This is a genomic window from Chitinophaga sp. 10T418 (genome assembly GCF_056394125.1).
Map to the genome: position 1 here is coordinate 1 of NZ_JBFTHG010000005.1, position 57,671 is coordinate 57,671.

42 protein-coding genes are annotated in these 57,671 nt (G+C 44.8%); 13 read left to right on the forward strand and 29 right to left on the reverse strand.

Translation table 11 applies throughout. From position 1 onward, the window contains the following. Positions 1–209: 209 nt before the first annotated feature. Positions 210–575, forward strand: coding sequence for a helix-turn-helix domain-containing protein (locus tag AC1DCV_RS15325; protein WP_477023946.1), 366 nt, complete (start codon positions 210–212; stop codon positions 573–575). Positions 576–595: 20 nt separating this feature from the next. On the opposite strand, the gene AC1DCV_RS15330 is transcribed toward AC1DCV_RS15325, so the two are convergent. The 10 genes from AC1DCV_RS15330 to AC1DCV_RS15375 form a co-directional block, all read right to left on the reverse strand. Beyond that, positions 596–1,045 carry a DUF6843 domain-containing protein gene (locus tag AC1DCV_RS15330; protein ID WP_477023947.1) on the reverse strand — a complete coding sequence of 150 codons (450 nt, stop codon included), beginning with the start codon at positions 1,043–1,045 and terminating at the stop codon, positions 596–598. Position 1,046: 1 nt separating this feature from the next. Continuing rightward, positions 1,047–9,221 carry an RHS repeat-associated core domain-containing protein gene (locus AC1DCV_RS15335; protein ID WP_477023948.1) on the reverse strand — a complete coding sequence of 2,725 codons (8,175 nt, stop codon included), beginning with the start codon at positions 9,219–9,221 and terminating at the stop codon, positions 1,047–1,049. 28 nt (positions 9,222–9,249) lie between these two features. Then, complete coding sequence (locus tag AC1DCV_RS15340; RefSeq protein WP_477023949.1) at positions 9,250–10,041, reverse strand: hypothetical protein; 792 nt, start codon at positions 10,039–10,041, stop codon at positions 9,250–9,252. Between the two features lie 27 nt (positions 10,042–10,068). Continuing rightward, a complete protein-coding gene (locus tag AC1DCV_RS15345; protein WP_477023950.1) occupies positions 10,069–16,692 on the reverse strand; it encodes a hypothetical protein in 6,624 nt (2,207 codons plus the stop codon). Next, positions 16,689–17,207, reverse strand: a complete 519-nt coding sequence (locus AC1DCV_RS15350) for a hypothetical protein (RefSeq protein ID WP_477023951.1) — start codon at positions 17,205–17,207, stop codon at positions 16,689–16,691. The genes AC1DCV_RS15345 and AC1DCV_RS15350 overlap by 4 nt, the downstream gene beginning before the upstream one ends. A gap of 4 nt (positions 17,208–17,211) precedes the next feature. Then, on the reverse strand, positions 17,212–18,312 hold the full coding sequence (locus tag AC1DCV_RS15355) for a hypothetical protein (protein WP_477023952.1): 1,101 nt from the start codon (positions 18,310–18,312) through the stop codon (positions 17,212–17,214). Between the two features lie 3 nt (positions 18,313–18,315). After that, positions 18,316–20,775 carry a hypothetical protein gene (locus AC1DCV_RS15360; protein ID WP_477023953.1) on the reverse strand — a complete coding sequence of 820 codons (2,460 nt, stop codon included), beginning with the start codon at positions 20,773–20,775 and terminating at the stop codon, positions 18,316–18,318. A 1,156-nt stretch (positions 20,776–21,931) separates the two neighbouring features. Further along, positions 21,932–22,300 carry a hypothetical protein gene (locus AC1DCV_RS15365; protein WP_477023954.1) on the reverse strand — a complete coding sequence of 123 codons (369 nt, stop codon included), beginning with the start codon at positions 22,298–22,300 and terminating at the stop codon, positions 21,932–21,934. Positions 22,301–22,405: 105 nt separating this feature from the next. Next, positions 22,406–22,699, reverse strand: a complete 294-nt coding sequence (locus tag AC1DCV_RS15370) for a YciI family protein (protein ID WP_477023955.1) — start codon at positions 22,697–22,699, stop codon at positions 22,406–22,408. Between the two features lies 1 nt (position 22,700). After that, positions 22,701–23,069, reverse strand: coding sequence for a VOC family protein (locus tag AC1DCV_RS15375; RefSeq protein WP_477023956.1), 369 nt, complete (start codon positions 23,067–23,069; stop codon positions 22,701–22,703). A gap of 92 nt (positions 23,070–23,161) precedes the next feature. Here AC1DCV_RS15375 and AC1DCV_RS15380 point away from each other — a divergent pair, with 92 nt between their 5' ends. Further along, a complete protein-coding gene (locus tag AC1DCV_RS15380; RefSeq protein ID WP_477023957.1) occupies positions 23,162–23,992 on the forward strand; it encodes a helix-turn-helix domain-containing protein in 831 nt (276 codons plus the stop codon). Between the two features lie 18 nt (positions 23,993–24,010). On the opposite strand, the gene AC1DCV_RS15385 is transcribed toward AC1DCV_RS15380, so the two are convergent. Further along, positions 24,011–26,425 carry an ABC transporter permease gene (locus tag AC1DCV_RS15385; protein ID WP_477023958.1) on the reverse strand — a complete coding sequence of 805 codons (2,415 nt, stop codon included), beginning with the start codon at positions 26,423–26,425 and terminating at the stop codon, positions 24,011–24,013. A gap of 276 nt (positions 26,426–26,701) precedes the next feature. Between AC1DCV_RS15385 and AC1DCV_RS15390 the strand changes: the two genes are divergently transcribed. Further along, a complete protein-coding gene (locus AC1DCV_RS15390) occupies positions 26,702–27,544 on the forward strand; it encodes a universal stress protein (RefSeq protein WP_477023959.1) in 843 nt (280 codons plus the stop codon). Between the two features lie 40 nt (positions 27,545–27,584). Here AC1DCV_RS15390 and AC1DCV_RS15395 read toward each other — a convergent pair whose 3' ends face one another. From AC1DCV_RS15395 to AC1DCV_RS15415, 5 genes are all read right to left on the reverse strand, one after another. Continuing rightward, positions 27,585–28,199, reverse strand: a complete 615-nt coding sequence (locus tag AC1DCV_RS15395; protein ID WP_477023960.1) for a response regulator — start codon at positions 28,197–28,199, stop codon at positions 27,585–27,587. A 125-nt stretch (positions 28,200–28,324) separates the two neighbouring features. After that, positions 28,325–29,539, reverse strand: coding sequence for a lanthionine synthetase C family protein (locus AC1DCV_RS15400; protein ID WP_477023961.1), 1,215 nt, complete (start codon positions 29,537–29,539; stop codon positions 28,325–28,327). A 97-nt stretch (positions 29,540–29,636) separates the two neighbouring features. Next, positions 29,637–29,825, reverse strand: a complete 189-nt coding sequence (locus AC1DCV_RS15405; protein ID WP_477023962.1) for a hypothetical protein — start codon at positions 29,823–29,825, stop codon at positions 29,637–29,639. A 32-nt stretch (positions 29,826–29,857) separates the two neighbouring features. After that, positions 29,858–30,037 carry a hypothetical protein gene (locus AC1DCV_RS15410; RefSeq protein WP_477023963.1) on the reverse strand — a complete coding sequence of 60 codons (180 nt, stop codon included), beginning with the start codon at positions 30,035–30,037 and terminating at the stop codon, positions 29,858–29,860. A gap of 8 nt (positions 30,038–30,045) precedes the next feature. Then, complete coding sequence (locus tag AC1DCV_RS15415; protein WP_441576669.1) at positions 30,046–30,207, reverse strand: hypothetical protein; 162 nt, start codon at positions 30,205–30,207, stop codon at positions 30,046–30,048. Positions 30,208–30,463: 256 nt separating this feature from the next. On the opposite strand from AC1DCV_RS15415, the gene AC1DCV_RS15420 reads away from it, so the two are divergent. Further along, the gene (locus tag AC1DCV_RS15420; RefSeq protein ID WP_477023964.1) at positions 30,464–33,592 is read left to right on the forward strand and encodes a lantibiotic dehydratase; all 3,129 of its coding nucleotides are present in this window, start codon (positions 30,464–30,466) and stop codon (positions 33,590–33,592) included. Positions 33,593–33,607: 15 nt separating this feature from the next. Here AC1DCV_RS15420 and AC1DCV_RS15425 read toward each other — a convergent pair whose 3' ends face one another. From AC1DCV_RS15425 to AC1DCV_RS15440, 4 genes are all read right to left on the reverse strand, one after another. Next, positions 33,608–34,798 (reverse strand): cytochrome-c peroxidase, encoded by a 1,191-nt coding sequence (locus AC1DCV_RS15425; RefSeq protein ID WP_477023965.1) that lies wholly within the window; start codon positions 34,796–34,798, stop codon positions 33,608–33,610. Between the two features lie 644 nt (positions 34,799–35,442). Further along, entirely contained in the window at positions 35,443–36,000 is a 558-nt protein-coding gene (locus AC1DCV_RS15430; RefSeq protein WP_477023966.1) for a lipocalin family protein, read from the reverse strand. A gap of 86 nt (positions 36,001–36,086) precedes the next feature. Beyond that, positions 36,087–36,344 carry a hypothetical protein gene (locus tag AC1DCV_RS15435; protein WP_477023967.1) on the reverse strand — a complete coding sequence of 86 codons (258 nt, stop codon included), beginning with the start codon at positions 36,342–36,344 and terminating at the stop codon, positions 36,087–36,089. A gap of 60 nt (positions 36,345–36,404) precedes the next feature. Beyond that, positions 36,405–36,659: a hypothetical protein gene (locus AC1DCV_RS15440; RefSeq protein WP_477023968.1), complete on the reverse strand. Its 255-nt coding sequence runs from the start codon at positions 36,657–36,659 to the stop codon at positions 36,405–36,407. A 232-nt stretch (positions 36,660–36,891) separates the two neighbouring features. Here AC1DCV_RS15440 and AC1DCV_RS15445 point away from each other — a divergent pair, with 232 nt between their 5' ends. After that, positions 36,892–37,119, forward strand: a complete 228-nt coding sequence (locus AC1DCV_RS15445) for a helix-turn-helix domain-containing protein (RefSeq protein ID WP_477023969.1) — start codon at positions 36,892–36,894, stop codon at positions 37,117–37,119. Between the two features lie 31 nt (positions 37,120–37,150). Continuing rightward, positions 37,151–37,534: a VanZ family protein gene (locus AC1DCV_RS15450; protein WP_477023970.1), complete on the forward strand. Its 384-nt coding sequence runs from the start codon at positions 37,151–37,153 to the stop codon at positions 37,532–37,534. Here AC1DCV_RS15450 and AC1DCV_RS15455 read toward each other — a convergent pair. Further along, positions 37,515–37,925 carry a VOC family protein gene (locus tag AC1DCV_RS15455; protein ID WP_477023971.1) on the reverse strand — a complete coding sequence of 137 codons (411 nt, stop codon included), beginning with the start codon at positions 37,923–37,925 and terminating at the stop codon, positions 37,515–37,517. The two genes, AC1DCV_RS15450 and AC1DCV_RS15455, sit on opposite strands and share 20 nt — an antisense overlap. 182 nt (positions 37,926–38,107) lie before the next feature. On the opposite strand from AC1DCV_RS15455, the gene AC1DCV_RS15460 reads away from it, so the two are divergent. Continuing rightward, the gene (locus AC1DCV_RS15460; RefSeq protein WP_477023972.1) at positions 38,108–38,737 is read left to right on the forward strand and encodes a VOC family protein; all 630 of its coding nucleotides are present in this window, start codon (positions 38,108–38,110) and stop codon (positions 38,735–38,737) included. Positions 38,738–38,742: 5 nt separating this feature from the next. On the opposite strand, the gene AC1DCV_RS15465 is transcribed toward AC1DCV_RS15460, so the two are convergent. The 6 genes from AC1DCV_RS15465 to AC1DCV_RS15490 all read right to left on the reverse strand — a co-directional run bounded on the left by AC1DCV_RS15465 (position 38,743) and on the right by AC1DCV_RS15490 (position 44,257). Continuing rightward, on the reverse strand, positions 38,743–39,192 hold the full coding sequence (locus AC1DCV_RS15465) for a DinB family protein (RefSeq protein WP_477023973.1): 450 nt from the start codon (positions 39,190–39,192) through the stop codon (positions 38,743–38,745). A gap of 120 nt (positions 39,193–39,312) precedes the next feature. Then, entirely contained in the window at positions 39,313–40,131 is an 819-nt protein-coding gene (locus tag AC1DCV_RS15470) for an RNA polymerase sigma factor (RefSeq protein ID WP_477023974.1), read from the reverse strand. Between the two features lie 139 nt (positions 40,132–40,270). Beyond that, the gene (locus tag AC1DCV_RS15475) at positions 40,271–41,140 is read right to left on the reverse strand and encodes a polysaccharide lyase (RefSeq protein WP_477023975.1); all 870 of its coding nucleotides are present in this window, start codon (positions 41,138–41,140) and stop codon (positions 40,271–40,273) included. A gap of 44 nt (positions 41,141–41,184) precedes the next feature. Then, positions 41,185–42,813: a glycosyl hydrolase family 18 protein gene (locus AC1DCV_RS15480; protein WP_477023976.1), complete on the reverse strand. Its 1,629-nt coding sequence runs from the start codon at positions 42,811–42,813 to the stop codon at positions 41,185–41,187. Between the two features lie 125 nt (positions 42,814–42,938). Next, positions 42,939–43,565 (reverse strand): CatA-like O-acetyltransferase, encoded by a 627-nt coding sequence (locus tag AC1DCV_RS15485; RefSeq protein WP_477023977.1) that lies wholly within the window; start codon positions 43,563–43,565, stop codon positions 42,939–42,941. Beyond that, positions 43,562–44,257 (reverse strand): HAD family hydrolase, encoded by a 696-nt coding sequence (locus AC1DCV_RS15490; protein WP_477023978.1) that lies wholly within the window; start codon positions 44,255–44,257, stop codon positions 43,562–43,564. Before AC1DCV_RS15490 ends, AC1DCV_RS15485 begins: the two co-directional genes overlap by 4 nt. Positions 44,258–44,336: 79 nt before the next feature. Here AC1DCV_RS15490 and AC1DCV_RS15495 point away from each other — a divergent pair, with 79 nt between their 5' ends. Beyond that, the gene (locus AC1DCV_RS15495; protein ID WP_477023979.1) at positions 44,337–44,975 is read left to right on the forward strand and encodes a Crp/Fnr family transcriptional regulator; all 639 of its coding nucleotides are present in this window, start codon (positions 44,337–44,339) and stop codon (positions 44,973–44,975) included. Between the two features lie 100 nt (positions 44,976–45,075). Here the strand turns inward: AC1DCV_RS15495 and AC1DCV_RS15500 are convergent, their stop codons facing one another. Further along, positions 45,076–46,479 carry a hypothetical protein gene (locus AC1DCV_RS15500; protein WP_477023980.1) on the reverse strand — a complete coding sequence of 468 codons (1,404 nt, stop codon included), beginning with the start codon at positions 46,477–46,479 and terminating at the stop codon, positions 45,076–45,078. A gap of 453 nt (positions 46,480–46,932) precedes the next feature. Between AC1DCV_RS15500 and AC1DCV_RS15505 the strand changes: the two genes are divergently transcribed. From AC1DCV_RS15505 to qhpG, 4 genes are all read left to right on the forward strand, one after another. Next, positions 46,933–48,432 carry a ferritin-like domain-containing protein gene (locus tag AC1DCV_RS15505; RefSeq protein ID WP_477023981.1) on the forward strand — a complete coding sequence of 500 codons (1,500 nt, stop codon included), beginning with the start codon at positions 46,933–46,935 and terminating at the stop codon, positions 48,430–48,432. A gap of 23 nt (positions 48,433–48,455) precedes the next feature. Then, positions 48,456–50,834, forward strand: coding sequence for a hypothetical protein (locus tag AC1DCV_RS15510; RefSeq protein ID WP_477023982.1), 2,379 nt, complete (start codon positions 48,456–48,458; stop codon positions 50,832–50,834). Continuing rightward, the gene (locus tag AC1DCV_RS15515; RefSeq protein WP_477023983.1) at positions 50,834–52,219 is read left to right on the forward strand and encodes a radical SAM protein; all 1,386 of its coding nucleotides are present in this window, start codon (positions 50,834–50,836) and stop codon (positions 52,217–52,219) included. Before AC1DCV_RS15510 ends, AC1DCV_RS15515 begins: the two co-directional genes overlap by 1 nt. Before the next feature lie 86 nt (positions 52,220–52,305). Next, entirely contained in the window at positions 52,306–53,769 is a 1,464-nt protein-coding gene (gene qhpG / locus AC1DCV_RS15520; RefSeq protein WP_477023984.1) for a flavin-dependent monooxygenase QhpG, read from the forward strand. A gap of 58 nt (positions 53,770–53,827) precedes the next feature. Here the strand turns inward: qhpG and AC1DCV_RS15525 are convergent, their stop codons facing one another. Then, positions 53,828–54,157: a response regulator gene (locus AC1DCV_RS15525; RefSeq protein WP_477023985.1), complete on the reverse strand. Its 330-nt coding sequence runs from the start codon at positions 54,155–54,157 to the stop codon at positions 53,828–53,830. 128 nt (positions 54,158–54,285) lie between these two features. Here AC1DCV_RS15525 and AC1DCV_RS15530 point away from each other — a divergent pair, with 128 nt between their 5' ends. Then, entirely contained in the window at positions 54,286–57,642 is a 3,357-nt protein-coding gene (locus AC1DCV_RS15530) for a chemotaxis protein CheB (protein WP_477023986.1), read from the forward strand. Positions 57,643–57,671: the final 29 nt, after the last annotated feature.

Below are 57,671 nucleotides of genomic sequence, written 5' to 3' on the forward strand. Positions count from 1 at the left end.
GCGGCCATGTAGCTTGCAGTATCTGATGCGGCCATGTAGCTTGCAGTATCTGATTGACTTTGTACCCATAAAAATATTTTTTGACGTTTTGACAAGTACAAAATAAAGTATTAGTTTCCATATTGACAAGTGTAAATTGTCAAAAAGTACAAATAGTTCATCAAAATGGCCGTTTTGACTACCTTTAAGACTAGCAACACTGCGCCATTATGGATATCGGCAAAAACATCAAAAAAATAAGAGAACAAAAAAGCCTCATGCAAAAGGAAGTCGCCGCTGCTGCGGGCGTTCACACTTCCAACTATAGCAAGATTGAAAAAGGAGAACGGGAACCTTCCATTGAAGCCCTGGATAAAATTGCACGCCTGTTCGGTATGACCATCGATGAACTAATCCATTTTGAAGGCAGGATACCCAAAGAAGTGAAGATCGAAGACAAAACGATTTCGGAGAAGCTACGTCTGATTGAACAACTCGAAGACGAAGACAGGCAAGCATTATACCGGGTTATTGATACAATGCTCACCAAGTCTAAGTTTAAAGATTTCTTTCAAAAAAATATTGCCGACATGTAAAATGGTCACTAACACAATATCTAATAATGCAAATGGCTTTTATAAGCCTTGCCATAATCTACATAATATTCAAAATTATAATTGCCTTCTGAGTATCCACTACTTAATAAAAAAATATATTTTTTCTCTCTATTATGGATAGTATCTTTCAAATATTCATTTTCATAAAACTCAAAAATTTGATTTGCGCTATCCTTACTTACGAGCTCAAAAAAAGTAAATGTTTGATTAGGATATGCCGTTCCTTGCCTAATAGGTAAAGCGCTAAAACATTTTCCATCTTTCGGAATAGAATAAATAATACACCCATCTTTACCATACTGTTTTTGACCGTTCTTCTGATTAAAATAAACAGTAACCTTTCCAACATACCCACTTGGAATAAAATGTTTCTCGCAATGTAATGCGTTATCGCATGACACCAACATAATACTTAAACCAACAACAATAAACCATAAACTTATTCTCATACTAAGGAATTTTCTTTCCAGGTAAATCTCTCGCTGCAGAGGCATTGGATGTTTGTGCATTATAAGTCGCAGGACTCACTACAACGTCATTCCCATTTCTATCCTTGGTATAAACACCATTAAAATTCCCATCTTGATCTGTAGAAATCTTGGTATTAAATGTTCTTGAAAGAGATAGCTCTGAACCCGATAGTGCTTGAAGTATATTACTTTTTGCAGGCGAAGTATAGGCACCTATAAATAATTTTGTACCGTTCGCATCTTCAATAAATGATTCAAATGCAGGAAAACCTTTCCCTATCAAGCTATAAGAAACATTTATATATCCATCTGATATATGATTATCTATAGATGTTTTTCCCGTCCAAACTATCGGCTGATCAATCAATGAACTAATCGGGTCAAGTATAGGAAATGGCGCAAGTGGAGCCTGCCCTTCAATTCTCGCCTTTACTGAAACTTCACTTCCATTACGTTGTGCATCCCACATGTTAATTTCTGGATTTACTATTGGTGCAGTCTTCAATGCCTCTCCTGTTTTTCCATCATACCTTATTGTATTGCCAAATTGTTTAGCAGCTGTCAAGGTAGCTTTTGCAGTAGATATATCTACAGTTATTGCAGTGGACACTTTAGTCTTGATCATATCATCTGACAAAATCGAAAATCCGCGGTGATCTCCAGAATATTTATACAGCCCTCCAGTGGCGATCTCTCCAAAAAACTCCCAAGGAGCAAAACTTCTTTGATGTATAATATATTTTTCTAGCCCATCTAAATCTATGCTTCTAATTACATCCCCCTCAGCGTACGAATATGGACTATTCCATGGGTAAGATTTCGCCAACGGATCTACTGATAAGAACTTCCCGATACGTGGATCGTAGATTCGCATCCCATAATCCTGCTGATTMCCTTCCCCCTTCACTTCATTATCATTCTCCTTCCCGTTAAACCCATACCTATAACCTCCTGGATTCAAACTCCACTTCCTCCCCACCATCTGCATCCCAAACGGCGCATAATCAGACATACTATACACAGTAGCATTCTGCCCTGCCTGCTGATTTGAAATACTCGCCAGCACATTCCCAAGATGGTTTGACAGCTCGTAACGTGTGAGATTCGCCTGATTCCACAAAGTAGTTGGGTTACCGGCGGTGCCAGTTACCTGCATATCCGGCAGCCACATACCTACGCGGGAACTTCCATACAGGTGCTGCTCTTTCCAGTACGTTTGAGCATCACCGTTACGGTTCCCGTACACAGCCAGCGTATTTCCCTGTGCATCACGGAGATACCATGTTTTGGAGCTGACGCCTGACTTCAGATATTCCTTGTAAATACGGTTACCCGCAACATCGTACTTATATGACAAAGAACTTCCGTCACTGAAAGTAATACTTTTTATTTTACCATAAACAGACCAATTTATATTCCCGATTCCGGCAGCCTGGTCTTTCACCAGGTTACCGATTTTATCATAGGTATAGTTATCGACCGCCATATTGTCCAGGTCGGACTGATATGCCGCATTTCTCACTGTATCGCGAATGTGGCGAAGGGTATTTGCGATAAGATTACCTTCAGTATCGCGTGGATAGAAATAGCTCATAGAATCCATCGCGAGGCTGCTATCACGTGTTCCGTTTCTCAGGTAACCCAAGATGTTGCCGTTTCCATCATAGCTGATATCTTCTTTATAATCTTCTACCCGTTGCGTTGTTCCCCAGGTGGTGGCGCCCGCAGTTGGCTGGTGTTGACGCATACGCACTAAACGATTCAACTGATCGTAACGGTAACTATAACCTATGGGGTTGCCAGCGTTAAATTTCGATAGTGCGACTGTCGTCCTGCTGATATTTCCATTAAACAAATCCTGACCGGTAATATCGGTGGTACCAGCCACATACTTCGTACCTAATGCTGTTGCGCCGACTCCTCCAATAGGTTTGTAATCCCCTGTGAAATAATCGAGCGTATAGGCCATTACGTCTTTGGCAACCGTAGCGGTGGGCGCAGCAGGCAAAGCATCCTGGCCAATATCATTAGCCGGGGTAAGACCGGTTCCATTGATGGCTTTGAGCCAGCCCTGCAGCGTATAGGCATAATCGATGCCCTGCACACTGTTTTCTCCTATTACCGTACGCGCTAACGGACCATGTTTATAATAACGATAATAAGCATCTGTAACAGGGGTGGTGATGTCCCAGTTATTTCCAACGTAGGCAATACCGCTTTTAGCTTTTACAATCCTGTTTTCTGCATCATATTTATAGTTATAGATAAACTGATCCGGCTTGGATTGTTGATAACGAACCGCATTGACTTTACCACTCACCAGGTCGTAGCCGTAATCGATCTTTTTCATTTCATACAAACCGTATAGCTTCTGCCACATCGTGTTCACATTACCCAGGGCATCATAACTATAATAGCTACCTTGTTCCACGGTTCCTTCTGTCTCCAGGTAAACGCTGGCAGCTACCCTGCTACGGAGGTTCTGCTGCGGGTACAACGCGCCATCCAATATGGCTACATCATAGAAAGTCCGCGTGATCTGAGAATTAGTGCCCGACACATAGAATAGGTTCAAATCAGCATCCGTCACAAATCCAGACATCCCGGTATTCCGGGCATTTGCTTTCTCCCCTACTTCTATAATGCGATTTAAACCATCATATTTTGTATAACTAAACTTATTTGTCACCAGGGCCTGATTGGCATTACGGGAAGCCACTAAACGCCCTTTTGCATCATAACTGAAGTAACTGTTATTGGCATCAGGTGAATATTGTTGTACTACCTTGCCCAACGAATTATAAGCATAATCCGTAGTTAAGCGATGCCGGGGATAAATGCTGCTCATCACTCCTTCTGTTGTTCCTGCGCCAGGAACAGTCGTAGGTGATCCGGCGTCCGGCGTATTGAACCGCCCCCAGGAGATTGTGTCTCTTAATAGTCCCGTTGCATAAGCTGCCGCCAATCCCAGACAAACTTCTTTAGCATTGGCCGCAATTTCAGCGGTTGTAAGCAAACGCTTATACATTCTTAATTGCCGCAAATAAGAAAGGTTCTGCGCAAATATGGCGCTACCACTACTTGCTGATGTAATATCCCAGTCGCAGCCACTCATAGGAACATTGGAAACGGCAGGACAACTTACGCCATTTACAAATACACTGATAGCCCCACTGCTATCAAGATCAGGCCCCTGTAAAACCAGATGTGTCCATTGCTTAAGTGGTGTTAACGCACTAATGTTTACATCTATCGCATTAGAAACTACCATTAATGCAGCACCCGGGTCTGTAGCACTTAACTTATACACCTCTACACGCAGATAATCCCCATCTATACAAACATTTAAATATGCCTTTCCTCCCGCGGGAGTAAGCACCTGAGTGCCATCTCCATCAGGATTATACAACCACATTTCTATAGACTGGTTAGCGCCTGTAAGCGCTGTACCCAGCCGGCTAAGTGTAGTATCAACATTCGTATTATTCTGGGGACCGCCATAGTTGCACTGACTATAGTCGCCACGACGAGCATCGTCAATCTGAGAGAGCAACGAGGTATCCTCAATCAGATCCACTCCTTCGGGAGGAACTGTACGCAACAGGCTACCTGCCTGATCATAGTAGTAAAGGGTATAATGATAAATTTGCTGAGAAGTGCTCAGGTTTACTTTCGAACGAACAGCGCTGCAAACATTTACATACTGCTTACGGAAATCCAGTTTTACCGAATCTATGTAAATAGTATATGCCCTGTTGGCGCCTGCAATAGCGCCATCTATGAGCGTATACATGCAGTTATAGGGATCACTTTTCACGGTGCTATAAACAGGGCTGTTACACAGGGTTTCAGCAGCGCTGGTTTGCAAAAGCTTTCTATAATTATCATAGTCAGAAAAGCTCAGTGTAAAACCCCACTTTTGATTGAGATAATTACGATAAACATTTTTATAGTTACTGTGTAGAGAATCTACCGTATTACCCATCGCTACCTTAAAATCATTCCTGGCAGTCCAGAACTCTGCGGCAGTAATACATCCTTTCGCCGTACCATCCAGGAACACAGGCAATTTAATATCGCGGTCAATCAGGTAACGACAGTTATTACATCCTTTAAGAAGTGCATCCAATTCAGCCGAGATAATGGTCATCCCCTTACCATACTTCGATAGCAGGAAATTGTAGAAGGTGGCACCTGGCTGTGTTGATTGTTGCTCCTGTTTTAAAGCATTCAATTTGGTGCAGATAGCAGCATCTGTTGCACTGATGGTTCTGGTAACTGTTTGCGCCTTTACATTTGCTGGATAAGGTACATCCATCAGCCATGGACTACATAGCATGTCAAATGAAGTTAGCGAGAGATAACGTTTCAATACCTGTTCAAAAGATGAATCCCCGTCAGTATTTGTTTTTCCGCCCAGTGTTGTACTTGATCCATATATATGATCCATATCTCCTCCCAGAGAACATATTTCAGTGAGACGGGTACGGAAAGTTTGTTTAATAGCTGGACTGAGCGCATTGTATTTGGTATATCCGGACAACTTATTCAGTAAATTATCAACGGCAACATCACAGGCTACCTTAATTTGTGAACTTACTGCATACCTTGCATCTTCCAATAGGCTAGCTGTATCTACTGTTTCCGGAACTTTGTAGTCGATAGTGAGTATACGACTTTTCTTATTCGCATATTCGGCCGGGCATGCAGGAGGAAAGTTAGGGGTGCCCGTGCAGCTGATATATGGGCCATCTACAATCTGATCGTTTACCGGTACCAAAAATGATTTCATTCCGGGATTATCTGAAGTGAAATAAACAGATGGCGCTGTGGTCCTTGTCCGGAAAGAAACGGTAATGAGAATACCCGGAACAATCAACTTATTAGCGGGTGGATAGACATATACGATTCCCGTATTTCCGGAGCGGGTAAACATGCTGGCCGTAAAGTCATTGCAATCGTAATAATGTACAGGCGACTGTCCTATTTTACAACTGCCCTGACAGTAAAATGAATCCCTCAGTTGCTGATAATATTTTGCCTTCAGCTCCAGATACATATTCATGTATAACAGCCACTCCCTGTCCGGAACACGGCAACTGGCATTGGGTGCACACTGATTCCACCTGGTGAGGTCACTTATCTTACTGCCACTGTTGGTAGTACTGGTAGAATCAGAACAATACAGCAGATAATCTACATACTTCGACAGATTCTTCGTATTGACACTTCCGCCAGGAACATTTAAAACCCTATAACTATAATTATCCAGATCAGCTTTAAATGAGTCATAATAACTCTCTCCCTTTCCTCCTACTGCAAAAAATGGATCAGCAGCCAGCAGCCAGGAGCCATCAGTAGTACTATATGACATTCCTGCCTTAATCAGCGGGATATCTGCTGTAGTCGTATAGATCTGCTCTAACCGCTGATCCCATGATTTATAGTTGGCATGATCATTACAAAACTTCAGGGCACAATATTCCGGGTGAAATGGTACAAACTTGTCGCCCCAGTCCGGCTGCCAGTATTTCACCAACATCTGTAAAGTGAAAGACTGATCGTATGGAGACATATAGCTACCATCATCCAGCTGAAATTTGCTGGCTTCATACATCGCATCTCCCGGCAGTTTTACCGGAAATGAATCACGCCAATGTTGATTGAGGACATTGATGCCGGCCTCCAGCGGGTAACCTGCACTATCAAATAAAGCATACTGTCCACCGGGGCTAACATCCTGCGCCATCATCCTTCTCAACTGATCACAGGGCGACGATAAACAGGTAGTGCGCAATGACTGGCAATTACTGTACAAAGCATCGTACAATCCTCCTGCCCATGTATTAATAGCAGCCAGGTTAACAACTGTATCCACTCCATTCTGGAACATCCGCTTTTTCAGCCCAAGCATAAAATCAGGCTTCGCACCCAACGCATCTTTACAGGTAGTACACTCTGAAAAACATCCTGAAAAGTCTTCTTTCTTCACCTGTTCCATTACAAACTGGAACTGCGTTTTCAGGTTGGTATTCCGGGTAATGAAATCATTGGTATATGCTTCTATCACACGCGGATTAAGCGCCAATTCAAACGTAATATAGTATTCTCCTATCCTGCTGAATGATGCGGTAAATGAGGTATCGTAAGTTCCCGTTTTATTGCAATCGGATAAATCACTGCCCGTTTTTACATTATTGAGCGTCAGTATCTTATTATTACAATCATCACTCACACTGATCTTCATCTCGTAATAACAATTACTGCAAATAGTAACTCCATTCTGCACATACTTTTTAATCAGCTTCTCCATACTAAAACTAAAAGAAGCCGCAGGATCCGGGGCAGATGCGAGGTAAGTGGTAGTAGCAGTTAATTTCAGCGTAGAAGGATCAAATACAAATCTTTCCGGTTGTAATAAAACGATACTCTTCCTTACTGCAGCCGGCTTAGAAGATAAGGCCAGCAGCGATGTATCAGGAGGATTACCGGAAAGGGCCGTTGCCACTGTTTTACCGGCGGAATTCTGATAGGAAATACTGATCTGTCCATTGGGATCTATCACCATATTCTTCAGATAGTGATCTGCAAATCCTGCATCATTTCCAAACAAGCGGTCCAGTTCCCATTGCTCCGGTTTTCCATAGTAATACCTGGATGTATGATTAAGCGAGGTAGACGCATTAGGCTGAAAAGCAGCTCCTACGCCCCCTTTTACTGCTACCCTGCCTGTATTATCCGGGGTATAGGAAGTGACAGCGAATGGAAAACCTTCCGCATCCGGAATGTATTTATTATAAGGATCACTGCTTAGAAAACGGTTTTGGGCAGAATAATATTTAGCCGCCCCGGTATCTGTTTTTAAGGGGTCAGGTACTCCAATACAGGCACCTGTTAGTCCTTTAAATATATTGTTATAGGTATAAGCATTTCCTGCGGCATTTCTGCTAAAAGCAGGGTAATAAGTTAATACTCCCGAACCAGCAGGAGCAGGTAATATATTGGCGACTGGCCGTCCAAACTGGTCATACACATTTTCCTGTACTACAGATACCATATCACTGTTATTAACAGTAACCGTTTGCCTGTTACGCAGGGTACCATCAAAGTAGCTCACCACTTCTTTTTTCTTTCCCTCTTCCGCATAACTGGCATCGTATTGCCAGTTAAGTCCTGGCTGATGCCAGCCATTACTAAGCACTACCACTGCCGGCACGGTAACACCATCCGATTTAATCTGGTAACTCCAGCTGCCTTCGTTGCGGTAGCCATTACTTTCATCTACTGTACGCATACGTATCAGTAAATATTTGGTGTTATGTACCAACGAAATAACATAACTGTTTGTTTCTACCGTAACGCGGGTGGCATTATTACGAAACATCGGCGCCAATACAGTGGCAGAAGCACCTGTTCCTGCCTGCGCCAGTATATCTCCATTGGCTGATTCATCATCTATAAATGTCCACTCCAGGTCATACTTTTGTGCGCCGGGTATAACATCCCAATTAACTGATACCGCATTAGGCGTTGCAATGATAGCTGCCCTCGCTGATATACCACCACCCCCATTTGCTTCCTCTGTATTTATGTTTACAGACGGTATCAGGGTTTGATCTCCATGCGGGAGATAATCCCGATCGACAATCACCTTTGCCTCCAGCGTGAATGCTGCCGGCAGGTCCGGTAATTCGCTGCTGCTGATATCATTTACAGAGATCTTTATTCTGTAGGCATCCTTGAACTCATACTGTGCCGCCAGCTGATACACGGCACCCGCCGTGGTATCATAGTTAATATCCAGCTTTACATGTTCTATCGTGATCGGAAGATCCTGTCCGGGCTGACTCCAGTATTCTACTTTCAGATCCGCCTTACAGGAAAAAGGTTTATTAATACCTGTCAGCGCATCCGTATTCATCCGGAAGGTGATCACATTATACACACTATTATTGCGGATAACGTTCCAATCATAGGCCGGATTCTGAAACTTTTCATCCTTCACCAGCAAGGTATCACCTTTCTTCAGCTTGCCTTCTATCTTTTGCTGATAGGGCTCTATCGCAGCCATGGTTTTACCCATAGCTGCCAACAACAACAGTAATGCGATAGAAATGATCGCGGATAATTTAATAAATCGCTTTATAAAAGCCATATTTCACAGGCATTAAACGGGATTAACACTAGAATAAACTGATCAGGGTATAGTCTGCATAAGCAGCAGCCGGCTTCCAACCTGAAGTCCCCTTCACCAGGTAAGTTCCTGTTCTGAGTAAAGCCATCGGAATGTCTTTCTCTTTCCACAGGTCTACAGACATTTTGACTTCTTTATCCATGGCAGTATTCAATGGATCATTAAGATTGGTGAGTCTCATATACACCCCCCTTAATACCCTTGCACCGGGATCATAATCATAACGATACTCTTTGCAGGTAATGTGATTCGGACATAGTAACCGCACAGTTGTTTGCTCCGGAACGACCTTGGTATCGATGGTATAATGGTCATTTCTCCAAATATCCACCATACTATCTGTCGCCATTTTGAAAGGAGAAATTATTGTCCTGGCAGGGCCCACAAACATTTTCTTTGTGTTCTTACTAACTGTGATGTATATATCCTCCAGCGCAACCATCTCTACATCTCCGGTTTGGTAGTACAGTTCATTCCCTTTTCTGCAAAACCGGAACGGACTGTGAAGTGTTGATGAACTATCTGCAGGATCACGCGCATCCAGGGAACCTGTCATATATAACTCGTGACAGGAATCTATCCGTGCGTATACTCCCATTAACTCTCTTAACATATTCTCATCTTCCCGCTTATACACCACTCCCTTATCTGCCACCGGGGCAACAACAGGGATTGGCCTTGAGCGATACATCCAGTGTGGTACACCAGCAAATGCCATCACCACACCGGTAAGTATCAGGATAGGGATCAATATTTTTAATGAAAATGTAATCTTCTTCATAGCAAGAGATTCAATCAGTTTAATTATTTATAATTTGCGATATACAGAACGGCTTTCTTTCAGGGTCATTACTCCACGATCGGTCTCTTTCTTTACCCTTTCCAGTGTTCCTTCTTCATCGTATTCATAAAATGTAGCAAAATTATTCTCATCCATTTCTGCCATTAACCGCAGCGTCTTTTCATCATATGCATATGTTTTAATAGTAGCATAGTTTGGAAATATGCGTATATCGTCAATAGCGGCAGAGGAAGATGCGGGAATCTTCAACTGGAGTGTAGTCGTACCAGCGGGGATATTAATTTCTCCCTCTACCAGCTTCCAGCCTTCTACGGTGGCTTTCCGCGTTAATACCACATTCACATTATTGGCTGACAAACTAATTCCCGGCAGGCTGTTTCCGTTACTGCCATCTTTCACCCAGGCCGAGAAAATGTAAGTCCTTGAGGGCTGAGGCTCAAAACCATTGGGGTAAATGCCTTTGGTGAGCTTACGTATGTATTGACCAAATGCATCCTTACCGAGGTAGGCGCCGTCTCCGGCCAGATGCTCCAGTGAATGCACATTCGTAGTTAACTCAATGGCTTTTGTGAGCTTGAGGGAATAATTGCCCGTATGTGCATCATCCGACTTAATATAGGTTTGATAATTACTTCCCAGTAGGGAATGAATATCAAAACTATCTGCACTACAGGAAAATGCGCCGCAGATACCATTAAATGTATAATCCTCAAAACCATCAAAATAGATCTCTCTTCTCATGGCATTTGCGGCTACTGCAACCGGAACGGCCCCTCTGTAACCAAAAGCCGCACTGCTATACCGTAATAAGGCATCTTTATTTTCCTGTTCCTGCCCATATTTATCATACAGGGTTACATACCGGCTGGTCACCCATTTGGTATTGGGGGTTAATGCCGGCTCTCCTTTTACACCAGTGGCATCAAAATACCAATAAGACTTAAATGAGTTAAAATAACCGCTATTGCGAAGATCCAGGCCTGTATTTTTCTTTGAAAAAATCTGCTGATCAACCCTGTTTACTTCATAGGCCTTTTCTTCTGACACACGCCAGTTTCCTAAAACACCTGCCAGGTATGGATTAACGATAAGTGCGGATCTGGAATCACATACATAGGGAGAATCACAGATGCCGGGTAAAGTCCCCGACATACATCCATATCTGGATATCCTCCGGTTATTTCCATCCAGTATATAGGTATTCACCTTTGTTCCCGGGTTCAAAAGGTTCTTCGTTGAAAATAGAATAATCCCCTCACCTACCTGACTCAGGTCCATGTTATACAATACATCCGGTGAGTAACGGTATATTTCCACTCCCACAGATCCATGATTAGTTATATTTGGAATTTCAGGAAAAGACTTGTTAAAGAACTCCAGTCTTAACCGGTGCTTGCCTGCTGTAAGCCCCATTGGCACTACTGCCCAATTATATAAATTATAACCATAAGGAGCACTATCCGGTATACTTACTACGGCTACATCGTCTATATATACTCTGCATAAATCATCTACACCAAAGCCAATTCCATATGTTCCCGCAGCAGGTACATTAAAACAGGTTTCCAGCCCCATCCAGGTATTAAAAATGACATTTTCTGCCTTATCTAACCATATCCCACTCCTGTTCAGTGGTCCGCACATACCCAGTCTTGCCGCGGCAGCTAGAAATGAAAAACTGGCAGTGCCACAATTTCCGCCCCAAAAATCACTTTTCCTGTTAACTGTCGAATTATTAGCCAATTTAAAATCTGTCCCATTCTGGCTATACCCTGCGTCCAATACTCCCTTTGCCAATTTCAGTGTATCATTCGGATTCTCTACAGGTAAAAGGTCACATCGGGTACCATCCTCGCTCACTACATATCCGGGAGGACAGCTATAGCAAATCTTCGCACCCCATTCTTCTTCATACAATGCCACTTTAGCATCCAATACTTTATATGAAGTAGCGTCTGCCGAAGAAAAAACACCCAACGTGTTGCCTGCTATCGGATTCTTCATGCATACTATTGTACCTGCGGTTGCCCCTAATTGGTTTCTGAATCCGGAACGTGATATTTTTACCTGGCTACTTAAATTTCTGACGAGGCTACCGCCATCATCCGTCAACCGTAATCTATTTACCGGATCACTGGCTGTTGGAGAATTAATTACCCAATATCTTCTATTGGCAATCTTCAGATCCATTATTTCATCTCCACCAGTCAACAGCGCCGCATACCTGGGATCAATCAGTCCATTATTGTCTGTAGTAAAATTATTTATTACGGTATTTACATTCTTGTAGGCGCCGGCCATCTGTCCGTATCTCCAATAAGCCGGCAGGTTTACGGAATATACCGGATCATTAAATTCGTTGTTTGTCCGGGTAACCACTGCCTGTCCTGTATTACGGTCGAACACCATCGTTGAGGAGGTAACTGTTGAGCCATTAATTGTTTTTACCACCTTGTCAATGATGCCCGTTTGTTGTACTGTTTTAAGCACCGAAGCAGAACGGAACAATCTATAGTTATCATTATCTTTTCGCGGCCAATGCGGAATAGGAAGCGCCCAGGCGAAAAATGGAATTACATCTACTCCCAATTGTACAGTAGTTCCCACATTTTTACTTTCCTGCTCCCGCATATCTGTCACCATTTCTATTTCCCTGCCCAACACTTCTGCCGGGTTGATATTTCCCTTTTCATCTACTGTGGTAACGGTATTATTCAGCTTACGTTTACCTGCATCCAGCGGATCTGATTTATAATAATAAAGTGAAGAAGATATTTCCGCGCCACTCTGGTTAAAGACTCTTTCTGCTTTGGGCTTACCATGCATATCATTTAACCAGATCACATATCCCTGAGACATAGCCAGTTCATATACCTGGCTACCACCAGAGAAAGTAGCCCAACCAGAAGGACCTCTCTGGCGCACATCCGGCCGCGCCTGTGATGCTACAATTACCGGGTAATCCTTCGCAGTGTAAAACTCATGCTGCAGCCATCCGGTTGTTTTTACCGGATCTGCATTCCCGGATGCATCCAGGTCTCTGACAATCACATTGCTATATCCTACCTGTGGAGCCGGGAACAAACTTTCCCCAAATGGTTCTTCGAGATAAAAATAATTCGTCAATGTACCTCTCGATTCCTGGCTGTAAGGGACCGGCATGCGCATGGGGTTTTCATCTGCACCAATAGAGGGTTCATAAGAGGCGACTCCACTACTGATCATTTGCCCTCCGTTGTCGATACGATATTCGTATTGCTGACCATACCCGGCAGCAGGAGCGCTATTATTACTCATAATATCCCAGCTATCCGTCATCCGGATCTTTCTGACCCTCGCCGGACCTCCTATCTTTATTCCATCTCCTTTGACAACCCGGGCAAAGCTCTTATTCAGATTAAAATTGATTCCGAAATCACTGTCACGGGCCCGCTCATTGAAATTCTTTCTTAGCTCACTCAGGTTCCCGATGGCATTAACAATTGCCGTCAATGCCCTTTCAATGCCGGTTTCACTCTGTATCCTGTCTTCATATCCGGGATATGCATATTTGGGATATTCCAGTCTCATTTTCTGCCAGGCAGCCATAATAAAAGGGTTGGCTGTAACACCTCCTTCCGATACATCTTTAAAGACAATGTTATAGGTACCGTCATTATTATTCTTCACTTTCACCACTTCTGCATAACAGGATATGTTATCAAAAGTGCTGTCGGCATTATTGCTGGTATTATCCGTCACATTTACATTCATTTTCACATAGAAATCGTTCCTGCCATTCAGATAATCCGTAACAAAATTCCTGAGTATACTGGGGTCATCCGCTCCTCTCAATGGACCTGGTGCTACTATTTTAATACCGTGCGCATCTCTCAGATTCCCCGTCGTGGTACCTGTACTATCTTTTATCATGGCTTTAATGCCAAGCATCTGCATTGCTTTTCTATCCTGCACATAGGCATAGTCACCGGCCTCATACTCCACATTAATTTCTCCTCCCGTTGGTAACTTTACTTTAGTGAGGTTCCATTTTTTTGCGTTACTGTTGGCCAACGTAGTGTCCTGAATAGTATAAGGAAATTCATCATTTCTCATGCTCCCAAATCCACCGGTGGTGTTAGCCGTTACAGGTTTAAAACTTCCCCACCGATCCGATGACATTAAAGCATATGCCTGATTGTTGGCATATTCGAAAGTGTAGGGATGATGTGTGCCTTTTCGCGAAGCACCATAAGTAGAGTAGATCTTCTTCAGGGTTAACTTGCCACCGCCATTAATGCTATTGGGCACTCCCGGGCAAAGCGAATAATCATATTCAAAAAAGGTCGTTTTAATCGGCTGCGATAAATCACTTTTGGAATACAGCCTTATTTCCTTCAACCTTCTTTGCTTCACATTTTTATTTACTTTCCCATACATATCGTTTACACCCAAAGCATCTTCCCGGTCTTCTGTAATAAAATAAGCAATCTTGGTTTTCGTTTCTATTGAATTCAGGTACCATAGTTCCTTTTCTCCATAAACCACATTTCCTTTATCATCGTCTCCGTCGGCATTAAGTCCCCGGTTATACATCGCTTTACCTTCCTGCATTGGTGAACGCCAGGAAAATTTGGTATTTACTTTTGAGTAGTTGAACTTTACAGCTGTACCTAAATCATCGTCTGTGATACCGTTGTTAGTCAGATCTACATAGTCAGGGCTCAATATGGAGGTAAGCAAAAATGAAGAAGCATATCCTGGTTGTGTTTCATGCTGGTAAAATTGATCTTTACCATAGTTATGCATAATTTCTCCGTTGGCGTCAAGATCCATCTGGATCAGGTTGTCCTTCGTATATTTTACACTGTCTCTATAGGCAGGCTTCACGGCAAAAGTATACTCATCCTGGCGAATGGTATAAACAGGCAAACCATACACCGCTCTTTTACCATCGCTTTCCGTTACTGTTATTTCAGAAAGATGATATCCTTTTTTATTCAACGTTCTGCTGAAGTTCTGTGCCACTTCCGGACCACATGTCGGCGGTGTTTTCAAAGTTGAATCATAAAACTTATAAGAAGGATAGGTAGCTTTATAGAATATCTTCGAAGCTTCTTCAGCTGTAAGATAACTCACCGGTGACACCCTCATCTGACGCCCGTTCTTTTTATAAGTACCCGATGGAATATAGCTGTTCCCCTTGTCATCCTGTAACTGTGCCAATGCAGTTCTATCAGACAACGACACCGCCACCATTTTTTCTCCCTGTATCTTGTTTACATAGGCAGCATCATCCACGGTTTGTTCACTCATCATTTTAAAATATGCCTGCTCTTCCTGTACTTTGGTGGTATCTCCTTTATAATCTGCTACAGATAAGAAAGCATTATTTCGCTGCCACTTCCTGGTGGTGTTATTAATGTTCTGATTATACAACTGTACTCCTCCATGGAAATAAGCCCCAAAACCGTAATCAGCTCCAATAGAAAAGTTTTCTGACTGATCTTCTGCATTCGGATCAAATACCACAGCGGTATTTCCTCTCTGCAACCTGAACTGCCCACTCCCCATCTGATTGGTATATGAAAATACGTCAGGAGTAGATACCGGTACTGCTATATTGGGCAGATTGGGTATAACGGGGTTATCTTTCTCCCGCATAAAATCCATGACAGACTCTTTTACATTGGTGCCACGATTTGCATACAAATAACCATACTCCGCATTCGTATGTGTATCATTAAGCACACTTTGCTTGCTCATATACCCGGTCAATCCCGCACCACCAAATATTGTAAACCCTGTTCCTCCCACCGTCAGGGAATAGGATTGGCTGGATAATTTATTCCCAAAGTTAATCTTAGGACTGAACGGTGGCGTATTATAGATATAGCTCCGGCCAGATTCAAATTGTAATTTCTCTACCCCAAAGGAATTAGACAGCGTCAGTTCCTTGAGTCCTTCCCTGGTATTATAGCTCAGGTTAGCGGAGACGCCAGTAGAAATGGCAGCAGAAGTGCCGAAACTCACACCACCTGTAGCCGTTACGCCACTATTGGTATTGGAATTAAATCCGGCATTCAATCCTGCGGTCAAAAAGCCACTATTTACTAATCCCAGAGATAATCCTGCATTCACCCCAAACTCAGCCCCCATCCCGGTGTAACTATCGCTGAATACACCTACGGAAATCTCTCCCGATACTTTCGCCACATCCAGACCTTTCAACTCCAACCGTACTTTTCCTGTTCCGCCATATACATACCTGTTGGCTACCGAGTGTTTCGTTTTAATAATATCACCTGAAAAATCATCGGGAACACCTCTTAACTGCCGGTTGACAGCACCTACATTTAAATTCCATCCCAGTCCTACCCAACTAGCCTCATCATCAATACCAACACCGGAAGCATAGTTAATATTAACAGGGTATCCATCAATATCCATTAACGGAATATTGTATTTAAATCCCCCTGAAAACAGGTCCACCATATCATTGGTCCTGTAGGCCGCAAATTGCTTATGCTCTGGTTGTGACGGGCCTGAGGTAAGGGCCAGCGTTTGGAGAGGTATCAGGTTCTCCAAAGTCAGCAGTGACAAAAAGAAAAATGCCAGTGTTTTCTTAATCTTTATACTCTTTATAATCATAGCCTGTGGCTTAAAGAATCAGCAATAAGGATATATTTTCTCTCCAGCGGAAATACCAACCGGGTATTGGTAAACAACCAATCTTTAAACACAAACATGGCCTGTTGTACCGGCAACATAGGTCTGCGCTCAAAAATGACCAGGTATGTAATTCCTGAAAGATTGCCGTTAGCAATACGTTCAGCGGATACAGGAGCAAGTGTATCGCGGTTTAAGATGAGCTGGAACAGTGTATCTACGCCATACGAAGCCAGTTTTTCATTCACCGTCACCTGTTTACTTCCATTCACATTTACCCGGAAAGCCATCTCTGTAGCATCTTCTTCTTCATGCAGGCCGGCCTGCTTTTCCCAACCCAATGGCAGATAGGTAAGTCTTACTTTGGTATCTCCTATCTGTTTATCCTGCACAAGTCGACTCTGTGCATCCTGCATGAGATTTTTCACCTGCTCCCTGTTATTATTGCAAGCCAGCAATAGTAAACAGCAAGCGTTCAATATTAAAAAGTGCTTCATGATTTTATTCCATATCATTTTTAAAAAGAAACCTTAATTGTTTTGTTTCGCCATCGGGAAGTTTAACTTCCAACAGGTAGTAATAACCATCGGTGAATGTGCTGTTGTCGGACAGGTCGATAGTAACGTGATTAATACCTCTGTCCAGTAATACTACCGGCAGTTTTTTAACTACCTGCTCAGGTTTAGTGATACAGGAAATACGATACTCCAGTTTTGCTTTATCGTAGATGTTCTTCACAGCGAATAACAACTGGCCGCGGGCCACATAGAAATTTCCTTTTACCAGATCCTCAATGTCTCTAAAGCTTTCCGGTACCTTACTGGCAACGCTATCTGTACATTTTACTTTGAAAGTCCACATCTCAGAATTAGCCAGCACCATATCATTGCGATACGCTGTTACCTGCCATATATATTCCTGTCCTTCTGTTAGCTCGCGGGTAGCCGGCGGGAAAAACAGCATGGGCATCTGTATATATTGCTGGTTAATCAAGGGCATATTATAACGCAGTGCTTCCACCTTGGCCTGTCCCGGTTTTAGTAATGTCAATATCAGGCGATACTGCATACCTGGTATAGCAGGCAGCATCGGTTGCCAGTAAAAGGTTGGTCGCTTATCGCATATCGCATCTTCATCAGCCGGCGCAGAAAGCATCAATGGGGAAAAAGGCTGGAGATAATAATCAAAGCATTGCTGAGATACGGCTTCTCCTGTATGCCCCCCTTCATCCAGCAATTCGAAACAATATTCATAGTCGCCCTCTGTAAAAAAACCGGATTGACGACATATGTCAGCCAGTTTATTACTGCCAAAAACAATGCTGGCACCACCCATTAATCCGGCTGGCAATGGATTAATACCAGCCTGTAATTCAAAAGGTTTTGTCTTGATAGTGACGATCTGCCCCACCTGCTGAGCAGTTACCGTTACCTGCAATCTTACCAGCGATTTCTGCCCACTGCTATTGGCCAGTCTTACCTGAAATAATCCATCCAGTGTACGCCCATGTACTTCCGGCAGAAATGTAAAAGCTACCTGTGCGAAGGAGTGCTGAATTGAAAATAATAGCACGAAGATGGACCAGCATATTAAGTTCCGCATATACTACTTGTTCAATTGATAGTTTAAAGAAAGTTGTGTGCTGAAATTGCCAAAAAGGTAATTCCGGGCGGTATTCAGGAGTTGTTTCCTGGCATCAGCATACAGGTTTACATTCAACCGGCTTAGTAACACGGTGCTTACCGTTTGCCTGATGCCTAATTGCCGGACTACATCTTTATTATCGAGATAGGTAATTCCACTACTACAGGACAACATTTTACCCAGCTGATAACTCCATCCGGTTTCTGCTGTCAGCAGGTTGCCATAGAGGGCCTGATCTTTCAGATCCTTATTATAGAAAAGGCTGACGGTGAGGATATGTGTATTTACCAGGATACTGTGGTTGAGGTTAAAATTCACCAACATACTCTTCAGCGGCGCCATTTCCATTTGTTGCAGACTAAAGCTGAAATTATTATTCTGAGACAGGGAAAACAATTTGCCGCTCAGCTGTGAGCCTACTTTTATCTGCCGGTTCAGATAACCGGTTTCGGTTAACTTTTCGGAGATACGTTTCATCATTGACTGTTCAATCTGACCAGTCAATGAAAAATTCTTTTTTATCCTGATACGGGTGTCAATACTATATTGGCGATTTCTGTATTTGCTATTCGTAAGCGGTGAGGTATTCATATCTCTCATATCCATTCTGAGGCCTACAGTAATCTTACGCTTATTCCATGATCTCTTCAGGTTTCCGCCATAGCGAATAGTTCCCCGGCTTGCGCTGGCAGATGCCGGATTGCTGTACCCCAACCCGGAATAGCTGACATAGGCACGTTGTGTCATATTGGCAACACGTACCTCTCCACTGTAATCGAGTCCTACAGAAAGGGTTTCCCAGAAATCATTCAACAAAGTAAAAGCAGCTGTCTTGGAGGATAATGCGTAACTATTTCCGGTCGCTGAATTATTGAATTGGGTATTAGATTTCGAGAGTTCAAACTTCACATTCCCATATTCTCCCAGGTCAATTTGTTCAGAAAAAGCCCCTACAAAAATATTTCTTGCCAGGCTTTGTGTATTAAACTGTCGTAATGCCTGATTTTTTGTATTGGCATTTACCATGGCAACGTGACTATGCTCGTTATTGATATCGCCGGCTCCCATTTGAACAAACTGCATCGAATAGGCCCCGGGATCAAGTGAAGACGTGAAGTTCAGGTCTTTTATGTCCCCGCCGCTGCTTTTGGTACCTGCCCCCAGCATTAGGAATTTATTATTGTTTAAAAACGATCCTTGTGCACCTGACATAAACAAATCCTGCACCCCTCCTTTACTACCGGAAGCAGCGATATTACCTATATCAAGACTTTTTGCCTGCAGTAATATTTTTTGAAGAAAATTCAGTGGCAACAGGTTCTTGATATTCCGCTTCTGTGTTTCAACATCCTGTAGACGCCCGTTCAGTGATCCTGTGATTTTGTGTTGGGCGGTAAATGTTTCTTTTGCGGCTAATCCTTCATTTATATTTGTTTTAAGACTCCTGACACTTTCCAGGTAATGTCTTGCAGCAAGGATAGTTCTACCATGCGCATCAGTGGCCATTAAAGTCGTATCAGGTATTTTTCCGCTCAATTCTTCCGCATTCAGTTGCAGCACTTTGTTATCCAGTAGCAAATGGGTAATCTGGCTGCTATCCAGGTATACGAGTTGTTCTGCTGACACAAGATTCTTAAACGCAGCGGCTTTTTGCGCATCCACCATTTGCTCCATATCTGACTGAATGGAAGCTATACGTTGCGATGTGAAGGACTTCAGCGCAGATGTCACATCTATATCTCCCAGAAAATATTTGTTGAGGTTATAGCTTTTTTCCACGTAAGCATTCATCCGTTGCATATAAGCATCCTTGTCGAATGAAAACTGTTTCAGTTGCTGATCCAGGAAATTACGGTCAGGCGTACTAAATCCCGATAAATTAGTAAAATGAACATTTACAGGAATATTACCAACTACTATATTATCTTCCAGGTTAACAAGAAACCCGGCTGGAGCTGTTGCTCCTGGGGCATTATCAGTAAAAGCACTTGCACTGATCTCTTTCACATGATTATCCCAGGCACCTTTTTGCATGACAGACCTGGCATTGAGATCATTTTTCAGCGCATAAAACCCCCTCATTTTGGCGTTCAGGTAATTGGTAATCCGCCCGGTATCCTTTAGCAGCGCATAGCCTTTTTGAAGACGCTGTAATTCTTTAGCGCCGTGCACCTGACTTACATGTTGATAGAATTGTGATTGCGCAGCTTCATTTAAACCGTGTAATCCGTTCATTTGTGAAACGGGTGGCCGGATACCGATGGACTTCCCAATTGCCCGTGCGTTAAGGGAGTCAATGATGGCTGTTCTTAGTATCGGATTATTAACATCTGTTGCTTTAGATACCTGCTGCGCCACCGTTAGTGAAGGCAACAGTATTATATATAGCAGGAGTTGAAGGGGCCGGGATAAATTTTGCATGCGATTATCAGTTTTCCTGTAAAATGAGGCTTCTAAAAGTGACTTGTTTCATAGATGTTTGTATCCTTTTTTTGGAATTTTATAACAGCTTAAATCAGATGTGATGTACAAACAAGCAAAACAAGCTACAAAACTTCATGACATAGGGTTTTAAACACATTACTGAGTGTATAAATTATTTTAATAAAGAAATTCCTGTTTATAAAATAAACGGTACCTGTCCAATGCTGCTACGTCAATTTCAACCCCGCTTATGACTCTAAAGCGCAGGCTCATTTTCTGCAAAACTATTTGGAGCGCTCAAAAGGCTAATTAAATTTGAGAAAAAATCCACTGACAAAAACGAGAACAAGGACTAACAAAGCATATTTCATGGTACTGTACTTAAATACAAATCAATTAACTTTTCATGTGACTATTATGGTTAAACAAAGAAAGCAACAACTATTATTGCCACAATCAAACTGATACAATATAAGTCGCTACACACTTCTCAAAAAAGAGAGGCTGCAAGATATGTCTACAAATCAACAACTTCTATAACACTTTAGTGTAAAATCTCTCGTTGTTGTTTACTGTAAAGTGAAATTAAGTGCAAGGAACGCATCCTATTTGCGTAATCTTTCATTCATTTCATAAAAAGAAAAAACGATCCGCATTAGATAATGATTGATCAGACATGATAAGTTCATCTGAAATTCGGGATGAGACATACCAAACCGCCCCGGCTCACTTTTTAAAGGATTTTTTCAACTTTAATCCTCGATGTAGTTATAGGCTTACCCTTTTCTTATATGCCTTAAATGCTTCTTTAACAAGCGTCGCTAACGGATTCAAGTGCATACCATGTCGGTATACCTTTTGCCGTAGCTAAATGCAATCATTTTCGCAGGAAGGTCAAGCTGTTCCAGTATCTCAGGTAAGAGTTTCAAAGCACTTCTCTAAGTAACAAACTGTTTTCAGCAACAGTTTTTGGGTATCCCGAAAGAAAAGTATCTATCAATTGCTCACTCATCATTAAAATGAATTTAATCCTTTAGTCCAAATTCGTTTCCATCTGAGACGGGATGTAACCTGCTCTATGACTACTTCATTCTTTACCCTGATTAAATAACATAGTTATCACACCATCTCTATAAAAATCATTACTATTTCATCATCTCAATTCCCGCACGGTAATCTGCTCTTCCTCTCCCATCATCCAGGAATCACCTTTCACCGTCACCTGATCACCTGCTTTCACTGTTTTGTATTGGGAAGGATCTTTCAGATTAGCATGGCTCACGGTGGCGGAATATACCTTTCCATCTTCGCTTACCACTTTGGCGGTATAACCATCCTTCCCACTTACTACTTCTTTTACTTTACCGGTGATTTCCTTTACCGGCTTTTCGCTTTCAGTCGGCTTGGCGGGCGTTTCTTTAATAGTAGCAGAATCGCTGGCGGGCTGTTTGGGAGGTGTCTGATTACAGGCAGTCATCAGAAGAAAAGCAAAAATCCCCGGGGTTATCATGTGTTTTTTCATAGCAATTGATTTGTGCGTAAATATACTCCTAATGGGAAGATATCATATTAAAATCAAAAAATCCCTTCATCGCTGAAGGGATTACGTCCACTTGATAAAATGACGTTAGCGCCGGATCAAGCCCACCTCCATAGGAAGCAACTCATTGGTAAAGCTTCCCGCAAGAATGGCCGGGTCCTGCGCTGCAACCTGCCGGGCACTATCTTCCGAATCAACTTCTATGATACCGAGTCCATATACACCGGCGGGATCGAATACAGGCCCAAACACAACGGCTATACGCTTATCCGTCAAAGCTGTCCAGTAAGCGATATGCCGGTCCATCGTTTCTTTTTCTTCTGCAGTAGTATCCAGGTGAAACGTAGGACGGGGCGGGATTAATTTATACAGGTAGTACATGTTATTGATGTTGTAAGCCTATTCTGTTGCCGTCTATATCTTTGAACATGCCTACATAGCCGGCACCTTCTCCCAGGAAAGTTTTCTCCATCAGCACTTGTCCGCCTGCGGCATCAACGCGATGGAGAATTTCATTGAGGTCTTTACCTCCATCCAGGTAAATAAGTATACCCGATGCGGCCGGCTTGTAATCGGCTCMCTCCACCAAAGCCCCGCTGTTGTAAGTATCTTCCGTAGGGAACAACGCGTATTGCAGTCCGTTCATCTCCATCTGGCAAAATTTAAGCGCTTTAAAAATAGCACTGTAAAACGTAGTAGCCCTGCCGATGTCGGCAACAGGAATTTCTACCCAATTGATCAAATGTTTCATGATGCAGTGTTTTAAAACAAAATTGGTACATCGGCAGGAGATAAAATTGTAAAAAACGGAAGTACCCCGTACTTTTGTTAAAAGGCAGGAACATGCATCTCCGCTGCTACGCCATACACCCCTTATTAAAAGAATATATCCTGCGGATATTTCTACTGGAACACGACAGCAATTTAAAAGAAGAAGATTTAAAGCTCATTGTCCCTAATGGCTTGCCGAAAATCGTTATCCCATTCAGCAATGGAATCAGCAGTATTATCAATGGGGTTCATCAGTGCTCCGGAGAAAAAAAGCTTACGCTGATCGGGAATTCAGAGGTGTATTCTCATGTGTCACAGACCTACGACAGCGGCTTTCAGACTATCGGTATAGAATTCAGTCCCAGGGGAGCGTATCGCTTTTTCCGTTTTGACTTGCAGGAAATCGCCAATTGCGCCATGACATTTGACACTGTTTTTGGCAGCAAAACAAATGAATTGCAGGAGAAAATCAATGATGCGAAAACAGTCGACATCTGCATCCATACCCTACAGGAATTTCTTCTTAAAAATCTGGATATAACAGCAGAAGATCCGCTGATTACCTGCCTCGTAGAACAGATCATGCAAAAGCAGGGAATGTTATCGGTAGGTCAACTCGAAAAAATATCCGGTTATAGTAGTCGTTGGCTGCGTATGAAATTTTTGCAGAAAGTAGGCATCTCCCCTAAAGCATTTACGTCTGTTATCCGGTTCCAGCAGTTTTATAGCATCTATACCCAGCAGGCGGATATCCGGCAAGTATCAAAGGAGTTCTATCATTACTATTACGACCAGTCTCATTTCATAAAAGACTTCAGAAAATATACCGGCTTGCCACCCGGCAAATTTCATCAACAGGAAAATGAGTACGGGAGAATATTTTATAAAAACAGGCCCTTCTGATACACGGGCCTGTTTCATTTATTCTGATTTTAATGATCTTACCGGATTCATGGTAGCTGCTTTCAACGCCAGGAAACCTACAGTGAACAAGGCAATCATCACAGCCGCCAGTCCTGCCAGCCCAAACGTCCACCAATGGATATTTACGCGGTAGGCAAAGCCTTCCAGCCAGCGATGCATGCCCCACCAGCCTAACGGAGTGGCTATCACGATAGCGATCAATACCAGCTTGATAAAGTCTCCGGATAAGAGTCCTACGATATTGGTAACGGAGGCGCCCAGTACTTTGCGAATGCCTATTTCTTTGAGTCTTTTTTCGGTAGAATAAGTGGCCAGGCCAAATAAACCCAGACAGGCAATAAAGATGGTCAGACTGCCAAAAGCACCGAATATTTGTCCGAAGCGTACGTCCTGCTGATATTGTTCGTTAAATGCCTGGTCCAGGAAGTTGTAACGGAAAGGTCGTTGCGGCTCCATTACCGCCCAGGTATGTTCCAGTTCCGCGATAGTTTTCGATAAATGATCAGACTTGATACGCAGGGATATTTTATTTTTTGTATCGTATGGCGCCATCCTCAGGGTCAGTGGCTCTACTCTCTTATGTAGCGACTGATAGTTGAAATCCTTTACCACACCAACAATGGTACCTTTACGGCCCCATTGCTCATAGTTCTTACCGATAATATCTTCCGGGTTAGCATAACCATATAGTTTGGCGGCCGCTTCGTTGATTACCATGGAATGTGCTGTATCTGCCGGAAAATCGCGGGAATAAGCCCTGCCAGCGGCCATTTTCATTTCATAGGCTCCAAAGAAATCGTAATCTACTTCGTATATCCCCGGGTCAAATTGTTTCATTTCACCACTGGGAGCAGCGATGCTGGTACCCGCATTCGGGAAGAAATCACCCGGTACTGCCCTGGAGGCGGTAATGCTTTGTACAGCAGGATTATTGGCTAACGTGGCTTTCACCGCATCTATGTTCTTATTTACGATTTCATCGCCACTATAATCAATGATCAGCATCTGATCCTGCCGGAAGCCCAGGTTCTGGGAACGCAGGTGATCCAGCTGGGAAAATACGATTGCGGTACAGGCAATCAATGCAATGGAAAGACTGAACTGGAACACCACTAACCCTTTCCTTAACTGTATACCCTTCGTGGAAGATTCAAACTTGCCTTTTAACACCAGCGCAGGCTTGAAGCGGGCCAATACCCAGGCGGGGTAAATACCTGCAGGCAGCCCTACCAGGAACGGTGTTAAAGCGAGCATCACGCCCATCTTCCAGGTCAACAGATCCGTATAAGGCAGGTGCTTGCCCGACAGCTCTCTTACCAGTGGTAATAACAGCAACACCATCACAAATGCCAGCACGGTGGCCAAGGCGGCTATCAATACTGCCTCTGTCAGGTATTGAAAGATAAGCCCCTGTTGATATGCGCCTACCGCCTTACGTACACCTATTTCTTTGGCCCTTTCCATAGAGCGGGCAGTAGTGAGATTGATAAAGTTAATGCCGGCGATAAACAGGATAAAAGCAGCTACCAGCGAAAATATATACACGTTCGCCAGGCTGCCGGTAGGCCCCGGCTGCCGTCCTGCCTCAGAGTGCAGGTACGCATTTTTTAATGGCTCAAATGCAATGGTATAGGAATCAATCGTTCCCTGCGGATTATATTGCTTTAAAAATGCCGGCACTTTGGCCTGCATCGCCGCTATATTGGTATGCTCCGGTACCAGGAAATAAGTGTAGAAGTCTACATACCCCCACCAGCCAAAGATTTCGGGCCTGATTTTCCTGAAGGTACTCATGGATATCAACGCAGAAAACGTAAAATGAGAATTGGCGGGTACATCTTCCATTACGCCTGACACCATCAGGGATGAGCCTTCTGCTTTAAATACCTCTCCGATGGGATTAGTATTGCCAAAATACTTCTCTGCTATGGTTTTGGTGAGTACAATAGTGTTGGGGTTCTTCAATGCCGTTTCGCGGTTACCATACAACAGCTTCCAGCTGAAGATGTCGAAGGTTGCAGAATCCGCAAACATCATATTGGCTTCCTGGAAACGTTTATCGCCATGTTCCATCAGTAAGCTGACCGGACTGGTAAACTGTGTCATTTTGGTGATTTCCGGGAAGTCGGCCTTCAGTGCCGGCCCCACCGGTGCACAGCCCCATACCTGGTACTCTGCAGGAGCCGGCGGAGGAACATCCTTTTGCCCGTTCGGGTTGCGGAATGCCTGCAGTACACGGTAAATTTCATTATAATTTTTATGATAATGGTCGTAAGACAACTCATCCTTTACATACAAAACGATGAGGACGCAACAGGCGATACCAACCGTTAAGCCGGTAATATTGATCAAAGAGTAAACTTTACTCCGGGAAAGACTGCGCCACGCGATCTTGAGGTAATTTCTGATCATGAATGGTATGATTTCAACGATACAAGTGATAAATGTACGCCTCCGGGAGCCAAAAAAAATGCCACTTAGGAGAATGTTGTACCATGGCGGGAAAGCAGATAAGACAACCTTGCCGGAATGTTCAATTACGGACACTTTCAGTGCATAAATGAACAGCAAATTACCTTAATTTCATGCTGCCGGAATAACTATTTCCGAACATCCGCCTCTTAATTTTGTTTACCATTAACTGGCAGGAAATTAGCGGCTCCTCCATTGGCACTAAAACTAACACACATGAAAACAATACTCATACTGACCGACTTCTCTGAAAATGCTTTCCGCGCGGCCGAATACGCTGCCGAGATGGCCGGTCCTTTACAGATAAAACGGATCCTGTTGTACCATGCCTATCAAACCATTATTGGTGGCACCGATTTACCGATAGGGAATTCTCAGAGCAGCCAGGAGATTTATGTAGAAAGCATGTCTCAACTGGCCCTGGTACAGGACCGGCTGAAATCATTGGTAAAAGACATAAAGGTTGATCTGCTGGCAGAAGATACTTCCCTGCCGGCCTATATCGGCGATTTATGTAAAACGGAAGAGGTAGACCTGGTAGTGATGGGGGTATCCGGCAAATCCGGACTCGAAAAATTATTGATTGGCAGCACCACTTCCATGATGATAGAAGAAAGTAAAGTGCCGGTATTGATAGTTCCCAAAGACACGATTATCGGGCGAGGCATAAAATCTGTTGTATTTACAACTGACCTGAAAGATCATGCTGTCATCCCGGTGCATCAGCTCTATGAAATACTGGATGCTTTTCCGGTGCCCGTGCGGGTATTGAATGTAGAGAAAGTATCAAAAGATCTCTATTCAGAAGAGGCGAGAGATACGATTGCCAGTTTACATAATATTTTTGAAAAATGCAGTGCTACGTTTGACTATATCAATGAAGATAATACGGTAGAAGGTATTCTTTCGTATTCCAATCAGCACCACGCTTCTATGATCATCGTAGTTCCCAGGAAAACCGGATTCCTGGCATCGATCTTCCGTGGTAGTATTTCCAAAAAACTGGCCTATGATTCCAATATCCCATTGTTGTCATTACCTCCGGCGCCAACAAAATAAAATCAGCAGCTCCGGTGTAAGCCGGAGCTGCTGGTTTTACTTAAATCAGTACTTTATTATCTACGGCACATTTGATCAGCATAGCGGTATTACGCGCATTGAATTTGCCGAGCAAATTACGCCGGTGACTATCTACTGTATCTGAACTAATGAACAGCTTTTCTGCTATTTCGTGGTTGGTATGGCCGTTGGCAATGAGCCATAGTACTTCTTTTTCCCGTTTGGTAATATGCAAATGCAGCACACTATCTCCTTTCAGGGCTTGTTTTAATTCTGCCGAGAGATAGGTCCTCCCGGAATAAACATCGTGAATGGCCTGCAGTAATTCTTCTTTATCGGCATTTTTCATCAGGCATCCGCTGGCGCCACTATCCAGCATGCTGGCAATGCCGCTGTCGTTTTTATGATAACTTAATCCCAGCACGGCCACTTCAGGATATCGCTTCTTTATGCTGGCGCAAAGTTCCGCGCCGCTGATATCAGGCAATAGGGTATCGAGTAAAACAACATCTGCGGTATGCTGAGCTAAAAAATGAAGACAGGAGATACCGTTCCTGGTTTCGCCTGCCAACTGAATATCTGCTTCCATGCTGAGCAGGGATCGTAACCCCTCTAAGATCAATGGGTGATCATCAACAAAATATAAACGGATCATGGTTTTTCTGTTTGCTGTAACTTCTGTATGCTATGGCATAATGATGTTGGGTGAACAACTTAACTGCTCATTTACTATGCATGTAAGATAGTAAAAATTATCTGTGTATCAAGGACAAGACAAGTTTAAACTATCAGCATACAAGCCCCCCAGGCAGGTTTAATTTCTGTATCCGCAAAGCTGATCAGCGACAGCCCTATTCCTGCAATTCCTTCGAGCACATTGTGACTGCTGATATATTCGGGGTGATGATAAAATTTAAAGCCTGCGGGCCCATCGGCCCAGGTATTCATTTGCAGCGTTGTTTGCAGCCAGCTCCGGGAAGCATCCAGCAAAGCAGTATCGTTAGCGGCCAATCCGGCCTGTTGCAGTATAAGGGCAATACCGGCGCTACCATGGCATAAACAGGCATCGTTTACAGCCCCGTTCTTCGCATTGCGGTGCGTGCTGATATGTTGGAACATCCGACGTGCTTCCTGCTGATAATCGCTTCTTTCCAGGCGTTTGCCGGTATTCCAGAGCATGGTCGCAATGCCGAGGTCCCCGTAGCACCAGCCCAGGCGGCTATGGGCTTCTCCCATTACCCGATTGTTGGCATCTACCAATACCGGGTATAGCGATTGTTCTGCCACACCGGATTTATTACGGGTGCCCATCAACCATTGTATACTTCCTTCTATCAGTGACAATGCGGTTTCCCTGGCAATGCCTTTTTCGTAACATCTTGCCAGTATATCAATAATAGCTGGATTGCCATGTGCCAGGCCCAGGTTAAATAAGTGCTGATCCTGGTATTCCTGGCTTTTACTGGAGAAATGATCTCTCCAGCCAATACCACCGGGCAGTGGGATAGCTGTTTTCTCCAGGTGATGCACCATGCTTTCCAGTTGAGCAACTGCAGTTGGTGCCGGGAGTCTTGACAGGAAATAAAGGGCCGAACCCAATCCCTGATGCAGGAAATCGTTCTTGCCTTCCTTTAGCTCGGCTGCCATAAAATCGCCTATCAATACATCAATATCGGTAAAGGTATCGGCTGCATCATCGGCTTCTATCAAGCCCATCTCTGTCAGGTGCTGAATACACCAGGACACGCCCGCGATGCCGCTGCAGTGAGAACCATTCATAGGTTCTTCAGATAATGCCTGCAGGCATTTTTCTATAATTTCATATACTTTATCCAGGTGTTCTTCCTTGCCGGTGAGCTGATAGTAATATGCATAAAACAAGGCCACGCCGGTATAGCCGCCCAATAATCCGGTGTTGGTATCTTCTGTTGCAAACCTGTCCAGTTCCGTGCAGATCCTTTGCAGGACTAATAATGCTTCTTCCTTATGATCCATAAACCGAATTGACTTTATAAAACATGTAATGGCAAAACATGCATTGCTTACGCATACATGTTTTGCCATACAGTCAGTTGCTAATAAAAAATATCAATCAGTAGCGGCAAGAATCTACACTACAAATAGGAGCACCCTGGCTCATATTGTCAGTGCAAATACGAAAGGAGCAAATGATGGAACAAGTTCCGGCAGTTGCTGCCATTTGTTGTTGGTGTGATGCCGCAGAAAGACTGGCTACTTTTATTTTACCCAGACTTAATTTTTTTTCTGATAGCTTTTTCATAAACTAATTTTAAGCGGGACAGTAAATTAAAATCAGAAAATACAGGAGTCCACACTGCAAACAGGGGCACCCTGGCTCAGGCAACTGATTTTCACACTTGGCACGCAGCCAAGTGATAGCATAAACCCTTCTGCAGTAACATTTGCTTTACTGAGGTCAGCTACTTTTATTTTACCCAGACTCAATTTCTTTTCAGATAATTTTTTCATCATCTATCAGTTTAGAAACAAGGATCTTTTGAAATTGGAGGTGTACATTTTGCCATCAGGCTGCAACCGGTGTAAGTTGGTCTGAACGCATCTCCTTGTTCCAGACTGCTGATGCTTAATTTGGCTACTTTCAATTTACCGAGGGCAAGTTTTTTAACAGGTGTTTTTCTCATAATGCAAATTTATGTGGTTGAAAAATTAAAGACTAAATGTTTGGCAGGTCTCTAAAATAGGGCATTTTAAAAATACAGGTTTTACATCGTTATCATTACAGGATGATCGTAAATGTAGGTAGAAACTGAGAAAAGTAGACTCACGGAAAAGCGTGATTTTTTAAAAAACATGTTTAAACACAAATTTTACCTGTTTTCCGTGATGTGTGGTTGCAGTAGAAACCGTTACCTTCAGCGACTAATGTTGACCTTGGCCATGATCAGAGCTGAAAATTTTTATGTGGTAAGAACACCACTACTACCGGTGAATGTAGCTACAGAATTAAACCATATCACTAACACCACGCTCGCTGCTGTTATAAAAGAAACTTTCCGGGACGAATATCTGCAGGAAGCCATTTATATTGCTTCTCCTGAACTATACCAGGAGCTGCAAAAGTGGTTAGAGGATGCTTCCGTGAATGAAAAAGATAATTACAAACTCGCCGCTGCTTTATACCGGTACCTGTTGCGGATGAGTACCCGCTGTACGCCCTATGGCCTCTTTGCCGGTTGCGCTACAGGCGATCCCGCAGATCATACCGACATCCGGCTGAATAATAAAAACGAACATAAAAAGCACTGCCGCCTGGACATGAACTATGTAGCAGAGCTGGCAGTAGCCATCACCGCTGTACCCGAAATAACAGAACAACTGCTTTATTATCCCAACAACTCTTTATACGCCACAGGTAATCAGTACCGCTATGCGGCATACACCATTAAGAATAAAATCCGCAATTATTACCTGACCGCTGTTAATAAAAGTCCTTACCTGGACAAAATGCTGCATACTGCTGCCCACGGAGCAACGTTAAAGGATATACGTAACAGCATTGTTAGTGAAGCCGATGAGATCAGCGAAGAAGAAGCGGCTGAATTCACTGCGGAACTGCTGCAGAACCAACTGCTGGTAAGTGAACTGGAACCAACCGTTACCGGGGAAGAATTTTTTGTGCATCTCAACTACCGCTTAAGACATTTCTCCTACACGGAGGAATTTACCACTCCCCTTTCGCGCATACAAACAATTTTGCAGGATCAGCGATCCGGCATCGACAAATATACTGCCACGCACGCGCTGGTGAAATCCATGATCCCCAACACCAGCAGCAAGGACCTGGTACAAACAGATCTTTTCCTGTCTACCGGCAGCAATACATTGAGCCATACGGTCATCAATGAATTGTCTGCACAAATCGGGCAATTGTGGAAACTGGCGCCTATCAACAAAAACGGGGATCTTCAAAGTTTCTGTCAGGCGTTCCAGCAACGATACGAAGAGCAGGAAGTGCCGCTGAGCATTGCACTGGACACCGAAGCCGGTATTGGTTACGGCTCACACAGCAATGGCAATACGGATCACACCCCACTGGTAGATGACATACACGCAGCACCAGGTGGACAAACCAACAGCAGCCCCCGTAGCAAAATGCAGGAATTCCAGCTACAGCAACTGCATCAGTGCCTGCGTGATGGTAAAAAAGTCATCAACATCACCAAAGAACAACTGGATACGCTGAAAGACAAAGAAGTATCTACGCTACCGGACAGCCTGTATCTCATGGGGAGTATACTAAGCAATAGCGCCGCCGCCATCGACAATGGCGACTACCTCTTTGACATGAACGGCTGCAGCGGCCCATCCGCGGCCAACCTGCTGGGAAGGTTCTGTCATGGTGATGAAAAGCTGGCCACCAAAGTAAAGGAATGTCTTGCTGCGGAAGAAGCCAATGATCCGGAGAAAATTTACGCGGAAGTCATACACCTGCCGGAATCCAGAACCGGTAATATCCTGATGCGGCCCCGCCTCCGGGAATACGAAATTGTGTACCTGTCGAATAGTCTTACCCCGGAAGCATTCCAGATACACCTCTCTGATCTGATGGTGAGCGTACAACGTGGTAAAGTGGTGTTACGCTCCAAAAAGCTGAACAAAATCATTATACCCCGGATGAGTACCGCCCATAACTATCGTAATGGTTTGCCGGTATATAAATTCCTGTGTGACTTACAAAACCAGGACTATCATTCCGGAATCGCCTGGCAATGGCAGCTTCCGGGTGAAGTATCTTTTCTTCCCAGGATACAATACGGACATATCATTCTCAGTAAAAGCACCTGGACATTAAACAAAAAAAACTGGCCGGCACTAGCCAAAGCTACAGCGGCGCAGTACATGAGTATTTTTCAGGAGATAAAAACGCAACTGGATCTCCCCCGTTATGTAGTCATCACAGAAGGGGACAATGAACTGCCGGCAGATCTGGAAAATGAAGTGGCTGTTCACCTGCTGATGACACAACTCATCAAAAAAGAACAAGTCACCCTGCAGGAATTCCTCCATACACCCGATAACTGCTGGATAGAAGGACCCGAAGGGAAACATACCAATGAATTTATTATTCCACTGAGGTATATATCTCCCGAAAAAAATAAAAAAGAACAACCGCCCATAGCCACTGTGATAACGGACATGCCTGTACGCAAATTTGTTACCGGCAGTGAATGGCTGTATGTAAAGCTTTACGCAGGCACCCGGAGCGCAGAAAATATCCTGAAAGAAATTATACTACCGCTTACTCAGCAACTTACAGCGGAAAATATCATCGACAAATGGTTTTTTATCCGGTATAATGATCCGGAAAACCATCTGCGGATCCGCTTCCACCACGGTGAACGAAAAGATTTCTGGAAGGTAGTGCTGGAAAAACTATACGATGCACTGGGAGATGCACCCAATAACGTTTACCGCCTGCAAACAGATACCTACGAAAGGGAAATAGAACGCTATGGCGCAGCCACTATGACGTTCAGCGAAGACTTCTTCCACTACGACAGCGAAAGCATACTAAACATACTGAACCTGTTGGAAGAGGAAGAAGGCGAAAATTATCGCTGGCTCCTGGCACTGCGTGGAGTAGATACCCTGCTGAATGATTTCGGGTATGCACTACCGGAAAAATTAGCCTTGCTTAAAAGGCTGCAGGCAGGTTTTTATGAAGAATTTGGTGGTGGCAAGCCCCTCCTCCTACAGCTCAATGATAAATACCGGGAGGAGATGCGCAAAATAAGCAGCATCCTGGATCCTTCGCAGGATGCTGCCAATGGCATTGAAGAAGCCACCGCTTTTCTCGCTGCCCGCTCTCAGCAAATAAAGCAACGCCTGGCAGGAGTAAACATCGAACAGCGGGACGATTTGCTGGGCAGTTATATTCATATGCATCTCAACAGGATGTTATTATCCAACCAGCGCAAACACGAACTGGTGATCTATCATTTCCTGAGCAGGTACTATGAATCGTTGACTGCCATCGCCAAAAAACAGCTTAAAGCGGTATTGTAAAGAATATTTTGGACATCACTTTTTAAATGGATCCGAATACTTCACATCTTTTACCAGCTCTTCATCTGTGAGTGTTTTCAAAAAGGCAATTATATTGCTTTTATCGGTGGCGGTTAATGGGATACCACCAACACGCATCTGTGTTCCAAGGGCGGGGTTACGTTTAATACCGGAAGCATAATGATCCAACACCTGCTCCAGCGTAGCAAAACGCCCGTCATGCATATAAGGAGCAGTTAACGCAACATTCCTCAAACTCGGAATTTTGAAAGTACCCTGATCCTGTGGCTGATGGGTGATTTCTCCGTACCCTTTATCAGTATAATTTTCTTCCAGTCCATTATTAGAACCCAGGCCCGTATTAACACCGGTATTATCCACTATCAGGAAAGACGATTTTTGACCGAAGGCGCTGGTGCTGAGGTCACTGTGGCATTCTGTGCAGAAGTCGTGCTGCATGGTATGGAGTCCCGCTAATTCCGCTGGGGTGAAGTTGGCGAAGTTGTTTTGTGCCTCCTTATCATATTTTGAATTAAAAGAGACAATAGAGCGCAGGAACTGCGACAATGCTTTCCCGATCTTATCCGAAGTGACATCTGTTGTACCGAAGGCCGCTTTAAACAAAGCCGGGTAATAGGTAATTCCTTTCAGTTTATTTTCCAATGTAGCCAGATCGGGCATACCCATTTCTATATGATCCAGGATGGGCATGAGGGTTTGCGCTTCAATATCAGCTGCGCGGAAGTCCCAGAACATTTTCTTGTCTTTGAAGAAGCGGACATTTACTACCGGCATGGAATTGCGCCTGGTCACCTGTCCGTCAAATCCTTTGGACTGCGCTACTATATCAGAAAAAGCATTTGCCTGATGATGACAGGAAGCACAGGCAATCGTGTTATTGATGGATAATGCTTTATCATAAAAAAGTACCCTGCCCAGTGTGGCGCCTTCATTGGTAATAGGATTGTTGGTGGGTGTATTGTCCAACTGAGGATTCGTTGTCATAAAGTTCAATAACCAGGGTGGCATATTTTTCCTGGTATTCACATAGTCGTATAACGTAGCTGGCAAATTCAGCGGACTATTACCGTCCGTTCCGGGACCCGGATGTTGAGGAGTCGTATCATCTTCTTTTTTGCAGGACAGGATATTCACTGTCATCATCGTTGCAACTAATAATAAAATCAGGGAGCTTTTCAGATACATGTTTGGGTTTTCTGTAATTACACCCGAAAAGAATAATACCCTTATGCGTTTCAATTACCCACACAATGTATTAACACTATGTTGATACTGTCGAGGCTATGCTTAGCACATGCTATGCATCTATAGTAGTGGCGCAGGAGAGGTGGACTTGATGCAGGGATGAGTTTCGGATGTATAACCGGGATGAAATTGATTCAGCAAATGGATGAAGGTGAGAAATGGCCATAGCTATAGCCGAGGAGAGGACCGAGTTTTCCCGTAAAGGGAAGGACAGACATTTGTTTTGCCATAGGAGATTATTTTGATAAGATAAATATAACACAATCCGGGGAACCCGTTTTCGGGGCAGATGGAAGATTATCTAAAGGGAGTGTATGGCGTATTGTATAATATTCAATGCTAGTGTAGTGAGGATTTGACAATGGCAAACGCGAGTGTATGGGCATTGAGAGCATATTGAAAAACGATATTCCCCCCGTTTTCAATTTAACCCATCACTAACTTATTTAGCATTTTATATAAATAGAAAAGCCCTAAACACTACTACAGCATAGCGTTCAAGACTTTTCTACATTATTCATTTGCTTTCTTCTACAAAAATACTAATATTTTTAGTAAAACCTAATTTATTTTTTTGACCCTTTTTATGCGTTTAAATCATGCTTCGTCCAGATGAGTGCATCAGTATCATAGCCGAGTTCTTCTGCCTGCTCGAGGAAGCGTTTTTTAATCACCGGCGGAATGCTGGTGGTGCGGGATAAGATCCACATGTATTTCAGATTATTCCCTACCACTAATGCATGTTTATAATGTTTGTCAATATCAATGATATTATAGCCTGCGTAGAAGGGTCCGAAAAAAGACACTTTCAACCGGGCCACATCAGGCGTTTTTACAAACTTCGCGATGCCTGAACTTTCTTTCCAGAGCTGTTTGGCAGGGCTGAATCCTTTATTATCCACTTCCAGTTCTCCGTCATCGTTTAATGAATAAGTAGCAGTAACGTTCGTCAGGTTGTGTTCAAACTTATAGTCCAGCCGGGCTATTTCATACCAGGTACCCACGTACCTCCTTACATCAAATGGCGATATTGCTGTTGCGCCTCTGGGAATAGACACTTTGCAGCTATTGTAAAGAATAATAGCCGCAGCAGCAGATACACCTGCTGTCACTGCAATAGCAAGAAGCTTTTTGTTATTCATAAATATCGAATTTTTGTCTATGTATGAATACAAATACTCTGCCTTTAAGAAATTGCTGTGCTGTAAAGGGCGTAGAAATGAAGGTGTTAGCGAAGTTGTGGCGTTTCCGCTACAAATGGTGGAGATTTCAGCTCCGCTGTTAGTTGCGCTAATACTTCCTGCATCACCGTCATGATCATTTCTTTTTCGGCGTTGCTCAGGGCATTTTCTTCTTTCAATCTTACTTTTCTGTAAAAGGTAGGTACACTCCAGTTGCATTCTTCACAAACACGCTCCCGGAAAGCCACTGGTAGTTTCGACATTAAAGAGTGAATGGTTAATAATACGTTGTTCGCGTTAGTCATGGTGTTTTGTTTTGATGTTATTAAATAGCGGCAACATAACGCGATGGAATAGCTTTATACTTATTTCTGCAGCTGAATTAAATAAACAGCTTCGATTAATTTTTCTACGTTTTCGTAAGTGGTGAAGATAGATCTGGTATCAGCAACTTCGTCCGAAAGAGAGGCCGCGTACCAGTCTTTTAATTTCATGCGGACTTCCGTTGGAGAATATTGCCAGCAGAATTCTTCCAGGACCTGCGTGGGATTTTGGATTTCTTCTGCCGAAAGGTGAAAGGGCTTTTCCAGCCATTCGGGCATGGATGGTGTGGTGTTCATAAAAGAGAGTTTGGTGATGATTATTTAACCCGATAGACATAAAATCCCCAATACATGAACTCATGTTTAAATTCTCAACTTTATGTCCAGGATTTATTATGTTTAGATGTTAAAATAAATGAATCAACTTAAAAAATCGATCATCAATTCATTACTTCAAAGATAATACATTTTCTTAGATGTACCCAAGTACGGGTACATTATTTTTTTGTGTTTCAATGAACTTCCGGGGATGAAAGATGCACAGGAGGATAAAATACTAAAGGAATTTGGCAAAAATCTGGAAAAGCTAAGGATAGCAAAAAGGCTAAGCACCCGCGAGTTTGCTTATTTGGCGGATATTTCTCATAGTTCGGTAGGTAGATTGGAAGCTGGAGAAACCAATCCAAGCATGACGACTTTGCTTAAGTTGGCGGAGGCACTGGCAGTAGATTTGAATACATTGGTACTTAAAAAATAATTCCCACCAGTTCTCTTTCTTATACCATTCCATGAACAAACGATCTATCTACATCACCCTCCTCATTTTAACACTGGCATTCACCCTTTTTGAAGAGGTAAGACTAAGACCCTATCTCTTTAAACATCATATTACCACCCTGTTCCTTGCGGATTCACTTCCCAATTTCCTGGCGGTGGTGGTACTTTTCCTTGGCTACTCCGTCATAAAATACCCTCTCGATGAACGAAAAACAATCAGCACCATTGTTTCAGTTGTCATAGGGCTTTCGCTGTATGAACTTTGCCAGTTGTGGATGCCGCAACGGACTTTTGATATAAAAGACGTGCTCGCCTCTGTCTTAGGTGGAGCATTCTCCTGGTTGATTTTCCGGATCGTGAATAAGTTAAAACCATCTACTCCTTCGGACAATTAAACAGCCAATGCTTTCCATACTGATCAGTAAGCGCGCCATACCTGGCTCCCCAGGGCATATCAGCTAATGGTTCCGTTATCTGACCTCCTACCGCAAGCTTTGAAAAGAAAGTATCCAATTCTTTTTCAGACTGGCAATTAATGCACAACTGCACCGTATTTCCTTCCACACGTTTTGCCCTGCTTAAGTCAGACGCCATAATCACCAAAGGGCCAGCAGTTAACGTGGAATGCAAAATCAAGTCCTTCATATGATCGGGCATTTGCGCCGCCATCACAGGCGATTCCGCCACGGTTTGCAGGAATAGCTCGCCGCCAAAACAGTCCTGGTAGAAAGTCATGGCTTCACGGCAATTGTTATCGAAGCTGAGGTACGGATTCAGTAGTGCCATGGTGGTAATTTTTAGTAAAACAAACCTACCCTTATTATTGGAAAAATACAGGGGGGAAAGGGGACATTGTAAGGGTATAACAGGCCAAATGCTGCCCCAAAGTCAGGACTATTTGTAATTCGTGCCTGTTTTTCTTAAATTATAGAGGAAATGAGACTGCATCTTCCCTAAAATCAGGTACTATGACAAGCAATACCGAATCCGCCCAGGTTTTTCCTACGCTGAAAGTCGATGATATCAACGCCGCTGTTGACTTTTATACAGACAAACTTGGCTTCTCCCTCAAATTCACCTGGGGCGATCCGCTTACCTATGCGGGCGTAACACTGGGTAGTGTAACGATACATCTGTCCAAAGACACGGACTATGTGAAAGGGCACTCGGAGGTTAATTTTATTATCGATAATGCTGATGCACAATATGAATTTCACCGCGCCAATGGCGTGGAAATAGTCACGCCTATTGAAGACCAGGCGTATGGCATACGTGACTACACTATCAGAGATTTGTATGGTAACTATTTAGGATTCGGGCATTACATCTATAGCCAGGGACCTCCGATCAAAATAGAACGCGTAGACGTGCCTGTTCGGCTGGAAAAGCGACTGGCAGCCTTATTGCAGGAACTTGCAGCACACAAAAACATGAGCATATCTGCCTGCCTGGAAGAAACGTTGTTACATACTTTTGAGCGTGTAGGCGATACCGTTGCCAGTCCGCATACCGTCAGTACCCTTAATTATATCCAGGAGCTAAAGAAAAAACATGGCATAGACTATGACACCCATGACGCCTATCGTTTTATAGAATAACAGCACTAACTATTAAACTGACGGAGATGGTGATCGGTATGCTTATACACCAACTGCCCTACCTGTTCATGGGTTAATTCTCCAAAAAAGGCGTGTACAATGTTCGCATTGTTACCAGGTCTATATTCCTGCAGCAACGCAATCCATTTACTTTTTTCAGCGGCTACATTCCCGCTCGCAGCCTTTACCTTAAGTTGAGGTAGCGTGGGCGCATTTCGTCTTATCTGACTGTCATCTCCCGCAAATTCCTTCAATGCCATTCTTCCAAACAAACGTCCTAAGAACGAACGTTTATAACGGATCTTACCTAACATCATCTGCTCATAAGTAGTACAATGTTTCAACATCTCGTAAACGCTCATTTTACCCCATTGGGCGGTGCTCCCTTCATGCAGCGTATTGATTCTGCTAATTAATTCATCCCGTGTGAGGTTGTCAAATATTGTTTTCATCATGTCTGGTGGTTTGTGGAAGCTTTTAGCAAACTTACGCTACAGGTAGCAATAAGCAGGGACGCAAATAGGCCAACATAAGGGGGTATTTGAGTCAATTCGGTGCAGCGGTACAGACAGCGATCAGGGGGTTGCATTGGCTGCACTATCCGACAAAGTACGGGCACTATCCCGCAGCATCAACCCGGCAGCGGCCGGCAGCAATACTGGCGGCGTCAACACAGGCTCCCGGTGTTGCTGACGCGAATGCCATTGCCAGCTACCAGCCAGTAATAGTAAAAAGATGGCAGCAGCGGCCACATATTTAAACCAGGATCGGGAAATCAGCGGCAACTGCATACGATGGATCTCTGGTGTAATAGCTTCGTTCTGTTCTACTTTCTGCATGATCTCCTGCCCCATCTCGTCTGCATTAAAATCGGCGTGTGCTGCAAACGCAGGATCTGTAAAGGCATCCTGCAGCAACTGTGACAGCAGTATTTTGTTCTCCGGCAGCATGGCCATAGATCTGAACAGCCGGAGATCGGCTGCAGACAGTGATCCGGTCATATACTGATTAAATAATGCTTCGAAGGTTTCTTCCGATATACGGTCAGGCAGATGTAAAGGATTATCGCCGGAAGGCGCTGCTCCCAGGTGAACCGTGAGGGTATCGAGGTTGTCGGTATGCAGCACTTTTTTACGCAGGTGATCCCTGATCAGCTTGCGGGCGCTTACATATATAAAGACAGCGGTGCTTTCTACTTCGGGCAGCTTTTCCCGGCTGTTCCATAATTTCACAAAAATGTCCTGCGACAAGTCTTTAGCCTGTTCCGGCAAACGGTTTAACCGAAGTGCGGTGCCATAAATCTGTGGCCAGTATTGCTTAACGAGCACCTGGAAGCTGCGCTCATCTCCTTTGGCTACGGAGAGCAATAGTTCCTGTTCATTCGTGTGGCTCAAGGGTAGTATCTGTTATTCATACGGGTAGTAATGCATGAAAATAACACAACCGCAGCGATTTTGCAAAATGCATTTTCCACATCGTTTAAATAGTAATGCAGGAGAGGGTTTCTCTCCTGCATGGCTATTTAGAAAAGCTTTAATTTATTTTATGTACGCTCAGATTATCATAATAGATGTATCCTACGGTGGAGGATTGCCAGTAAGTTTGGCTACCACCGCGGAATGTATGGAAAGTAACACCGCGGATCAGGCGTTTGCTGTCGTTGGTGGTCCAGCGGATATCGCGGTCGAGTAACACCGTATTGTTGATCACGATTTGTACGTGTCCGTTAGTATTGCTGCCGGTATTGCTTTTAATATACAGATGCACATGATAAGTAGTTCCTTTCTGGATGCTGCCGCTGGCGGGGTAAGAAAGACCGAAGTCGTCACCATATTGCCCGGGCTGATCTTTATAGTACAGATAAGGCTGAAAATATACCCTGCCGGCATCGTTCTGATACCACATGAGTCGTAATGTGCCGCCGTTACCATCCCAGGCAGGATCGCCGCCGGTATTACCATCTCCTATGGAAAAGCCAAAGCCTACTTTACCGCCCCGGCTCCAGTCGAACTGACTATGAAAACGGATATCATAATCCATTTCATAGGCGGCGCCATCCTCCACATCGATGTTGGCCACTACCCCACCGGCTGCAGAAAGCGCGTTAGGGTTCAGTTGAATGCGCAGGTTGCCATTGGAATTATATGCGCGGGATTCGTTCCAGCCGGTTACATTGCCAAAATCGGTATTGGCATTGGCGGTGGTGTAAGTGGTGCCATTGGTGTAGTTATCCCAGTTTACTGACCAGGTACTGTTGATGTCGTTGACACCTGCGAGGGCGTTGGGGCTGCTGTCTGCAGGGGTGCCGGTGGTGTGCAGGTCTTTACGGCAGGAAACAACGCTGCTGCTGAGTAATAACAGCCATGCCGCTACTGCATAGCGTGAGAAACAAGTGGAATTCATGCTGATTTAATTGTGGGTGAAAAATTGGTTTATCATAGTGATGGTTACAGTACAATGATCTTTTTGGTATGGCGCTTATTATCGTGCAGCACTTCGAGAATATAGGCGCCTGCAGGAATATTGCTGGTATTGACTTTAAAGCTGCGGGCATTGGGTTGCTGCACCATTACCGGCTGCATGTTGGTACCGATAACGGATGCTTTTACCGGCGCCTTACTGTTATAGTCGCGGAGTGTAACCGTAAACGTAGTCCCGGCATTAATAGGGTTCGGATACACCTGTATAGCAGTAGTGGTTTCATCCACAGCAATGGTTTTGGTCGCAACGGTCATGGCTGTTGGTGCATTCACAGCCGCCAGGGCACTAGCCGTACCATAGTTGAAGGATTCCCAGGTACCTGCAGTTGTTCTCCAGGAACTCATGGCCTGAGCGCCGTTTTCGGAGCTGATATAACCACCGTTATTGCATTGCAGGGAGATAGTACCGTTGGCATTGCTGATCCAGGTAAACTTTTCCCAGTCCTGAAAAGTGGCGCGGTTACACGTAATGGCTTGTGTGCCGTTTTCGGAAGATACATACTTGTTCTGGCTGCGTAATGCGATTTTGCCACCGCCCGCATCTACCACGGTAAACTGTTCCCAGCCCTGCACACTGGCGCGGTTACAGTTCATGGCCACGGTGCCGTTTTCACCGCTTACGTACAGGTTGTTATTCCCGCGGAGCCAGATGGTTTGTCCGATGGGTGCGCTGCCGGGGTTGCCCGGGTTACCGGTTCTGGTCACCACCACTTCGTGGATAGCTGATACCAGGGAGTTGGCGCCGGTAACATCCTGCGATAATTCCCAGATCATGATACCACTGCCCTGATCGAAAGCCAGATTGGTTTTTTGTTTGATGGTAGTAATCCCATTATAGCCAACGTTACCAAATATATCTGCATAGGGATTGGCGCCCCTCGCCAGCAGCTGCGCATAAGATTCCCAGGTAGGATGGCCATAGAAAGGCACCCCGAGCACCGTTTTGGATGCAGGCAATCCGCGGCCACGCCAATAGTTTATTGATTGGGTAGCATAATTGTAAGTGGAGTGGTCAAAGTCGTTGTAATCATAGGCCATGAGGTTGTAAAAGTCCACCAGGGCGAAAGCGCTGCTCAGGATGCTGGCGCCGTCGGTGCCCACAATAGCGCCGGTCAATAACTTACCACGGTTATGCATCTCTGTGCTGAGCTGCGTCATCAGGGCAATGTAGTTGTTGGCAGACGCCCCGGCATTCGGATATTCCCAATCGATATCTACTCCATCCAGTCCGTACTGGTTGACGAAGTTGATCATATTGGTCACGAAATTATTCCGGTAGGTGCCGTTGGCCGCCAGGCTTTCGAAGGCGCCGTCGTCACCATTGTTCCATCCGCCTACAGAGATCATCACCTTTACATTGTTGGCATGTGCGGTGCTGACAAGACTCTGCAACTTGGATGGATTTTCGATGGCCTGCAGGCCACCGGTGTTGGTAGGTAACAGGAATGCATAGTTAATGTGCGTTAACTTGCTATACTGCACCTGGTTTACATTACCGGCCCAGGAAGGCATATAGCCAATGACACGGAACGGGGTTTGGGCAATCGTAGTGCAATAGCATACGAGTAGGATGGCTAACAATTTTAGCGTTTTCATACGGGGTGGTTTTGGTTGAAAAATATACAGTACACCCAAATGTAAACGTTTGCATAAAAAAACGTTTACACCCCACTACGTCATTACTACGACATGATAAACTTTTCTTCCAAAACCATTGAAAATCAGATGCTATTCATTCGCTGTTGGAAAATTTCCAGGAACTGCCCTACATGAAATCCGTCCATTAATGCATGGTGTACATGTACCGAAACCGGCATTAACTTCCGGTCTCCTTCTTCTCTCATCTTCCCAAAAGCTATTTTCGGGCAGCTATCTTTAAAGGAAAAACTACGGGCATGGGAAATAGAAGTGAAATTGATCCAGGGCAGGGAAGAGTAATGGATTACATTTTCTCCCGATACTGCAGGTACCAGCCCGGTGCTGTTCCTTACCCGCTCTGTTTCTTTCTTACTATGTACCTCAAACTCGCTGAAATCTTCGTAGTAGTCCATGTAGGCAAAGCCGAAAGTACCATCCGGGCGGTTAATGGTGGGCGAGGCATGTACCTGGTCGTAGATCCACACCTGCCCATCCGTAATCCGGTAGCGGAAAGGCGTTACCTCGTTGGCTGCGGCCAGTGACTTGTGCAGATACAATAAGAAAAAGGAACTGCCTGTTGCCTTGGCTTGCTCATAGGTAGCCGTGCAGTCGATGTCTGCACAAACACCAAAAAATGGTTCTTCAAAACGGCCAAAGAACTGAAAATGATCTTTTCTCGCCCAGGTGTTCAGGTCTAATAATTGTTTCATGAGATCAATTGAGGCAGGAGATCTGCCACTGTAGTAAATTGATAAAAACGGGAATCTTCTATGGTCGCATCTACATGTTCATGTGCCCAGGTAGTATGATACGGAATATGCACCGCATGGCCCCCGATGGCCAACACCGGCATCACATCCGACTTCAGGGAGTTGCCTATCATCAGGAATTCTTCCGGGCGGCAGTCCAGGTGCTTCAGCAACTTGCTATAATCGCTTTCCTTCTTGTCGCTCATGATTTCGATATGATGAAAATAATGCTCCAGGCCTGATTTCTTCAACTTCCGCTCCTGGTCCAGCAGATCACCCTTGGTAGCCACTACCAGCCGGTATTTGCCGGATAATGCCTGCAATACGGTTTCTACGCCATCCAGTAATTCAATGGGCTTGTTCAGCATTTCCTGTCCATATTGAATCACCTTATTGATGACTTCCGGCGGCGCCGTGTTCTCAGATACCCGCAACACCGTTTCTATCATGCATAGCATGAATGACTTAATACCATAGCCGTATAACGACAAATTGGCCATTTCCGTTTTAAATAATTCCTGCGACACGGTATGGTGTGGCAGATAGTCTTCCAGCAGACTGCAGAAACGGGCTTCCGTTTCCTGGAAGTAGGGCTCATTCACCCAAAGGGTGTCATCAGCATCAAAGGCAATTACGCTAATATGATTGATCATTGCTATTTTTACATTTTACGGATGCAAAAATAAGTAGCGCCGCTGAATTAAACGGGACATTTGTCTCACCACTGATAGTATGTTACGAACGAACCAGGCTTTTTTAACTTTCATGGAACAATACACTGCCAACAGCAGCGCAGTGATGCAGAAATCTTTCGACCCCGGCACCCGCCTGATCCGACAGGGAGATACCATCAGCCATGTATATATCATTATAGATGGTATCACCAAATGCTACATCGCGGAAGATAACGGGAAGGACTATATTTTTGAATTCCTGGGGAAGGGAGAAGTAACCGGGGAACTGGAAGCCATCAACAAAGGAAAATGCCTGTGTAATATAGAAGCCATCACGCCGGTAACCGTATATGCCATTCCACATGCGCTGTTCTCCACCCTGGTGTTGAGCAGTCCCACCTTTAACCAGCTACTCCTGCAGGAACTGGCCACGCGGATCAGTCAAACCTGCATCCGTACATCCTACCAGCAATTATACCCGGTGGAATACGCCTTACTGCGGCTGCTGACGCTGGAAGCCGACCAGGAGATCTTTCTACCTAAAAAGGATATGGCCGCCTACCTGGGGATATCGGTCAGAAGTTTTAACCGCACGCTGAAAGAATTAAGGGAGAAGAATATTCTCGATACGAAGGGGTTGAATATAGATTTGAGTAAGCAACAACTGGAAAAGATATTGAAGCGGTTTGAGGAATAGTGAAATAGCTTTTAGCCATTAGATTTAAGCTATTAGATTTAAGCGAAAAATGCAGCGAAATTGATGTTATGCTCATCATTCGCTGCATTAGCTAAAAAAATCATTTCAGCACCCGCCATTCACTCAGCTGGAAGTCTACACTCCCATTGGTGGCCGTTACATACACGGCATAATACTTATACGCTGTTGTATTCGAAATATTAAACTGCCTGGTTTGATTTCTCGCACCAAACGTCTGATTATTCTGCGTATCCAGTACGGTCCAGGTAGTACCATTATCAGATCCTTTTAGTTGCCAGTTTTTAGGATCCCGGTCTATTGCATCATCGCCGGAAGTAAGGGTATATGATTTCACTATTTGTCCGGTAGGGAACTGCAGTTGCATCTTAAAAGTAGTGGGTACACTGCCAACAAAAAACTTGCTGCCGTATACATTGTCAGTGAGTTTTAAAGATCCTTCCGTAGCGCCTGCGCCACCGCTATTTTCGTTGCTCACGGTAATGGTTCCCTGCCCGGTAATATCATTGGAAGGATAGGTAATGCCGGAGAAAGTTACTTTAGCCTGTTTAAGTTGGGCTGTCCAGTCGTTACCCTGTTCATCTTTATGGCCGAAAGCCGTTAATGCCAGTTGTTTCAGATCCGTGTTGGCGGCGCCGCTCCAGAAATGTACGAACTCCCCGAAGTTCATCCCCCGGGTATATTCCGGATAAGTGGTGATACCGTTGTTGAAGGTTGTTTTTGGGAAATGCTGTGCCAGCAACACAAAGAATTTATTCAATGCGGTAGCGCCGCCATAGTTATGATAGATGGGATAAAACCAGTCGCGGAACCAGTAGGTGCCGGCACGCGGATAAGGATCTGTTTGTGTGATCTTTGAGTTATACCAGCGGGTCACATCACTGCTGCGGCCCAGCGCCTGGTATACATCGTACTGGTAAATTTCCATCCATTTACTGTCGTGCCAGATGCCAAAGGCGGGTGAATTATGTACGCCTTTGGAAGCGCCTTCCACGATATGTCCTACTTCATGCGTGGTGATGTCAATATCGCCACCGTTGCCGCTGATCCAGGCGTTAGGATCGGAGGAGCCTACATCGATCACATTCCGGTAATCATGATCGCCCACCATGTAAGTGGAAGGATGCCCGCCGGAATATTTGCCGGTATGCAGGATTACAAAAAGGCGGGAATCATCACCGAAAGTACCGTAGGTGCTTTTGGTGTAGTTCCATACCTGCGCCAGATAAGTAAATGGCCAGGTGACGCTGCTGTTTACATCATTGTCGTAATACACCGCTACGCTGGTGTCGTAAAAAACGCGGTTCAGCAATTGTACATGCTCAAACCAATGTTCCTGCCAGGTGGTGGGTGGCGTGGCAAGGACCTGTAACTTTTGATTTTGGGCAGGGATAGGCTGCAATTCATTACCGGGAGTACTCTTCCTGGTACATCCTGAAAGTATGCCCAGCGCAATTAAAGCGGGGACAAACATCGTGTTTTTCATACGTCTGTTTTTTTTGTGATGAAAAAAAGGGGATCTGTGGGTTTTCATGATTAAATGCTCAGTAACGGGTTCTTATCAATGGCGCTCGTTCAGTTCTGGTTGAATACGGGATAGAAATTAGTTTATAATTCAACAGTAACCTGTGAATAGAATTTAAACAATTGTAAATGGAAATTAAATACACTGCGGTTTGAATAGCATCAGGTTAAAATTGTGGCCTTTAAAGGCTTGGGGGATTAACAACATCAACGTATTGTTAATCACCTCTTATGTGACTAAATTAATTTTGCCAGGTCGCAAAAATGACCGTATTTTATTTTTCCCAACAATCACGAAGAAGACTCAAAATAACCACTCAAAATACGTTACATGCATAGCCCTTCGTGTCCCTAAATGGACTTCAGCAATATTTATGACTCACACCAAATTATAACACTTAATCAGCTATCCTTTATGCAAAGTAACTATCAACGTTTCCTTGGACCCATCTTTAAAAGAGCCCGGACAGAAGAACGCCGGGCAGAAATCACCCGACAATCTGCCCTGCTTGGCGGAAAGGAAGGATTCCAAACATTCCTGACAGAAGAAATCCTCGCAGATGAACAACCCATTCTTATTCCGCCTGAGTTCAATGGCAAAGACTATGTGACCTTCCTCCTGCATATAGATGCAGAAATTGAACACGGACTAATGCTGCAATACCTCTATGCAGCTTACAGTCTGGGTGGCCCGCAGGTACCCGAAAAGTACCGCGAGCAGATCAGCACCTGGCAGGAAGTAATCCTCGGCATCGCCAAAGAAGAGATGGGCCATTTTGTATCTGTACAGAATGTGCTGAAGCTCATTGGCGGCCCCTTACACTTCGAAAGACAGGACTATCCATGGGATACGCCCTTCTACCCTTTCCCTTTCAAGCTGGAGCCCCTGACGCTTAATTCCCTCGCTAAATACGTGTATGCAGAAGCGCCTGCTACCTTTATTAACAGCGAAGACCCACTGGCAAAAGAAATCAAGGACAGAGTAGCGGCAGAAGTACCCAAAGCCAATACCGTAGGCGCATTGTTCCATGTATTGTTACACCTGATACAGGACCCTGCCGTTATTGGTGATGAAATATTCCAGGCAGACACCTACCCCTTCCAGGCCAAGTTCGATGAATGGGGTCGTGGATATGCCGGAGGACAACGTGGTAATACCCACGGTGGTAGTCCCAAAGGCAGTCCCGATGTACTGGTGATGCCACTGGCCAGCAGAGATGATGCATACAATGCCCTCAACGCCATTGCGGAGCAGGGAGAAGATAATACGGTACAATCAGATGAACCCTCTCACTTTATCCGGTTCCTGAATGTATATAAAGAAATGCGGGACGTGATTGCAGAAGCAGGTACCTCCTGGGCGCCTGCCAGAAACGTAGCCGTGAATCCTTTTATCCCTTCAGATACAGAAGATGAAAGCGATGATCCTTCTGAAGGACAGTCATCCGATGAAGAACGCGATAAGATCACCAATCCTGAAGCGCAGAACTGGGGCCACCTCTTTAACCTGCGGTACCGGATGCTGTTAAATTTCCTTACCCATAGTTTTGTATTGGAAGATGGATTAAACAGCGCCGGGGCGGTAACGCCGAGAGGGCTGATCATCAATTCCACTTTCGGTGAAATGTATAACCTCCGCAGCATCGCTACTGCCATGGTACAAATGCCACTGAAAGTAGGTGTAGGCGATAAAACAGCGGGCCCTCCCTTCCTGATACCATATACACTGTTATTGCCGGCAGGTGAACATAACCGGTGGCGTACTCATGCCGATGTTATCCAGGCATCTGCTACCATAATAGATACGCTGCTGTTGACTACACCGGAAAAAAATCATCGTTATCTCTATGGGCTGCGGGAAGCGGATAAAAAGCTGCTGCAGATCATCAACGACATGTTATCCGTAAACGCCTGACTTCCATCCTCAAAATAACAACTATGAAGATCACTGAAATACGCATACTACCGCCATTTGCCGTAGCCAGACTGGGTTCATCCACTACTCCGGTAGCTGCTTATGACCTGGAAATACCGGCAGACAAGCCACTGGGCTTCCGCACAATAGTGCCTAAGCCTACCTTTTATGTAGATCCATCCACGCATGAACTAAGTGTAGCTACTCCCACGGAGATCATTTTTAAAGATGCAAAGAGTACTACCGATACCACCGGCACTATTCGCCCGGTAGCTCCTTTCCTGGAAGTATTTGCCATTTTGGAAGATAAACCTGGTGTATTGGTTCCGCTGACAGAAGCAGTGCTGGAGCAGGCCGGCTTTCATTTGTCGGACGTAGCCTGGGATATAACGCTGCACAACTCCAAGATCATGCGCAGAACCAATGACCCGGACGATAACATTACCGCTACAGTGCTCATCACCAGCAATGATTTTGCACCTAAGGAAGTGCTGGCCAGCTGCAACAATTTTTTAGCCACTAAAAAACTGCCGCTGGGTACCGTGCAGTTTATTAAACCTTCGGCCGAATTTCCGGGTATCCGGCTCCGGTATACTCCCGGCGGCGGCAAGGTGTATGGCGCTTCTCTCAACAGCATCAAAGCCAAAGGACAGGAGCCTACACCGGATCCCAACATCACCAGCGAGGCACAGCTACTCTATAATCCGGACAAGCCATGGTTCACTTACTGCGAGTCGCCCAACTTCAATCCGAAGTATACCATGCCTGCACAGATCTTTGCCGGTTATTCCGATGACGATGGTAATCAGTACAGCTGGGGTTATATAGATGATGAATGCGATGGTACTGTTGTTGTTACAGTTCTTTCCACGCAGATCCCCCTGATACAGGCTTCTGCTCATATCTGTGCCGGCCCGCCTGCGTTCGCACCAGACATTCTACCTATCCGGGCTATTTCGGATGAGCTGGAACAGATCCTGCTGGGTACAGAACGCGATGATGAGGTATCTATTGAAGAAGCAGAAGATATTGTACGCCGTGCTTTTGAATCTATTTCGCTGATGAATACCAACGTGATGAATGGCAACCCTATCAATGGCAGGTGGAATGTGGCCAGCACCATGGTGCGTCAGGATACCAATGATTTCGGCAGACTATACGAGCCTATCATGGCCAGCTCCATTGTAGATAACCTGGCCCTGCAATCACTGCATGAAAGAGTATTCAACGGGCTGAGTACCGGCATGGCCGCCTGGTTTGCGGATGCCCTGCGCCGTCCGGATAAAATCGGTGACCTCTCCGACAAGGAACGGCGTAAAATGCCGGGACTGATGCGCGGCGCCGATGGCCGCGGGCTGACACTCACCTATCGCATGATCAACACGGTGATAAAAGCAGCTGCCAACGCCATGTTCGAGGATAATAACGTGAACGGGGCTACGCAAAGCGGCTCAAATGCCGGCGCCATTGATGCGAACAATTTACAGGCGCAGTTACATCATCGCGGCGAGGGTAACCCTTACAGCGTATTATCAAGAGCAGCCATTTCCAACTGCTTCCCCGGCCTGGAATCAGATTTCAGAAACCTCTGGCGGTACATCTTCCATGATCTCACCGTCAGCGAAAATGATAACTATGTTCTATTCGACTCCTCCGGCAAAGGCCTCGCTGAGCGACGTATTGTAGGTATCAATGGGAAACCTACCATGGTAATGGGAGAAGGCCCTGTATTCCCCGGTGGCGACAGCGTACCTCTCACCACCAAAGACAATCCCAGTGGAGCGGCCTTTATGGAATGGTCTAATTTCTTTGCATCGCTCGGCGTAAAAGGAGGTGATACCGTAACGCTGCATTTTACACCCGGAGCGGCCAATCTGCCAGTGCTGGTAACAGCAGATCAACTGAAAGATACCACCGCATTCCCCACCTTTCCTTTTGTGATGCGTGAGATATTTGCGCCGAACAGCGCCGCCATCTCCAGGGCTATACTGCGCCCCGGAGAACTCACACAAGGGTTGTGCGCACCCTGGCAGAATGATTACCGCGAATGCGCCTGTTACTACTGGGCGGCTACACGCCCGGACTATGTAAACATAGAACCCGGCGAAAACGGCCTCAGTAAAGGAGATATGTGGCTGGCTAAAAGACGTACCGGTGAATACGTACCGGATAACCGTGTCGATAGCAGGTTGTTTTCCTATAATGACTTATTCCAGAACTGGGAAGGGGAACTCAACTTTATCATCAACGGCCGCGATGCGCTGAGCAGTGGTACAACAACAACCACCCATGGCAATGCACAAAATAATGCCAGCGTATCTGGCAACGGCGCAGACACATTCCCCTGGAGCAAAAAAGACAGGGAAGAGGTTATCATCGATAAAAGCAAAAACAAACAATAATGTCCGCTCCTTCTCCCTCAAATATCACGAAACATTCACTCACCGCAATTGCCACGGAGCTGGCATCGCAGATAGCCAGGCAGTCAATGCCTGGCTCTTCTCAGATACATATTGTTCCCTCCACCGGGCATACACAATTGTTTGTGAGCAACGGTAGCCGGCTGCATAAAATTTCTCCGGACACCGCACAACACTTTCAACATTTAATCGATCAGCACGACGAAGCCGCCATTCACCAGGAACTGGTACAGATGGGGCTGAATACTACACCGCTCATAGATGATACACCCCTGCAAAGTCCGGCGGTATATGCACTCTCCCTGGCCATTGCGCAGAAATGCAACATGGGCTGTACCTACTGCTATGCGGATCAGGGCGACTTTGGCGGACCGGCTAAAAACATGCAGCTGGATACCGCTAAAAAATCTATCGACCTGTTGTTGAAAGATTGTGCACCCGGCGGTAAAGTACAGTTGACCTTTCTCGGCGGTGAACCACTGATCAACCGGAAATCGTTGCAGGCCGCCACCGTATATGCGGCGGAAGCCGGCGCGAAAAAAAATGTGCAGGTCAACTTCTCGCTGACGACCAACGGTACTTTATTAAAACCAGCAGATGCCGTTTTTTTTGAAGAATATGGTTTTGCCGTAACGGTAAGTCTGGATGGTATTGGTGAACAACACGATCAGCAACGGCCGATGAAAAATGGCGCCGGCACTTATGCGCAGATCATCGAAAAAATACAACCGCTGCTCCTTGCACAACGGCGTATGCAGGTATCAGCGAGAGTAACGGTAACGCCTACCCAAAAAAATCTGGGTGATACCCTGCTCGAATTTGTGGGCATGGGATTTCACAGTGTGGGCTTTTCTCCTTTGCTGCGCGCCGCCAACGGCCGAGATGAAATGACGAAGCAGGATCTTGAAGTAATGCTGGAAGGCATGATTGCCTGCGGACTGTTATTCGAACAACATGTGATGCTGGGCAAGCGCTTTCCTTTTCTGAATATGGCCAACGCATTAAAGGAAATCGCCAAAGGCACACACCGGCCCTACCCTTGCGGTGCAGGCGCCGGCTATATGGGCGTTTCCGCCGATGGTGATATGTTTGCCTGCCATCGTTTTGTGAATGAGCCGGCAGGTAGTATGGGCAATATTTACGATGGTGTAGATGCCACGTTGCAAAACAACTGGCTGGCATCCCGGCATGTACATCAACAGGAACCTTGCAACAGCTGCTGGGCGAAGTACCTGTGCGGCGGTGGTTGTCATCATGAAGTATTGGAAAAAGGCCGTCATGCCTGTGATTATATCCGTGGCTGGCTGCATTATACCATGCAGGCGCACGAACGATTAAGCCGACTGGCACCGGAATGGTACCGGTAATACGATGTCTCAAAAAAAAGCTATCAGCACGCTATTACATTTCTGTCCTTACATTTCAGAGCAGACTATTTAGGTTGAAAATTTACATGGAATCATTTAACATATTAATTATTGGCGCAGGCCCGGCAGGAACATGCGCAGCACTGCGCCTGCTCTCGCTGGGCTATCGTGTGGCGATGGTGGAAAGCGAAGCCTTCCCCCGGCCTCAGATTGGTGAATCACTTTCTCCCGGCATCCATCACATTTTTGATTACCTGGATGCGGCGCATCTTTTAACCGCCTCCCATTGTCAGCATCAGCTGCCAGCACAGGTAATATGGGAATCTCAACAGCCGCAACTGCTGACACCGCAGCTGCGTGGGTATGGTGTGATGGCAGACAGAGGATTACTGGACAAAGGATTGCTGGACCTCGCTGTTGCCCGTGGTCTTCAGTTGTTCCAACCAGCCAAATATGAAAGCAGCGAACATAACGGCAAAAACTGGGAAGTACATATCCGGCTATCAAAAGGACTGTTTGCCGTGCAGGCGATGTTTGTATTAGATGCCCGTGGCAAACGGGGTATACAGCAGCAACAACGAATGCTCACCGCAGCACCTATGGTAGGCATGTGGGCCTACCTGCCGGCCAGCCGGATGCCTGCCCACACCTGTGTGGAAGCCGTTGAAAATGGATGGATATGGGGCGCACCGCTGCATGACGGACGGTATCGCATTATTACTTTTACCGCACCAGACACTATCAAACGGCAACGCCCACACGCTATTTATAACAGTCTGCTGCATGAATCGCATTTGTTCCGGCAGGACCGGGAGCTGCATCCATCACAATCCTGCGCAGTGGCGGTGTATGCACATACGCAGCCCTGGCAGCATAACTGGTTGCAACTGGGTGAAGCGGCATTTGCCATTGACCCGCTCTCTTCTACCGGTGTAGAAAAAGCGATGCGCTTTTCCCTACAAGCCGTCATTGCACTCAACACTATTTTAAAAGGTGGTGACCCTGCGCTGGCACAACACTACTATGAAGACCGGATGATGGAATCCGTAGTCAATCATACCCTGTGGACGAGACAATACTATGGCCAGGCCTGGCCGGGCCCTGCGCACGCATTCTGGAAACAACACGGCGGTAGTTATCTACCGGAAAAATATACGCCAACAATTTTTGCAGCACGACTGATTGGTGCCCTGCAACAGCAAAACCATACGGCGCCGACTTCTCCCGAAAAAGCAATCGACATCGCCAACACCCTGCAACAGCTATGGAATGGTAATATGCAGGTATCACCCGCTATTACCTATGTACAATCTTCCTGTGTAGTGGATGATCGCCTAGAAGTGAAAACAGCGATCCGGCATCCCAATCTGCAAAGGGAAATAGCCTTCCTGGAAAAAATGGAAATTTGTCCACTGCTGGCAATGGCGGCACATACCCCTACATTCGGCAGCCTGGTAGAGGCCTGGAGTAAAATAATGCCTTTTCCTATGGCCGCAAAAATGGCCGTGTACCTGTGGGATAAAGAAATAATATGTGGGCGGAATATTTAGAGTGCAGCAAGAATCATTGTCAGTTCCTGACGTAAATCTTTAAAATTACTTCCTTTTACTAAAAAGTGTGCGGCGCCCATTTGAATGGTCTCTGCCATTTCTTTTTTATCAGAAGACGTGGAATACATGATAACGGAATATCGCGCAAAAGCGGGAGGAGCTTAAGTTCTGTGAGGCATTGTTTACCACCCATCCGGGGCATATTCAGGTCTAAAAAAATAACATCAGGGAATGAAGATGGAGTGCTTGCCAGGTAGTTCATCGCTTCCTGTCCATTGTTGGCAGTATAACACTGGGCGGAACAATCATTTTCTGTTAAGGCTTCGATTAAATATTGCTGATCATCAACATCATCATCAACAATGTAATATTTTTTTGTTTTTGGCAAGGACGTCTGAACCTGGTTATTTTAAACCCGGTGGAGGACCTAAAGGTAAGCTTTTCGCCCGGACTACCTAATATTTAGTACCTTTCGGGCTACAGGCATCCCATTAAATCCGGGATGCATGGTTAAACATGGATAAGGTAAAAATACGCTCATCCAACCTCTTCCCTGTTGTAGGCGTTGGCGCCTCAGCAGGTGGACTAGATGCTTTCAAGCGATTATTAAAAGCAATTCCGGCCGATTCAGGCATGGCCTATATATTGGTACAGCACCTGGACCCGGCTCACGAAAGCATCCTGGCAGATCTGCTGCAAAAGGTCACTAAAATTCCCATCCAGGAAATAACAGACAACATTCATGTTGCTCCGGATCATATCTACATCATCCCTTCCAATAAGTTGTTGACGGCCACTGATGGTATTTTACAATTAAGCCCCCGATTGCCACGGAATCAAAAAAACATGCCTATTGATCTCTTCTTCAGCTCTTTGGCAGAAGTACATCAGCACCAGGCGATTGGCATCGTTTTATCCGGTACCGGCAAAGATGGTACGATTGGCCTGAAAGATATCAAAGAGCGTGGCGGTACTACATTCGCTCAGCAACCGGCATCAGCTGCTTATGATGGTATGCCGCAAAGCGCTATTGATGCAAACGTGGCGGATTTCATATTGTCACCGGAAGCAATGCCCAAACAACTGATGTTGTTAGGCGATACCAAGCGTGATGGTAGCAGCACTCTATCCGCAGAAGAAGGATACCGGCAAATCCTGTCCCTGCTTCATATACGCCGGGGCGTTGATTTTACCCATTATAAACAGACAACGATACGCCGCCGTATGGCACGCCGCATTTCGTTGAGCATGAAAGAAAGCATAGGCGAGTATCTTGTTTACCTGAAAGAAAATAAAGCAGAGCAGGATAATTTATACCAGGACCTGCTCATACCTGTTACCCAGTTTTTCCGGGATCCGGACATCTTCGAGAAATTAAGAGAAACGGTGATTCCTTTACTGGCAAAAAATAAATCTGCCAATGAACCTATCCGGATCTGGATAGCAGGGTGCTCTACCGGGGAAGAAGCCTACTCCATCGTGATATGTTTACACGAATACCTGGGCGAACAGGGGGCTGTGACACCGATACAGGTATTTGCTACTGACATATCTGAAATCGCTATAGATAAAGCCAGAACTGGCATCTATAAAAAGAGTGAAGTAAGTGGTGTTTCTGCCAGTCGCCTGCAACAATTCTTTACTAAAACAGACAACAAATTCCGGCTTCATAAATCTATCCGCGAAGCCTGCATATTTGCCTGTCATAACTATCTGAAAGATCCTCCATTTGCAAAAATGGACCTGATCAGCTGCCGTAACTCCCTCATTTATGTGGAACCGGTATTGCAAAAGAAAGCATTGACCACTTTTCATTATGCACTGAAAGACAAAGGCATCCTGATATTGGGTAAATCCGAAACAACCGGTCCTGCGGCAGAACTCTATAACGTGTTAGATAACCACGCTAAAATTTATACCCGCAAAGCGATACCCGGTAAATTCATGCATTTAATACCTGACCGGAAGGAGGAAGTTTTTAAAGGACTTACCTACGGATCAACAAGAAATGAAAGTGCAAAAGATGATTTCCAGAAAAATGCAGATGAGGTCATCCTGTCCAGGTATGCGCCTGCCGGCGTCATCGTAAATGATCAGCTGGAAATTGTCCAATTCCGGGGAGCCACCGGCCGATGGCTGGAATCCTCTTCTGGTAAGCCCGACCTGAATGTCCTGAAAATGGCCCGGGAAGGACTGGCTTTTGAACTGCGGAACACCCTGCATAAAGCTAAAAGCAGTAAAGCGGCGATGGTAAAATCAGACATTCCTTTTTTGTTTACAGACACGGAATACCTGGTGACCATTGAAGTGATTCCACTGCTGAATACGATTGAACCACATTATTTAATTCTCTTTAAAGATACCGCTATCAGCAGGGAACAACCGGATACTACTGATAAGCCGAAACAAAGCAAAGATCGCACGAGGATCCAGTCCCTGCAAAAAGAGCTGGCCCAGGTAAGAGAGGATATGAGAAATATTTCGGGCGCACAACAGGCTACCAATGAAGAACTGCAGAGCGCTAACGAAGAATTGCTTTCCGGCAGTGAAGAACTGCAAAGCCTGAACGAAGAACTGGAAACGTCCAAAGAAGAAATACAAACCAGCAACGAAGAACTCATTATTGTAAACCAGGAAATATCTGACAGAAATGAACAGTTAGATCTTTCGCGGCTATATGCTGAATCTATCGTTACCACCATCCGCGAACCCTTTATCATCCTGAATAAAAACCTGGAAGTAAAAAGTGCGAACCAGCCATTTTATACTATTTTTCATACCACCGAAGAAGGTATCGTAGGCAAGCACCTGTTTGAATTCAACAATAAACAATGGAATATCCCTGGTCTCCGCAAAATGCTGGAAAAGATATTACCGGAAAAAACCAATATCGTTGATTTTGAAGTTATCCACTCCTTCCCTCTCCTCGGTGAGCGCATGATGCTTTTAAATGCCAGCCGCATCCTGAGAGATCATAACGAAGAACAACTGATCCTGCTGGCCATTGAAGATATTACGGTGAAGAGAACGCTGGAAAAAGAAGTACAGCTGTTTACCGATGAACTGGAAAAACAGGTATCAGAAAGAACGTTCTCTCTGCACGAAGCCAATGTAAAACTGCAGCACTCCAATGAAAACCTGAAGCAGTTTGCCTACATCGCCTCTCATGACCTGCAGGAGCCACTTCGTAAAATCCGAACCTTCTCTTCTACGCTGAATGACCGGTTCACAAAAGATCTCCCGGAAAAAGCGTTGGAGCTGATTAGTAAAATACTCTCATCTGCAGAAAGAATGTCAAACCTGATTAAGGAAGTCCTCAACTTTTCCAGGATACTCCACGGAGATGTACCGTTTGATAAAATAGATCTGAATGAGGTGCTGACCCAGGTAATCAATGATTTTGATTTACTCATCCATGAAAAAAATGTGGTGATCTATCGGGAGCAATTGCCGGTGATTGAAGCTATACCAGTACAAATCAGCCAGCTTTTCTATAACCTGATCAGCAATTCTATTAAATTTTCCAGGAAAGATACGCCCCTGTTAATTCACATTTCTGCGAGCAAACTAACGAAGGAGGCCCAAAAGAAAATGGTAGGGCTTCACCCTAAATTATCTTATTACGTGATCAGCTTTAAAGATAATGGTATCGGGTTTGAACCACAGTATGCTGACCAGATTTTCCTGATCTTCCACCGCTTAAACAATGTGGACGAATACGCCGGCACCGGCATCGGCCTGGCTTTATGTAAAAAGATTGTTGTCAACCACCAGGGAGAAATTTATGGCGTTTCAAAAAATCAGGATGGCGCCACATTTCAGATTATACTCCCGGTAACGCAGGCTTTGCCTGTTGCTGCTCCGAAAAAATAAAAAAGTGTGCAGCAGTCCCTGCACACCTC

Bases quoted from the DNA above. Each gene is read 5' to 3' on its own strand.
- AC1DCV_RS15355 (WP_477023952.1), bottom strand. From the start codon at position 18,312: ATGCGGAACTTAATATGCTGGTCCATCTTCGTGCTATTATTTTCAATT.
- AC1DCV_RS15485 (WP_477023977.1), bottom strand. From the start codon at position 43,565: ATGAAACAATTATTAGACCTGAACACCTGGGCGAGAAAAGATCATTTT.
- AC1DCV_RS15450 (WP_477023970.1), top strand. From the start codon at position 37,151: ATGAACAAACGATCTATCTACATCACCCTCCTCATTTTAACACTGGCA.
- AC1DCV_RS15500 (WP_477023980.1), bottom strand. From the start codon at position 46,479: ATGAAAAACACGATGTTTGTCCCCGCTTTAATTGCGCTGGGCATACTT.
- AC1DCV_RS15505 (WP_477023981.1), top strand. From the start codon at position 46,933: ATGCAAAGTAACTATCAACGTTTCCTTGGACCCATCTTTAAAAGAGCC.
- AC1DCV_RS15360 (WP_477023953.1), bottom strand. From the start codon at position 20,775: ATGCAAAATTTATCCCGGCCCCTTCAACTCCTGCTATATATAATACTG.
- AC1DCV_RS15490 (WP_477023978.1), bottom strand. From the start codon at position 44,257: ATGATCAATCATATTAGCGTAATTGCCTTTGATGCTGATGACACCCTT.
- AC1DCV_RS15415 (WP_441576669.1), bottom strand. From the start codon at position 30,207: ATGAGAAAAACACCTGTTAAAAAACTTGCCCTCGGTAAATTGAAAGTA.
- AC1DCV_RS15350 (WP_477023951.1), bottom strand. From the start codon at position 17,207: ATGAAGCACTTTTTAATATTGAACGCTTGCTGTTTACTATTGCTGGCT.
- AC1DCV_RS15345 (WP_477023950.1), bottom strand. From the start codon at position 16,692: ATGATTATAAAGAGTATAAAGATTAAGAAAACACTGGCATTTTTCTTT.
- AC1DCV_RS15400 (WP_477023961.1), bottom strand. From the start codon at position 29,539: ATGGATCATAAGGAAGAAGCATTATTAGTCCTGCAAAGGATCTGCACG.
- qhpG (WP_477023984.1), top strand. From the start codon at position 52,306: ATGGAATCATTTAACATATTAATTATTGGCGCAGGCCCGGCAGGAACA.
- AC1DCV_RS15475 (WP_477023975.1), bottom strand. From the start codon at position 41,140: ATGAATTCCACTTGTTTCTCACGCTATGCAGTAGCGGCATGGCTGTTA.
- AC1DCV_RS15460 (WP_477023972.1), top strand. From the start codon at position 38,108: ATGACAAGCAATACCGAATCCGCCCAGGTTTTTCCTACGCTGAAAGTC.
- AC1DCV_RS15455 (WP_477023971.1), bottom strand. From the start codon at position 37,925: ATGGCACTACTGAATCCGTACCTCAGCTTCGATAACAATTGCCGTGAA.
- AC1DCV_RS15370 (WP_477023955.1), bottom strand. From the start codon at position 22,699: ATGTACTACCTGTATAAATTAATCCCGCCCCGTCCTACGTTTCACCTG.
- AC1DCV_RS15430 (WP_477023966.1), bottom strand. From the start codon at position 36,000: ATGAATAACAAAAAGCTTCTTGCTATTGCAGTGACAGCAGGTGTATCT.
- AC1DCV_RS15380 (WP_477023957.1), top strand. From the start codon at position 23,162: ATGCATCTCCGCTGCTACGCCATACACCCCTTATTAAAAGAATATATC.
- AC1DCV_RS15325 (WP_477023946.1), top strand. From the start codon at position 210: ATGGATATCGGCAAAAACATCAAAAAAATAAGAGAACAAAAAAGCCTC.
- AC1DCV_RS15440 (WP_477023968.1), bottom strand. From the start codon at position 36,659: ATGAACACCACACCATCCATGCCCGAATGGCTGGAAAAGCCCTTTCAC.
- AC1DCV_RS15365 (WP_477023954.1), bottom strand. From the start codon at position 22,300: ATGAAAAAACACATGATAACCCCGGGGATTTTTGCTTTTCTTCTGATG.
- AC1DCV_RS15390 (WP_477023959.1), top strand. From the start codon at position 26,702: ATGAAAACAATACTCATACTGACCGACTTCTCTGAAAATGCTTTCCGC.
- AC1DCV_RS15385 (WP_477023958.1), bottom strand. From the start codon at position 26,425: ATGATCAGAAATTACCTCAAGATCGCGTGGCGCAGTCTTTCCCGGAGT.
- AC1DCV_RS15405 (WP_477023962.1), bottom strand. From the start codon at position 29,825: ATGAAAAAGCTATCAGAAAAAAAATTAAGTCTGGGTAAAATAAAAGTA.
- AC1DCV_RS15340 (WP_477023949.1), bottom strand. From the start codon at position 10,041: ATGAAGAAGATTACATTTTCATTAAAAATATTGATCCCTATCCTGATA.
- AC1DCV_RS15425 (WP_477023965.1), bottom strand. From the start codon at position 34,798: ATGTATCTGAAAAGCTCCCTGATTTTATTATTAGTTGCAACGATGATG.
- AC1DCV_RS15480 (WP_477023976.1), bottom strand. From the start codon at position 42,813: ATGAAAACGCTAAAATTGTTAGCCATCCTACTCGTATGCTATTGCACT.
- AC1DCV_RS15445 (WP_477023969.1), top strand. From the start codon at position 36,892: ATGAAAGATGCACAGGAGGATAAAATACTAAAGGAATTTGGCAAAAAT.
- AC1DCV_RS15330 (WP_477023947.1), bottom strand. From the start codon at position 1,045: ATGAGAATAAGTTTATGGTTTATTGTTGTTGGTTTAAGTATTATGTTG.
- AC1DCV_RS15420 (WP_477023964.1), top strand. From the start codon at position 30,464: ATGATCAGAGCTGAAAATTTTTATGTGGTAAGAACACCACTACTACCG.
- AC1DCV_RS15410 (WP_477023963.1), bottom strand. From the start codon at position 30,037: ATGATGAAAAAATTATCTGAAAAGAAATTGAGTCTGGGTAAAATAAAA.
- AC1DCV_RS15530 (WP_477023986.1), top strand. From the start codon at position 54,286: ATGGATAAGGTAAAAATACGCTCATCCAACCTCTTCCCTGTTGTAGGC.
- AC1DCV_RS15495 (WP_477023979.1), top strand. From the start codon at position 44,337: ATGTTACGAACGAACCAGGCTTTTTTAACTTTCATGGAACAATACACT.
- AC1DCV_RS15435 (WP_477023967.1), bottom strand. From the start codon at position 36,344: ATGACTAACGCGAACAACGTATTATTAACCATTCACTCTTTAATGTCG.
- AC1DCV_RS15515 (WP_477023983.1), top strand. From the start codon at position 50,834: ATGTCCGCTCCTTCTCCCTCAAATATCACGAAACATTCACTCACCGCA.
- AC1DCV_RS15395 (WP_477023960.1), bottom strand. From the start codon at position 28,199: ATGATCCGTTTATATTTTGTTGATGATCACCCATTGATCTTAGAGGGG.
- AC1DCV_RS15510 (WP_477023982.1), top strand. From the start codon at position 48,456: ATGAAGATCACTGAAATACGCATACTACCGCCATTTGCCGTAGCCAGA.
- AC1DCV_RS15465 (WP_477023973.1), bottom strand. From the start codon at position 39,192: ATGATGAAAACAATATTTGACAACCTCACACGGGATGAATTAATTAGC.